General features: G+C 65.2%; 58 protein-coding genes and 1 tRNA gene (2 of these 59 only partly in view). 44 read left to right on the top strand and 15 right to left on the bottom strand.

Annotated elements, in window-relative coordinates:
* The 9 genes from V9L18_RS01850 to V9L18_RS01890 all read left to right on the top strand — a co-directional run.
* Positions 1 to 11, top strand: the final stretch of a protein-coding gene (locus V9L18_RS01850; RefSeq protein ID WP_337345467.1) for an ATP-dependent Clp protease ATP-binding subunit. Its footprint begins 2,482 nt before the window's first position; 11 of the gene's 2,493 nt are visible here — the last part of the coding sequence; its start codon lies beyond the left edge, outside the window; its stop codon occupies positions 9 to 11.
* 170 nt (positions 12 to 181) lie between these two features.
* Positions 182 to 2,314 (top strand): S9 family peptidase, encoded by a 2,133-nt coding sequence (locus V9L18_RS01855; protein WP_337345468.1) that lies wholly within the window; start codon positions 182 to 184, stop codon positions 2,312 to 2,314.
* 181 nt (positions 2,315 to 2,495) lie between these two features.
* Complete coding sequence (locus V9L18_RS01860; RefSeq protein ID WP_337345469.1) at positions 2,496 to 3,005, top strand: amino-acid N-acetyltransferase; 510 nt, start codon at positions 2,496 to 2,498, stop codon at positions 3,003 to 3,005.
* 120 nt (positions 3,006 to 3,125) lie between these two features.
* On the top strand, positions 3,126 to 4,547 hold the full coding sequence (locus V9L18_RS01865) for an FAD-binding oxidoreductase (RefSeq protein ID WP_337345470.1): 1,422 nt from the start codon (positions 3,126 to 3,128) through the stop codon (positions 4,545 to 4,547).
* A 334-nt stretch (positions 4,548 to 4,881) separates the two neighbouring features.
* The gene (gene dhaK / locus V9L18_RS01870) at positions 4,882 to 5,883 is read left to right on the top strand and encodes a dihydroxyacetone kinase subunit DhaK (protein ID WP_337345471.1); all 1,002 of its coding nucleotides are present in this window, start codon (positions 4,882 to 4,884) and stop codon (positions 5,881 to 5,883) included.
* A gap of 2 nt (positions 5,884 to 5,885) precedes the next feature.
* Complete coding sequence (dhaL, locus tag V9L18_RS01875; RefSeq protein ID WP_337345472.1) at positions 5,886 to 6,518, top strand: dihydroxyacetone kinase subunit DhaL; 633 nt, start codon at positions 5,886 to 5,888, stop codon at positions 6,516 to 6,518.
* Entirely contained in the window at positions 6,515 to 7,213 is a 699-nt protein-coding gene (dhaM, locus tag V9L18_RS01880) for a dihydroxyacetone kinase phosphoryl donor subunit DhaM (RefSeq protein WP_337345473.1), read from the top strand. Before dhaL ends, dhaM begins: the two co-directional genes overlap by 4 nt.
* Positions 7,214 to 7,279: 66 nt before the next feature.
* On the top strand, positions 7,280 to 7,462 hold the full coding sequence (locus V9L18_RS01885) for a hypothetical protein (RefSeq protein ID WP_337345474.1): 183 nt from the start codon (positions 7,280 to 7,282) through the stop codon (positions 7,460 to 7,462).
* Between the two features lie 92 nt (positions 7,463 to 7,554).
* Positions 7,555 to 7,833 (top strand): hypothetical protein, encoded by a 279-nt coding sequence (locus V9L18_RS01890; protein WP_337345475.1) that lies wholly within the window; start codon positions 7,555 to 7,557, stop codon positions 7,831 to 7,833.
* A 16-nt stretch (positions 7,834 to 7,849) separates the two neighbouring features.
* On the opposite strand, the gene V9L18_RS01895 is transcribed toward V9L18_RS01890, so the two are convergent.
* From V9L18_RS01895 to V9L18_RS01910, 4 genes are all read right to left on the bottom strand, one after another.
* Positions 7,850 to 8,341, bottom strand: coding sequence for a hypothetical protein (locus tag V9L18_RS01895; protein WP_337345476.1), 492 nt, complete (start codon positions 8,339 to 8,341; stop codon positions 7,850 to 7,852).
* A 37-nt stretch (positions 8,342 to 8,378) separates the two neighbouring features.
* Positions 8,379 to 8,810 carry a DUF3592 domain-containing protein gene (locus tag V9L18_RS01900; protein WP_337345477.1) on the bottom strand — a complete coding sequence of 144 codons (432 nt, stop codon included), beginning with the start codon at positions 8,808 to 8,810 and terminating at the stop codon, positions 8,379 to 8,381.
* 3 nt (positions 8,811 to 8,813) lie between these two features.
* Positions 8,814 to 9,245: a DUF3592 domain-containing protein gene (locus tag V9L18_RS01905; protein ID WP_337345478.1), complete on the bottom strand. Its 432-nt coding sequence runs from the start codon at positions 9,243 to 9,245 to the stop codon at positions 8,814 to 8,816.
* A 76-nt stretch (positions 9,246 to 9,321) separates the two neighbouring features.
* The gene (locus V9L18_RS01910; protein WP_376044456.1) at positions 9,322 to 10,278 is read right to left on the bottom strand and encodes an A/G-specific adenine glycosylase; all 957 of its coding nucleotides are present in this window, start codon (positions 10,276 to 10,278) and stop codon (positions 9,322 to 9,324) included.
* Positions 10,279 to 10,472: 194 nt separating this feature from the next.
* On the opposite strand from V9L18_RS01910, the gene V9L18_RS01915 reads away from it, so the two are divergent.
* On the top strand, positions 10,473 to 11,135 hold the full coding sequence (locus tag V9L18_RS01915; protein ID WP_337345479.1) for a hypothetical protein: 663 nt from the start codon (positions 10,473 to 10,475) through the stop codon (positions 11,133 to 11,135).
* Positions 11,136 to 11,215: 80 nt separating this feature from the next.
* Here the strand turns inward: V9L18_RS01915 and disA are convergent, their stop codons facing one another.
* Complete coding sequence (gene disA, locus V9L18_RS01920) at positions 11,216 to 12,292, bottom strand: DNA integrity scanning diadenylate cyclase DisA (RefSeq protein ID WP_337345480.1); 1,077 nt, start codon at positions 12,290 to 12,292, stop codon at positions 11,216 to 11,218.
* A gap of 254 nt (positions 12,293 to 12,546) precedes the next feature.
* Positions 12,547 to 13,137 carry a TOPRIM nucleotidyl transferase/hydrolase domain-containing protein gene (locus V9L18_RS01925; RefSeq protein ID WP_337345481.1) on the bottom strand — a complete coding sequence of 197 codons (591 nt, stop codon included), beginning with the start codon at positions 13,135 to 13,137 and terminating at the stop codon, positions 12,547 to 12,549.
* A 78-nt stretch (positions 13,138 to 13,215) separates the two neighbouring features.
* Here V9L18_RS01925 and V9L18_RS01930 point away from each other — a divergent pair, with 78 nt between their 5' ends.
* A complete protein-coding gene (locus tag V9L18_RS01930) occupies positions 13,216 to 13,575 on the top strand; it encodes a cupin domain-containing protein (protein ID WP_337345482.1) in 360 nt (119 codons plus the stop codon).
* A gap of 1 nt (position 13,576) precedes the next feature.
* Here V9L18_RS01930 and V9L18_RS01935 read toward each other — a convergent pair whose 3' ends face one another.
* Positions 13,577 to 13,810: a hypothetical protein gene (locus tag V9L18_RS01935; RefSeq protein ID WP_337345483.1), complete on the bottom strand. Its 234-nt coding sequence runs from the start codon at positions 13,808 to 13,810 to the stop codon at positions 13,577 to 13,579.
* A 240-nt stretch (positions 13,811 to 14,050) separates the two neighbouring features.
* Between V9L18_RS01935 and V9L18_RS01940 the strand changes: the two genes are divergently transcribed.
* Positions 14,051 to 15,664 (top strand): peptide chain release factor 3, encoded by a 1,614-nt coding sequence (locus V9L18_RS01940; RefSeq protein ID WP_337345484.1) that lies wholly within the window; start codon positions 14,051 to 14,053, stop codon positions 15,662 to 15,664.
* Positions 15,665 to 15,771: 107 nt separating this feature from the next.
* The gene (locus V9L18_RS01945; protein WP_337345485.1) at positions 15,772 to 17,001 is read left to right on the top strand and encodes a beta-ketoacyl-[acyl-carrier-protein] synthase family protein; all 1,230 of its coding nucleotides are present in this window, start codon (positions 15,772 to 15,774) and stop codon (positions 16,999 to 17,001) included.
* Here the strand turns inward: V9L18_RS01945 and V9L18_RS01950 are convergent.
* The gene (locus tag V9L18_RS01950) at positions 16,988 to 18,706 is read right to left on the bottom strand and encodes a sensor histidine kinase (RefSeq protein WP_337345486.1); all 1,719 of its coding nucleotides are present in this window, start codon (positions 18,704 to 18,706) and stop codon (positions 16,988 to 16,990) included. The two genes, V9L18_RS01945 and V9L18_RS01950, sit on opposite strands and share 14 nt — an antisense overlap.
* Before the next feature lie 102 nt (positions 18,707 to 18,808).
* Positions 18,809 to 20,182 (bottom strand): DNA repair protein RadA, encoded by a 1,374-nt coding sequence (gene radA / locus V9L18_RS01955; RefSeq protein ID WP_337345487.1) that lies wholly within the window; start codon positions 20,180 to 20,182, stop codon positions 18,809 to 18,811.
* A 243-nt stretch (positions 20,183 to 20,425) separates the two neighbouring features.
* On the opposite strand from radA, the gene V9L18_RS01960 reads away from it, so the two are divergent.
* From V9L18_RS01960 to V9L18_RS01985, 6 genes are read left to right on the top strand one after another with little or no spacing between them, the layout of a single operon-like run.
* Complete coding sequence (locus V9L18_RS01960; RefSeq protein ID WP_376044548.1) at positions 20,426 to 21,685, top strand: ABC transporter substrate-binding protein; 1,260 nt, start codon at positions 20,426 to 20,428, stop codon at positions 21,683 to 21,685.
* Positions 21,686 to 21,737: 52 nt separating this feature from the next.
* Complete coding sequence (locus tag V9L18_RS01965) at positions 21,738 to 22,760, top strand: carbohydrate ABC transporter permease (protein WP_337345489.1); 1,023 nt, start codon at positions 21,738 to 21,740, stop codon at positions 22,758 to 22,760.
* A 5-nt stretch (positions 22,761 to 22,765) separates the two neighbouring features.
* Positions 22,766 to 23,689, top strand: a complete 924-nt coding sequence (locus tag V9L18_RS01970) for a carbohydrate ABC transporter permease (RefSeq protein ID WP_376044547.1) — start codon at positions 22,766 to 22,768, stop codon at positions 23,687 to 23,689.
* A complete protein-coding gene (locus tag V9L18_RS01975; RefSeq protein WP_337345491.1) occupies positions 23,689 to 25,131 on the top strand; it encodes a GH1 family beta-glucosidase in 1,443 nt (480 codons plus the stop codon). Before V9L18_RS01970 ends, V9L18_RS01975 begins: the two co-directional genes overlap by 1 nt.
* Positions 25,132 to 25,177: 46 nt before the next feature.
* On the top strand, positions 25,178 to 26,197 hold the full coding sequence (locus tag V9L18_RS01980) for a LacI family DNA-binding transcriptional regulator (RefSeq protein WP_337345492.1): 1,020 nt from the start codon (positions 25,178 to 25,180) through the stop codon (positions 26,195 to 26,197).
* Positions 26,181 to 27,185, top strand: coding sequence for a Gfo/Idh/MocA family protein (locus V9L18_RS01985; protein ID WP_337345493.1), 1,005 nt, complete (start codon positions 26,181 to 26,183; stop codon positions 27,183 to 27,185). The genes V9L18_RS01980 and V9L18_RS01985 overlap by 17 nt, the downstream gene beginning before the upstream one ends.
* On the opposite strand, the gene V9L18_RS01990 is transcribed toward V9L18_RS01985, so the two are convergent.
* A complete protein-coding gene (locus V9L18_RS01990; protein ID WP_337345494.1) occupies positions 27,182 to 28,309 on the bottom strand; it encodes an FUSC family protein in 1,128 nt (375 codons plus the stop codon). The genes V9L18_RS01985 and V9L18_RS01990 overlap by 4 nt on opposite strands.
* 233 nt (positions 28,310 to 28,542) lie before the next feature.
* On the opposite strand from V9L18_RS01990, the gene pstS reads away from it, so the two are divergent.
* The 4 genes from pstS to pstB all read left to right on the top strand — a co-directional run bounded on the left by pstS (position 28,543) and on the right by pstB (position 32,638).
* Complete coding sequence (gene pstS / locus V9L18_RS01995; RefSeq protein WP_337345495.1) at positions 28,543 to 29,661, top strand: phosphate ABC transporter substrate-binding protein PstS; 1,119 nt, start codon at positions 28,543 to 28,545, stop codon at positions 29,659 to 29,661.
* Positions 29,662 to 29,772: 111 nt separating this feature from the next.
* Entirely contained in the window at positions 29,773 to 30,705 is a 933-nt protein-coding gene (gene pstC / locus V9L18_RS02000; RefSeq protein WP_337345496.1) for a phosphate ABC transporter permease subunit PstC, read from the top strand.
* Positions 30,706 to 31,815 carry a phosphate ABC transporter permease PstA gene (gene pstA, locus V9L18_RS02005; RefSeq protein WP_337345497.1) on the top strand — a complete coding sequence of 370 codons (1,110 nt, stop codon included), beginning with the start codon at positions 30,706 to 30,708 and terminating at the stop codon, positions 31,813 to 31,815. It begins immediately after the preceding gene.
* Between the two features lie 43 nt (positions 31,816 to 31,858).
* A complete protein-coding gene (pstB, locus tag V9L18_RS02010; protein ID WP_337345498.1) occupies positions 31,859 to 32,638 on the top strand; it encodes a phosphate ABC transporter ATP-binding protein PstB in 780 nt (259 codons plus the stop codon).
* A gap of 190 nt (positions 32,639 to 32,828) precedes the next feature.
* Here pstB and V9L18_RS02015 read toward each other — a convergent pair whose 3' ends face one another.
* From V9L18_RS02015 to V9L18_RS02025, 3 genes are all read right to left on the bottom strand, one after another.
* Positions 32,829 to 33,845 (bottom strand): inorganic phosphate transporter, encoded by a 1,017-nt coding sequence (locus V9L18_RS02015; protein WP_337345499.1) that lies wholly within the window; start codon positions 33,843 to 33,845, stop codon positions 32,829 to 32,831.
* A gap of 1 nt (position 33,846) precedes the next feature.
* Complete coding sequence (locus tag V9L18_RS02020; protein WP_337345500.1) at positions 33,847 to 34,464, bottom strand: DUF47 domain-containing protein; 618 nt, start codon at positions 34,462 to 34,464, stop codon at positions 33,847 to 33,849.
* A 267-nt stretch (positions 34,465 to 34,731) separates the two neighbouring features.
* Complete coding sequence (locus V9L18_RS02025) at positions 34,732 to 35,391, bottom strand: hypothetical protein (protein ID WP_337345501.1); 660 nt, start codon at positions 35,389 to 35,391, stop codon at positions 34,732 to 34,734.
* A gap of 224 nt (positions 35,392 to 35,615) precedes the next feature.
* Between V9L18_RS02025 and V9L18_RS02030 the strand changes: the two genes are divergently transcribed.
* From V9L18_RS02030 to araA, 5 genes are all read left to right on the top strand, one after another.
* Positions 35,616 to 35,688 (top strand) — tRNA-Lys (locus V9L18_RS02030).
* Positions 35,689 to 35,903: 215 nt separating this feature from the next.
* The gene (locus V9L18_RS02035; RefSeq protein WP_337345502.1) at positions 35,904 to 36,926 is read left to right on the top strand and encodes a LacI family DNA-binding transcriptional regulator; all 1,023 of its coding nucleotides are present in this window, start codon (positions 35,904 to 35,906) and stop codon (positions 36,924 to 36,926) included.
* A gap of 110 nt (positions 36,927 to 37,036) precedes the next feature.
* Positions 37,037 to 38,779 carry a ribulokinase gene (gene araB, locus V9L18_RS02040; protein ID WP_337345503.1) on the top strand — a complete coding sequence of 581 codons (1,743 nt, stop codon included), beginning with the start codon at positions 37,037 to 37,039 and terminating at the stop codon, positions 38,777 to 38,779.
* On the top strand, positions 38,776 to 39,480 hold the full coding sequence (locus V9L18_RS02045; RefSeq protein ID WP_337345504.1) for an L-ribulose-5-phosphate 4-epimerase: 705 nt from the start codon (positions 38,776 to 38,778) through the stop codon (positions 39,478 to 39,480). The genes araB and V9L18_RS02045 overlap by 4 nt, the downstream gene beginning before the upstream one ends.
* A 42-nt stretch (positions 39,481 to 39,522) precedes the next feature.
* Positions 39,523 to 41,043: an L-arabinose isomerase gene (gene araA, locus V9L18_RS02050; protein ID WP_337345505.1), complete on the top strand. Its 1,521-nt coding sequence runs from the start codon at positions 39,523 to 39,525 to the stop codon at positions 41,041 to 41,043.
* A 98-nt stretch (positions 41,044 to 41,141) separates the two neighbouring features.
* Here araA and V9L18_RS02055 read toward each other — a convergent pair whose 3' ends face one another.
* Positions 41,142 to 41,939: a GAF and ANTAR domain-containing protein gene (locus V9L18_RS02055; protein WP_337345506.1), complete on the bottom strand. Its 798-nt coding sequence runs from the start codon at positions 41,937 to 41,939 to the stop codon at positions 41,142 to 41,144.
* A 463-nt stretch (positions 41,940 to 42,402) separates the two neighbouring features.
* Here V9L18_RS02055 and arfA point away from each other — a divergent pair, with 463 nt between their 5' ends.
* From arfA to V9L18_RS02135, 16 genes are all read left to right on the top strand, one after another.
* Positions 42,403 to 43,929 (top strand): arabinosylfuranosidase ArfA, encoded by a 1,527-nt coding sequence (gene arfA, locus V9L18_RS02060; protein WP_337345507.1) that lies wholly within the window; start codon positions 42,403 to 42,405, stop codon positions 43,927 to 43,929.
* Between the two features lie 61 nt (positions 43,930 to 43,990).
* Positions 43,991 to 44,566, top strand: a complete 576-nt coding sequence (locus tag V9L18_RS02065; RefSeq protein ID WP_337345508.1) for an HhH-GPD-type base excision DNA repair protein — start codon at positions 43,991 to 43,993, stop codon at positions 44,564 to 44,566.
* A gap of 113 nt (positions 44,567 to 44,679) precedes the next feature.
* On the top strand, positions 44,680 to 45,684 hold the full coding sequence (locus V9L18_RS02070; protein WP_337345509.1) for a LacI family DNA-binding transcriptional regulator: 1,005 nt from the start codon (positions 44,680 to 44,682) through the stop codon (positions 45,682 to 45,684).
* Between the two features lie 24 nt (positions 45,685 to 45,708).
* Positions 45,709 to 46,146, top strand: coding sequence for an SRPBCC family protein (locus V9L18_RS02075; RefSeq protein ID WP_337345510.1), 438 nt, complete (start codon positions 45,709 to 45,711; stop codon positions 46,144 to 46,146).
* 59 nt (positions 46,147 to 46,205) lie between these two features.
* Positions 46,206 to 46,757, top strand: a complete 552-nt coding sequence (locus V9L18_RS02080) for a cysteine hydrolase family protein (RefSeq protein WP_337345511.1) — start codon at positions 46,206 to 46,208, stop codon at positions 46,755 to 46,757.
* Between the two features lie 90 nt (positions 46,758 to 46,847).
* A complete protein-coding gene (locus V9L18_RS02085) occupies positions 46,848 to 48,263 on the top strand; it encodes an MFS transporter (RefSeq protein WP_337345512.1) in 1,416 nt (471 codons plus the stop codon).
* 126 nt (positions 48,264 to 48,389) lie between these two features.
* A complete protein-coding gene (locus V9L18_RS02090) occupies positions 48,390 to 48,692 on the top strand; it encodes an urease subunit gamma (RefSeq protein ID WP_337345513.1) in 303 nt (100 codons plus the stop codon).
* Between the two features lie 11 nt (positions 48,693 to 48,703).
* On the top strand, positions 48,704 to 49,033 hold the full coding sequence (locus V9L18_RS02095) for an urease subunit beta (protein ID WP_337345514.1): 330 nt from the start codon (positions 48,704 to 48,706) through the stop codon (positions 49,031 to 49,033).
* Positions 49,030 to 50,760, top strand: a complete 1,731-nt coding sequence (gene ureC / locus V9L18_RS02100; RefSeq protein ID WP_337345515.1) for an urease subunit alpha — start codon at positions 49,030 to 49,032, stop codon at positions 50,758 to 50,760. The genes V9L18_RS02095 and ureC overlap by 4 nt, the downstream gene beginning before the upstream one ends.
* Positions 50,761 to 50,783: 23 nt before the next feature.
* Positions 50,784 to 51,269: an urease accessory protein UreE gene (gene ureE / locus V9L18_RS02105; protein ID WP_337345516.1), complete on the top strand. Its 486-nt coding sequence runs from the start codon at positions 50,784 to 50,786 to the stop codon at positions 51,267 to 51,269.
* 147 nt (positions 51,270 to 51,416) lie between these two features.
* Positions 51,417 to 52,082 carry an urease accessory protein UreF gene (locus tag V9L18_RS02110; protein ID WP_337345517.1) on the top strand — a complete coding sequence of 222 codons (666 nt, stop codon included), beginning with the start codon at positions 51,417 to 51,419 and terminating at the stop codon, positions 52,080 to 52,082.
* Positions 52,083 to 52,094: 12 nt separating this feature from the next.
* The gene (gene ureG, locus V9L18_RS02115) at positions 52,095 to 52,712 is read left to right on the top strand and encodes an urease accessory protein UreG (protein WP_131134828.1); all 618 of its coding nucleotides are present in this window, start codon (positions 52,095 to 52,097) and stop codon (positions 52,710 to 52,712) included.
* Positions 52,709 to 53,689, top strand: a complete 981-nt coding sequence (locus V9L18_RS02120; protein ID WP_337345518.1) for an urease accessory protein UreD — start codon at positions 52,709 to 52,711, stop codon at positions 53,687 to 53,689. The genes ureG and V9L18_RS02120 overlap by 4 nt, the downstream gene beginning before the upstream one ends.
* Positions 53,689 to 54,741, top strand: coding sequence for a HoxN/HupN/NixA family nickel/cobalt transporter (locus V9L18_RS02125; protein ID WP_337345519.1), 1,053 nt, complete (start codon positions 53,689 to 53,691; stop codon positions 54,739 to 54,741). Before V9L18_RS02120 ends, V9L18_RS02125 begins: the two co-directional genes overlap by 1 nt.
* Before the next feature lie 10 nt (positions 54,742 to 54,751).
* Positions 54,752 to 55,720, top strand: coding sequence for a serine hydrolase domain-containing protein (locus V9L18_RS02130; RefSeq protein ID WP_337345520.1), 969 nt, complete (start codon positions 54,752 to 54,754; stop codon positions 55,718 to 55,720).
* Between the two features lie 111 nt (positions 55,721 to 55,831).
* On the top strand, positions 55,832 to 56,191 hold the full coding sequence (locus V9L18_RS02135; RefSeq protein ID WP_337345521.1) for a DUF1801 domain-containing protein: 360 nt from the start codon (positions 55,832 to 55,834) through the stop codon (positions 56,189 to 56,191).
* A 69-nt stretch (positions 56,192 to 56,260) separates the two neighbouring features.
* On the opposite strand, the gene V9L18_RS02140 is transcribed toward V9L18_RS02135, so the two are convergent.
* On the bottom strand, positions 56,261 to 56,516 hold the 3' portion of the coding sequence (locus V9L18_RS02140; protein ID WP_337345522.1) for a transferase. The gene runs 209 nt beyond the window's last position; the window shows 256 of its 465 coding nt (coding positions 210–465); its start codon lies off the right edge, out of view; it ends in the stop codon at positions 56,261 to 56,263.

Consider the following 56,516-nt stretch of genomic DNA (forward strand, 5'->3'; position numbering starts at 1 on the left):
CGAGCGCCTAGCAACAAGCCAAGGCCCCGCCCGCTCCCGAAAAGGAGCAGGCGGGGCCTTTCGCTTTCCCCTCTCCATCTACTCAGGGGACCGCTGGCTTGAGTGAGCGACATCGAGCTGCGGCGTCGTGTGTCGGCCATTGGGGTTTGTGATGCGGGGCACAGTCGGGTTGAATCGGGGCATGGAAACTGAAAACCCGGCGATCCCGGGCGAGCAACCTGAAACCCCATTCCACGACCTCGACCACTACTTGGCCATTCCGCGCGTCAGCGGTTTGTCCCTGAGCCCGGACGGCCGGAGGCTGGTCACCACCGTGTCCACGCTCAACGGCAAGGGCACCGAATTCGCTACGGCCCTGTGGGAGCTGGATCCCTCCGGGGAGAGGCACGCCCGGCGCATCACCCGCAGCGCCAAGGGCGAGGCCGGGGCCGCCTTCGCGGCCAACGGCGACGTCTACTTCACCTCCGCGCGCCCGGACCCGGACAGCCCCGACGCAGATCCCGTCAACGCACTGTGGCTTTTGCCGGCCGACGGCGGGGAAGCCCGCGTGGTTCTCTCGCGCCCCGGCGGGGTTGGTTCTGTCATGGCCGCCCGGAACGCGGACGCCACCTTTGTCACGGCAGAGATCCTGGCCGGGTCAACGGACGAGGAGAACGACGCCGACCGGCGCAAATCCCGCAAGGACAACAAGGTCGCGGCCATCCTTCACAGCGAATACCCGGTCCGATACTGGGACGCCGACCTGGGGCCGGGGCAGCCGCGGATTTTCGCCGTGGAACCGGGCGAGGACAAGGAACCTGGCAGGCCGTCCACTGTTGATGCGACGGCGCCGCTGCAGCTCCGAAACCTGACCCCGGACGCCGGTCCGCGGCTCCGTGAGGCCGAGACTGTGGTCAGTCCGGATGGCCGGACCATCTACACGAGCTACACCCGGCCGCTGGCCAAGGCGGACAGCCGCTCGGTCCTGGTCGCCGTGGACGTGGCCACCGCAAGCCAGAAGGTACTCCTGGACCAGGCGGGCATGAGCTACTTCCCCGGCCCGGTCAGCCCCGACGGGAACACACTGGTGGTGGTCAGCGAAAGCGACACCACCCCGCACGAGGCCCCACAGGTCAAGTTGCATCTGCTGGACGTTTCAGGCAACGCCCACGAGTCAAACGGCAACAACGCCGGCCTCACCCCGCTGGTCCCCGACTGGGACCGCTGGGCAAAGCCGGCAGCGTGGCTCCCCGACGGGTCCGCCCTCCTGGTCACCGCGGACGACGACGGCGCGTCGCCCGTTTTCCGGATTAGCGTTCCGGCGTCTGCCGCGGAAGTGAGCGTCACCCGGGTGACCCAGGATGCGGCGGCGTACACCGACGTCGTGGTTTCTCCCGGCGGGCGCACTGCATATGCCTTGCGAAGCTCCTATGAGTTCCCACCGGAGGCCGTACGAATCAACCTGGAAACGGGGGAGACTGCCAGGCTGCCGGCCCCGGCAGAACGGCCAAAGCGCGCCGGCCGGCTGGAGCGGCTGGCTGCCACAGCCGGGGACGGTACGCGAGTGCCGGCGTACCTGGCGCTGCCCGACGGCGCGTCGGCTGAGTCGCCTGCGCCCATGCTGCTGTGGATTCACGGCGGGCCGCTGGCGTCCTGGAACGCCTGGACCTGGCGGTGGAACCCCTGGCTGCTGACAGCGAAGGGGTACGCGGTTCTGCTGCCCGATCCGGCCTTATCCACGGGCTATGGGCAGGCGCACATTCAGCGGGGCTGGGGCGAGTGGGGCAAGGCGCCCTTCACGGACCTGATGGCTGTCACCGACACTGCCGTGCAGCGCCCGGACATCGATGAAAGCCGCACCGCGGCCATGGGTGGGTCCTTCGGCGGCTACATGGCCAACTGGGTGGCAGGCCAGACGGACCGGTTCAAGGCGATCGTCACGCACGCCAGCCTGTGGGCCCTGGACCAGTTCGGCCCCACCACGGATGCCTCGCAATACTGGCTCAAGGAAATGACCGCGGAGATGGCGCTGGAGAACTCGCCGCACCTCCATGTCGAAAAAATCAGCACCCCCATGCTGGTGATCCATGGCGACAAGGACTACCGTGTTCCCATCGGAGAGGGCCTGCGGCTCTGGTATGAACTCCTCTCCAAATCCAGGCTGGCCGCGGACGAGGACGGCCAGACCCCGCACCGTTTCCTCTACTTCCCGGACGAGAACCACTGGATCCTGCAGCCGCAGCATGCCAAGGTCTGGTACGGCGTCGTGGAGAGCTTCCTCGCCAAGAACGTGCTGGGCAAGGACGTTCCGGTGCCTGCGGAGCTTGGTCTCTAGCCTCCGGTTCTGGTTACCTCCGGCTCTGGTTACCTCCGGCTCGGAAGCTGGGACATTTCCCGCTTGCTGCTCCTTCGTCGCTCTGACGCAAGCTACAGAAATGTCCCAGCCTCCTTCACCTCCTGCCGAACGTCACGGCGCTGTCCCGCGGACCGTACACGCGCCTCGTAGGATTGAGCCTGTGACTGACTCCTTTCATATCCGTCCTGCCCGCACCGGCGATGTGGCCGCCATCAAGAGGCTGGTGGCGCCGCTGGCGGAGCAGCGGATCCTCATGGCCAAGGAGACGGTGGCCTACTACGAGAGCCTGCAGGAGTTCCGGATCGCAGAATCGGACGACGGCGACGTCATCGGCTGCGGCGCTCTGCACGTTATGTGGGAAGACCTGGCCGAGGTGCGCACTCTTGCCGCGTCCGATGCCTGGCGCGGCAAGGGTGTGGGCCACGTGTTGGTGGAGAGCCTCCTGGAGGAGGCCCGCGCGCTCGGTGTTGCCCGCGTTTTCTGCCTCACCTTCGAGGTGGACTTCTTCAAGCGCCACGGTTTCGAAGTGATGGAGGACCAGTCCGCGGTGGACCCAGTGGTCTACTCCGAACTACTCCGCTCCCATGACGAAGGTGTGGCCGAGTTCCTCGATCTGGCGCGGGTAAAGCCCAACACTTTGGGCAACACGCGGATGATCAAGTTCCTCTGACACTCGGCTGGCCAGGGGCCGGAAATTATGGATGATTTTTGAAGTCTTTTCGTTGATCGATTCGATGGATAAACTAGGTGAACTTGCTGGGGAGCAAACCCCGACTATCGAAAGCACCTCATGCACATCCTCTCCTCCCACACGGAAAAAACCGAGCTTCAGCTTCTGGTCCGCGGGCTCGTATATGCCCCCGGCGACGCCCACTATGAAGCGGAAGTCGCAGCCTTTAACCTCGCCACCCGCCACACTCCGGACTTGGTGCTGAGTGCGGTCAACGCCGACGACGTCGTTGCCGCAGTCAGGTGGGCCGCCGCCCGCGACATGTCCATCTCGGTCCAGTCCACTGGCCACGGCGCCGCGAATGCCATCACCGGCGGCCTGCTGATCAGCACCCGGCTCATGCTGGAACTATCCATAGATCCCGAAGAACAGACCGCCCGGGTGGGCGCCGGCGTGCGCTGGCGGGACGTCCTCCGGGCTGCGGCCCCCTATGGGCTGATGGGCCTGCACGGCTCCACCACCGACGTCGGCGTTGTTGGCTATACCCTCGGTGGCGGCATTCCGCTGCTGGGACGGAAGTACGGCTTCGCGTCGGACCACGTGCTTGCGTTCGACCTTGTCACCCCCGACGGCGTGCTGCGCAGGGTGGATGCCCACAGCGATCCGCGGCTGTTCGGGCTGCTTCGCGGCGGCAAGGGCAACTTCGGCATCGTCACGGCGATGGAGTTTTCGCTGTTCCCGGCCGGCGAGCTGTTCGCGGGCGGCATCTTCTACGAGGGTAGCCACGCCCGTGAAGTGCTCGCGGCCTTCCGTCGCTGGAGCGGGTCGCTGCCGGCGGAGGCCTCCGCGTCGCTGGCCTTCCTGCGGTTGCCGGACATGGAGGAAGTGCCGGGCTTCCTGCGTGGCAAGTTTGTGATGCACCTGCGGTTTGCCTGGCAGGGCACCGCGGAGGAAGGAGCGCGGCTGCTCGCTCCGATGCGCGTGGCCGCTCCCGTCCTGGTAGACGGCGTCGGTCCCCTTCCCTACTTACGGGTGGATGAGATCCACGCCGATCCGGAGCATCCGGTGCCCGTCCACGAAGGTGGAATGCTGCTTAGGGAACTCAGCGACGGTCTGGCGGAAGCATTGCTTCAGCTGGCCGGGCCGGACAGCACCGCTCCGCTCCTGCTGGCGGAGATCCGGCTGATGGGCGGCGCGCTGGCCGTTCCACTCAACGGAGCCGATCCCGACGGCGACTGCGTGGGCGGGCGCGATGCCCCACTCTCGTTCTTCGCGGTGGGGATCATGGCACCGCAGATTGCCCACCTGGTTCCGGCCGCCATCACCGCCGCACGTTTGGCGCTTGAGCCGTTCGGAACGGGAGGCACCGCTGTCAACCTGCACGGACACCTCGCTGCGCCCGAGTTGGCGGCCAGCGCTTGGCCGGAGGCTGCCCGGGTCCGGCTCGGCGAAGCGAAGGCGGAGCTGGATCCGAAGAACCTCTTCCGTCATGGCCACGCCATCCTGCCCGCGGCAAGGGTAGTCCACACCGCGGTGGCCTGACTCGTTGAGCCGCCAGCCCCGCCGTCCGTTCGGATGGCGGGGCTGCGTCATATCAGGACTTTTCCTTGCTTTAGTCGAATTGATGGATAAACTATGGATGGCCTGTGTTTGGGGGCACGTGCGCAAAGGGACAGTCATTGGGGGCTGTCCCTTTCGTCGTTTCCGGCCACGCGCGGCCAACGCGGGCAACCCGGGGGCAAGGCTAGCGGCAGAGGCTGACGGGCAGAGGCTAGCAGGCAGACGCAGGCCGCAAGGGCGGGAACTACCGGAGTGCGGGTGGCGGTAGTAGGGTCAAAGTGACATCCTCCAGGAAGACTGACCGCCCGGGAGCCCCGTGAAAAAACTCATCAACGATCCCCGCGCTTTTGTGGACGAGTCAGTGGACGGCTTCGGCATGGCCCATGCCGACCTTGTCACCGTCAGTGCAGAGCCCCGGTTCATCATCCGCAAGGACGCGCCGGTGGCCGGCAAAGTGGGGCTGGTGTCCGGCGGCGGAAGCGGCCACGAACCGCTTCACGCCGGCTTTGTGGGGCGGGGAATGCTCGACGCCGCCGTGCCTGGGGCGGTGTTCACCTCTCCGACGCCGGACCAGATCCTTCCGGCGACCCAGGCAGCGGACTCAGGTGCTGGCGTCGTCCATATCGTGAAGAACTACACCGGTGACGTGCTGAACTTCGAAATGGCCGCCGAGTTGGCCGAGGCCGAAGGGGTGCAGGTCCGCACGGTCCTGGTCAATGATGACGTTGCCGTGGAGGACTCGCTGTATACGGCTGGGCGGCGGGGTGTGGGCGGAACGGTGCTCGTGGAGAAAATCGCCGGTGCCGCTGCTGAGCGGGGCGACAACCTGGACGCCGTGGCCGCCATCGGTGACCGCGTAAACAGCAACGTCCGCACTATGGGCGTAGCTCTGGCTGCATGCACGGTGCCGCATGCAGGCTCACCCAGTTTCGATCTCGGTGAGAACCAGATCGAGATCGGCATCGGGATCCACGGCGAACCCGGCCGGCACAAAATCCCCTTGGAAAGCGCGGACGCCATTACTGACAGGCTGCTGGAACCGGTGCTCAGCGACCTCGGCATCGCCGCTGGCGACAAAGTGCTCTTGTTCGTCAACGGAATGGGCGGGACGCCGCTGAGCGAGCTCTACATTGTGTTCCGGCGCGCCGCCCGGGTGATCGCGAACAAAGGCGCCACCGTGGAACGCTCGCTGGTGGGGAACTACGTCACCGCCCTGGACATGCAGGGCTGCTCCATTTCCGTCCTACGGCTCGACGATGAGTTGACCGGACTGTGGGACGCCCCGGTCCACACGGCCGCCTTGCGCTGGGGAGTGTAGCAATGGTTCTCGATGCGAATTGGGCCGTGAAGTGGCTGACACTCTGCGCCCAGGCCATGGCGGAACACCGGGCGTGGCTCATTGAACTGGACCGTGCCATCGGGGATTCGGACCACGGCGAAAACATGGACCGCGGCTTCCAGGCCGTGCTGGACAAACTCGCCGAGGTCCCCCCGGCAACGCCTGGGGCAGCACTGAAGTTGACGGCCATGACGTTGATGTCCAAGGTGGGAGGCGCCGCCGGTCCCCTGTATGGAACCGCCTTCCTCCGGGCCGCGGCATCCCTGGGCGATTCGCTAGAGGTGGAACCCGCGGCCTTCGCAGGGGCCCTGGTAGCGGCCAGGGACGGGATTGTGGCCAGGGGCAAGGCCGAGCCGGGCGACAAGACCATGGTTGATGCGTGGACGCCGGCTGCTGAAGCGGCCCTTCTCGCGGCAGCAGGCGGTGCCGGCACGGTCCTCGAGGTACTGGTGGCTGCCGCCGAGGCTGCTGAAGCGGGTGCCGTCGCCACAGATCCCATGGTTGCCCGCAAGGGACGCGCCAGTTACCTGGGGGAGCGGAGCGCCGGCCACCGTGACCCCGGGGCCGCCTCCAGTGCCCTGATCCTGCGCGCGGCAGTCGGGGCCGCGGCGTGAGCGTCGCCCTGGTTGTGGTCTCCCATAGTGAAAAAATAGCCGACGGCGCCGCGGAACTTGCCGCGCAGATGGCACCTGATGTTTCGATAGTGTCCGCCGGGGGCACCCCGGACGGCCGGATCGGCACCAGCCTGGAGAGGGTCATGGCCGCCTTGGAGCAAGCTTCAGGCGGGGATGGTGTGGTGGTCCTGACCGATCTGGGATCGGCCGTCATGACAGCAGAATCCGCGCTGGAGTTTGCGGGGCACCCGGACGGTGTACTGCTGGCCGATGCCCCTCTGGTGGAAGGGCTGGTGGCTGCAGCCGTGGCAGCGCAGGGCGGGGCGGACGTACACGCCGTCAAGCGTGCGGCGGAAGGGGTGTACGGCTCCGCGCAGGGGGTGCCGCCGTCGTCCTCCTTCAGTGCTGTCGAAGAGGGCTCAGTGACAGGGGCAGGGCCGGAGTTTACTGGCGACTTTGAGCTCATCAACCAGGCGGGCATGCATGCGCGCCCGGCGGCCAAGATCGCCGGGGGGCTCTCGTCCCTGGACGCGCGCGTGACCGTCAATGGCCTGGACGGGACCTCGATGACTGCTCTGATGACGCTTGCCGCCGGCAAGGGTTCGGTGCTGCATGTGGAAGCCTGGGGCGTTGACGCCGAGCGGGCAGTCAACTACGTTGGCGGGCTGGTCCAGGCTGGATTCGGGGAACCATAGGAGTCCCTGCCGTCCTGTTTGGGCTGTCCCCGGTGTGTTCGCTCCGTCCTGTCATAGCCTGCGAATATGCTCGATGCCATGGAACGGCTCGACTTGGATGACAATTGCCCGCTGGTGGTGCTGGACGGACAGACATCCATCGAGGAGCTCTTCGCGGAACTCGGCTTTGAGTGGCGGGCATCGGCGGACCTGGCCGGCCCGGACGCTGACGGCTCGGGCGGCTTGCTGGGCCAGGCCACCCTGTTCTGATGGGCGCTAAGGTGCCACTTCGCGTTCACGTGCCGTTAACGGTGGTGCCCTAGATTGTCCCTTCAGGCACTCTCTGCTCGAAGGGATCCATCATGGCCAATATTGCTGAAATTCTTGGCAGGCTAACCCCTGAAGAACTGGACGGGCTGCGCGGGCTTGGGCCCCAGGGCCATCTGACCAGGCCGCTCGTGGAAGCCCTTGACCGGGCCGCCGGTGGTGCCGGTGCCGGCCGCGGCTACTACGTTCCCACCGGCAGCGTGAGCGAAACCGGCGGTCCCCATCTTGTCCTGCGAAGCGACGTCTCGGCATGGCTGTTCGGGACAGCTCCGCAGGTTCCGCACGCGGGGGCAGCCGACCCCGCCCAGCCTTAAGCGGACCTACCTGGCGTCAGGGTGCCTGCCGCAGCCCCTTGGCGTCGAGCACTACTGATGCCGTTATGAACCGTCCGCACTGCTCGCCGTAGGGGAATTCGCCGCGGGGACGGAAGTCCAGTGTCCGCACGGGCAGCGCCGAGCCGTCCGGGGAGGTTCCGGTGGCCGTCACCGCCATGGGCGATTCGGTCAGGGAGTCCAGGAACAGCATGCCGATCATGGTCCCGTCGGGGGAAGCCGTTGCAGAGCAGACGCCGTCCGGACTGCAGCCTTGATCAATGGAAACGCTGCCCTGGTGCAGCTCGAGGGTATCCTCGGTGCACACACCGTCCTGGCACGCCTTCAGCCGCAGGGTGCCCACCTGCGGCACGTAGGGGGCAGCAACGGTAACCGACACAACAGACGCCTGTGCGATCGCCGGACACGGTGTTTCGTAAGGGAAGTAGTAGCAGCCAGAGGTGAGCGCCGTCGTCGTTATCAGTGCCAGAAGTACCCCGGACTTGCTCATACTTCAGGGTAGGACCGGCGGGCGGATGCCCGCACGGCTACCAGGAAAGTGACGCAAACATCGTTATGGCCAGCACGCCGAAGGTCACCAGAATGAGACCTGTTGCCATTCGACCCTTGGCAATAACGAAGACCGGCAGGGTGGATTCGGCCGGGTTGGCCGGGTTGTAGGCCACCGGAATCGTGGTGCCGATGATCGCCTGGTCGCGGCTGTAGATGTCGGACTGCCCCAGCCACCGCTGGCCGCGTGTGTCCGCGAATTCGTAGGACGGGGCGAACCGGTCCCGGCCGTTGCTGGCCGGGCCGTCTGCGCCGTGGAGGTTGCCCATGACGGTGGCGGACGTGTGCACCCACCCCGTCATGGAGCGTCGCCGGCGCAACGATGCTGAGAGGGACATGCCCGCCAGGATCAGGCCGAGCACCAGGAAGAGTCCCGGCAGGACAACAAAAAGCAGCTTCAGGAAATCCATGGGTCAGCCCACCGGAAAGATGCCGATAAACCAGAACGAGCCCAGGGCGAAGAGTGCGAAGAACGGCATCAGGCAGCCCATCACCTTTTTTGATTTGTACGCCACCTGGAACGACTGGTTGGGATTTGCCGGGTTGTACGCCACTTCGAGCAGCGATCCGGGCACCTGCTGGTTTACGTACGAAACCTCGGATTCGCCCGCATACAGCGTCCCGTTGGGGTCAGCGAACTGGTAGGTGGGGTAGAAGCGCCTGTTCCGCGTTGAGCCGCCTCCGCCATGTGTCCACCCCGCGACGTTGCCGGTCACCGTTGCCTGCGCCTTGGGCCAGCTGGTGATCAGGTTCTCGTGGCGCTTGGCCTTGCGCAGCGTGTGGACAAAGGCAAAAACAACGCCCACCACAAACAGCGCCCAAATGATGTAAAGCACGATCTTCATGGAATTCCCCCGGTTCCGGTCACCAAGAAGTATGCCACCCCTGAAGGGACGGGCCGTTGTCAATGGCTGGAATGGCTCAGGCAGGCAGCCGGTAGCCGCCCTGGTGCAGCTCGGCGAGGCCGTCGCCGAGGAGCCCCGCCAGCGCGCGTTCCAGCTGTTCCGGGGCCGAGTTGAGCCTGTGCAGCGCGGCCAGCGGCACGCCGATTCCGTCGGGCGCGAAACCGAGGTCCGCCGGTTCCTGCTGGAACATCTCCGGCGGGACGGGCCGGTCAGCGACGCGCAGCACGGCCATCACGGCTCCCCGGACCTGGCGGTCGGTGCCGTGCCACGCCTGGCCTTTCGGAACGTACGACGGCGGCGGCTCGCCTGCCGCCAGCCACGCACACGAGTCCCGCACGGGACACACGGCGCATTTCGGCGCACGAGCCGTGCACACCAGCGCCCCGAGTTCCATCACCGCAGCATTCCAGCGCACGGACGTGTCGGCGTCGTCCGGCAGCAGTTCCGCCGCGAGCCGCATCTCCGCGGACGTCAGGGATGGGGAGGGAAGCGCGACGCCGGACATAAGCCGGGCATGGACGCGGCGGATGTTGGTGTCCACCACGGTTTCCCGGCGGCCGAATGCGAACGCCGCCACCGCGGCAGCTGTGTAACTGCCCACGCCGGGGAGGTCCAGGAGCTCGGCGTAGGTGCCCGGGACCTGGCCGCCGTGATCGCGTCCGATGGCAACGGCCGCCGCGTGCAGTCGAAGGGCCCGGCGGGGATAACCCAGCCTGCCCCAGTGCCGGACTGCTTCCCCTGCCGGTTCGGAGGCCAGGTCTCCGGGGGTGGGCCAGCGTTCGAGCCATTCCCGCCACACCGGCAGCACGCGGACCACCGGCGTCTGCTGCAGCATGATTTCGCTGACCAGCACGCCCCACGGCGAGCAGGCAGGTTCCCGCCACGGGAGGTCGCGGGCAGTCTCGGCGAACCAGTTGTTGATCCCGCTGTGCAGGTGGACGAGGCTGGAGCCGCGGGCGGACGGCTGCTTCAAGTTTGCAGTCGAAGGTGCTGGGGCGAGGGTTGTGGCGTCGATCCCAACACTGTAGTGGATCCCCGGTTTGGGATGCCAAGCGGGGCGCCGAAACGGCCGGAAACCCAGCCCGGAACCAATCCGTGACCATAGCGTTGGCGGGGTGCGCGGCGTGGTGGGGCGGCGGAGCCCGGCCGGTTCTCTAGCCTAGAAGGATGGGTAGGCAAGGCACTTCAACATCACGCAGCAAGGCTTCCGCATCCGGTTCCCGCACCGGACGGAAGCCGAGCCCCGCCGTGTACCGGCGGCGTCGACTGTTCGTGGGAGCCGCCCTGCTGATGGTAGCTGCCATGGTGTTTGGAGGCTTCGCGGCGGCTGGGGCATTCAGCGGCAGTTCCAGCCAGGTTTCCTCCACTGGCGATCCCACCGCCGGCCCCACTGAGGCTGTGCCGTCGGCCAACCCCACGAGCACGCCTACCGCAACTCCCGGCTGCAACCAGAACCTGGTGACCGTTTCGGCGTCCACCGACAAGGCAGCCTACGGCCCGGACGAGAACCCGCTGCTCACCCTCAAGGTGACAAATGGCGGCACGATGCCCTGCGAAGTGAATATCGGCACGTCCCAGATGGAGTTCCTGGTGACAAGCGGTGCGGACAGAATCTTCTCGTCCCGGGACTGCCAGGCCAAGAGCGAGGACCTGGTGAAGACCATCGCGCCGGGTGCCAGCGAAACGGCGAACTTTCCGTGGGCACGGAACCGGACCTTGGAAGGCTGCCAACCCATCGAGGCCAAGCCGGGAGCCGGCGGGGCCTACTACATCTTCACGGCCAAACTCGGCTCCAGGGCAAGCCCGAAAGCAGTTTTTCAGCTCAGCTGACCGAGTCTTTCCTCTTCCGTTGCTCCGATAACGCCCTTTTCGTGGCTCGGAACGGCGCTTACGGAGCATTCGATGGGGATTTAGAGGAAGCGGTCCAACAGGCTGGCTTCGGCCATCCGGCTCAGGCCTTCGCGAACGGTTCGGGCGCGCTGGTCGCCGATGCCGTCCACGGTCATCAGGTCATCGATCGTGGCAGCCATCAGGAATTGCAGGCCGCCGAAGTGGTCCACGAGGCGGTCGGCAACAGCCTTGGGGACAGCCTTGAGGCCGGAAAGCAGCCGGTAACCGCGCGGCTGAACTACGGCGTCCAGGTTGGCCTCGCCGCCGGCGAAACCGACGATTCCTGAGATCTTGCCGAGGTCGATCAGCTCGGTGGGCCCGAGGTTCACCAGGGCGCTGACAGCTTTTTCAATGTCGTCGGCTGATGCATCCGGGCTGGCGTAATCACGGATGATGACATCGCTGCCGGGACCGCGGCCTACCGTGAGCTCATCGAGCTGGAGGGACAGCAGCCGGCCGTCCTCGCCGAGCTCCAGGACGTACTGCGAGATTTCCTCGGAGATCCGGCGGACCATCTCCTGGCGCTGCAGGGTAACGGCGACATCGCGCACGGTCACCATGGCTTCGATTTCCAGGGCAGACAGCGAACTGGTGACCTGGTCCAACCGCGAACGGTAGCGCTCCAGGGTGGCGAGGGCCTGGTTGGCGCGGGCCAGGACTTTCTCGGATCCCTCCAGCACGTGGCGAAGGCCGTTCACGTACAGTGCGATGATCTGCATGGATTGGCTGACGGAGATGACGGGGACACCGGTCTGGATGGCCACACGTTCCGCTGTGCGGTGCCGGGTGCCCGATTCCTGCGTTTCAATGCTTGAATCCGGGACCAGCTGGACGGCGGCGCGCAGGATGTTCCCGGCGTCCTTGTCGCAGATGATGGCACCGTCCATTTTTGCCAGTTCGCGCAGGCGGGTGGGGGAGAAGTCGATGCCGATGTCGAACCCGCCGGAGCAGATGGAGTCGATGGTCCGGTCCGAGCCTAAAACAATGAGTGCGCCGGTGCGTCCGCGGAGGATGCGTTCGAGTCCATCACGCAGTGGCGTGCCTGGAGCCACTCTGCCCAGAGTCGCCTTGAGCGATTCTTCGGGGCTCCGAGCCATAGTGTTCCCTTCAAAGGTGCGGGCTGCCGCCCGCAGGTACGCCGGTTATGGACTCCGCCGGCGGAGCAAAAAGTACGCAGTTTCCCGCAAGCTCAATGATAGAGGTAAGAACGGGTAACAACCGCACGGGCAAGCCCTAAAGTGCCCCATTAGGGGGTGTCGGAAAATGCCCCAAAAGGCGTCCGACGGCGGCTGGCTGGGAGTGCACTTAGGGCCCGTTTGGGTGCATGGCGGATTCAGGGCCGTCGTTCACATCAGAATGATGCCACGAGGTTGGCGAGCGGTGGGGGAGCCTGCCCGGCTGGCAAAGCGTCGACGAGTAGTCCGGCGTAGCGGAGCTTGTTACCGCTGCGCCCTCCGAAGAACCGGCGCAACTGTGCCGATATCGGCCGATCCCGCTGTGCTGGCTGGCGTTGGAGGATCCGGAACGATGCGAGCTCGCCCTGGTCCGCGATGACGCCGAGCACGGCATCGACCCCAAGGCATCGGATGAGTTCGTCCTCCAGGTCGGCGTTGCAGACATGGAACCCAAGCTCGGCCAGCGAATCGGACCCGATACCCGCCCGGGCGAGCGCGCGGGCGACAATTCGTGACTCGCCCGCATCACACAGTCCGAGTAGCCGGTGGCCTGCACCAGCCGGGCCGTAACGGTCGAGGAAGTGGGCGATGCTGGTGGCGCCGCCCATGGGCACAACGGTTACACGCTCGGCCGACAGGTCATGGCCAGCGCGAACGGCCAGCGCCTCGACCGCCATCCGGTCACTCTCGCCCTCGACCAACACCGTCGTCGTCGCCTGCATAGATCCAGTATGGCAAACGCGAATAGCGATGCAGCCGCGCGCCATGCAGCACACATTCACGTCATCTCCAGCCCTCGCATACTATATGTATACATTTCTCACCAGCGGCCCAAAGGAGTTGCAGTGAATAAACCGGAACTGGAGTTCCACGAACCCTCGGTTGGCTGGCGGAAGGTCAACGGTGACGCCGAACGCGGAATTTGGGAGCAAATACTCGCCGCGGACCCACTCAGGGGAGATTCAACTTTGCTCCAACGCTACGATCCTGGCGCCGATACAACGGCCGGCGGCGTGATCGTCCATGACTACTGGGAAGAGGTCATGATTCTCTCGGGCGAACTCACTGATCTGACGCTCGGGAAAACCTTCACAGCCGGCATGTACGCATGCCGCCCACCGGGCATGGCCCACGGACCGTATGCAAGCGGCAGAGGCTGCAGGATGCTCGTTATTGTTCGTCCAGAGCCAGATCCCACTATGTGATTCAGTGTCCCCGCTGGCGCAGGAGATGCTCAAGGTCGCGGCTGACTTTGCGCAGCGACGCCGCCCGGAGGGCCCTTTCGTCGTCAACGTGTGGCGCCTGGCGACGGGACTTCCCGCCTGCGCCGCGTTTGCCGTTAACTGCCGGGCCGGCGGCCTGCATCCTTGCCGGCGGAGCAGCCGGAGCGGCCAGCGGATCGAAGAACAGGCCGTTGCCGGGGAATGGTGAAACGGTCACGGCGGTTCAGCTCCGGCCGGCGGATGGCAGGGACACGTTCCGAGTTCTCATGCGGCCAAGCTAGCCTGACGGGATTTCGCCGTCTTGAACTGCTCGTTTCGGGGGCGTTAAGCGGCCACCTTCGGAGCCGGGCTGCTGCTGCGATAAACTTGGAACTTGGCGCTCAGCCATCCCCTTTCCCCGTCCAGCGAAGTCCCGTCAAGCGCCAAGGGCTATCCCCACCGCAGCGAAAGTAGCACCGTGTCCCAAGATGTCCTCAGCCCCGCCCGGGTCCACGAGATTCACAAACAGGCGGCCCGGCGTCGGACGTTTGCCGTCATTTCGCACCCTGACGCCGGAAAGTCAACGCTCACGGAAGCGCTTGCGCTGCATGCGAAGGTGATCGGCACCGCCGGTGCCTCCAGCGGCAAGGCCAACCGCAAGGAAACGGTCTCGGACTGGATGCAGATGGAAAAGGACCGCGGCATCTCCATCAGCTCCGCTGCGCTCCAGTTCTCCTACCGCGACACCGTCATCAACCTGCTGGACACCCCCGGCCACGCGGACTTCTCCGAGGACACCTACCGCGTGCTGGCCGCCGTCGACTGCGCAGTGATGCTGGTGGATGCCGCCAAGGGCCTGGAAACGCAGACCATGAAGCTGTTCGAGGTCTGCAAGGCGCGCAACCTGCCCATCATCACCGTCATTAACAAATGGGACCGGCCAGGCCTTGACGCCCTCGCGCTGATGGACGAGATCACCGAGCGGACCGGCCTCCAGCCCATGCCGCTGACCTGGGCCGTGGGCATCTCCGGAGACTTCCGCGGCGTGTGGGACCTCCGCAACGACCGGTTCGCCCGCTTCCAGCGCAACAACGCAGGTGCCAACATCGCCCTGACGGAATACTTCACGCCGGAGGAAGCTGCCGAGAGCCAAGGAAGCAACTGGACGGACGCCGTGGACGAAGCCGGCCTGGTGATCGACTCCAACCTCGAGTTCGACGTCGACGCCTTCCACGCAGGCACCGCCACACCCATCCTGTTCAGCTCCGCAGCCCTGAACTTCGGCGTCAAGGAACTCCTGGATGCCCTGGTGGACTTCGCCCCGCCCGCGGCGCCCCGGCCGGACGTTGACGGCAGCCCGCGCGCCGTCGAGTCCCCGTTCTCCGGTTTTGTCTTCAAGGTCCAGGCCGGCATGAACAAGGCCCACCGCGACCACGTCGCTTTTATCCGTGTGTGCTCCGGCGTCTTTGAGCGCGGCATGGTGGTCACCCAGACCCGCACGGGGAAGTCGTTCGCCACAAAGTACGCCCAGCAGGTATTCGGCCGCGAACGCGAGGTCATCGACGAGGCTTACCCCGGCGACGTCGTGGGCCTGGTCAACGCATCCTCGCTGCGAGTCGGCGACAGCCTGTTCCTGGAGGACGCGGTGGAGTACCCGGCCATCCCGCTGTTCGCCCCGGAACACTTCCAGGTGGCCCGGTCCAAGGACCCCAGCAAGTTCAAGCAGTTCCGCCGCGGCATCGAGCAGCTTGAGCACGAGGGCGTTATCCAGCTGCTCCGCTCCGACCTCCGCGGCGACCAGGCGCCGGTGCTTGCCGCCGTCGGGCCCATGCAGTTCGAAGTGGTGGAGGACCGCATGGCGCACGACTTCAGTGCCCCCATGCGGCTGGAACGCCTGCCCTACTCCATAGCCAGAATTTCGACGGCGGATGCCATGCCGGCGCTGGCCAACGTACCGGGCGCGGAGGTGCTTTTGCGGTCCGACGGCGAATACCTCGCCTTGTTCAACGACGTCTGGGCCCTGCGCCGGATCGAGAAGAACCACCCGGACCTGACGCTGATCCCGATCGGAACGCACAACCCCGCCAAGTAACTGTTCCCTCCAATCCGTCGACTGAACGGAGCCGAATACCCATCGGGACATCCGGGCTGCCCGGAACAACGGCAGCCGCTCCCGAACTAAGAAAGCCAGGTACCCAGATGTCTGCAGTCCAACCACGCGCGCTCATCACGGGCGCCGGCACCATCAACCCTTTGGGCTCCAACGTTGGGCAGACCTGGGAAGCGTTGCTTGCCGGCCGTTCCGGGATCGCCCCGCTGGATCAGGAGTGGGCCGGGCAGTTGCCCGTGCGGATCGCCGGCCAGGTCACCGCCGACCTGTCCGAGCACCTGACCACCCGCGAGCTCAAGCGGATGGACCGGTGCGGACAGCTTGCCTTGGTGGCCGCAAGGGAAGCCTGGCAGCAGGCGGGAGCACCCGACGTCGACCCAGAGCGGTTCGCCGTGGTGATCGGCTCAGCCTATGGCGGCCTCGGTTCCACGATTGAGCAGGACAGGGCGCTGGCCAGCGGCGGCCCGCGCCGGGTATCGCCGCACACCCTGACCCGGCTAATGGTCAACGGCCCCGCCGCCTGGGTGTCCATCGACCTCGGTGCACGCGGCGGAGCCCGCACACCTGTCAGCGCCTGCGCGTCCGGCGCCGAAGCCATTGTCCAGGGTGCCGAAATGATCCGTTCGGGAGCGGCCGACGTCGTCATTGCCGGCGGCGTGGACGCCTCGGTGAACGACCTCGTGATCACCGGGTTCTCGCAAATCCGCGCGCTCTCCACGCGGAACGGCGAACCCCAGCGGGCGTCGCGCCCGTTCGACGGCGGCCGTGACGGTTTTGTGCTTGCCGAGGGCGCGGGGATCGTGGTGCTGGAGAGCGAGGCCCACGCCCGGGCGCGTGGTGCCGCCGTCCTGGCAGAGGTTGCCGGCGGAGCGGTGACCTCTGACGCGAACGACATCGTGGCCGCCGACCCGGCGATGCAACGCAGGGTCATGCAGAAAGCCCTGGCCTCGGCCGGGATGGACGCCGCTGACATCGGCTTTGTCCATGCCCATGCCACCTCCACCCCTGTGGGAGACCGGCTGGAAGCGCAGGCGATCACAGCCATATTTGGTGCCGATGTGCCCGTGACCTCCACCAAGGGCCACACCGGCCACCTCCTGGGCGGGGCCGGGGCCTTGGCCGCCGTCGTAGTGGTCCAGGCCCTGCAGACCGGGCAACTTCCCGGAACGCTGAATGTAGAGGCACTGGATCCTGAAGTGGACCTCAATATCGTGACGGGCAAGGCCCACACGCTGGAGCCTGGCTCCGCTCCGGCCGGGTTAGTGAACGCCTTCGGCTTCGGTGGACACAGTGTTGCGCTGGTAATCAAGGGGAACTGAACACCTCAGCCTCAGGGCCGGGGGCACTGGTCAGGCTGCACGGCAGGACAAACGTCGCCGTCGTTCCCGCGCCCGGGGCACTGGTGAGGCTCAGGGAACCGCCGTGGCCTTCGATGATGGTCTTGCTGATGGGGAGCCCCAGACCCGCCCCGGGGATGGCCGTTTCACGCGAACGCGAGGAACGGAAGAACTTGGTGAAAGCCTGCTCCTGGTCTTCGGCGCTCATGCCGATCCCTGGGTCCGTGATGGAGCAGATGATCTCCGGTCCGGCCCTGTAAGCGCGGGCGGTGATACGGCCGCCGTCGGGGGAGTATTTGATCGCGTTTGAGAGCAGGTTGCCCACCACCTGGCGGATGCGGGCGGTGTCCATTTTGGCTGTCAGTGGTTGCTCGGCGTCAAGCACCAACTCCAACCCCCTGTTGGCTGCCTGGGGGGCGGTGTACTCGACGACGTCGGCAAGGAGTTGGGCGAGATCGGCCTCCTGGAGGGAGAGGTCCACACGTTCAGACGCCACGGCAATCAGATCGTTCACAAGGCCCAAGAGGTGGGTCGCATTGCGGTAGACCACCTGAAGTTCCGCCTCAATCCCTTCGTGGCCGGGCTCATCCAGGACGAGTTCCAGGTAGCCGAGGATGGACGTGAGTGGCGTTCGCAGTTCATGGGAAACGGTGCCGACGAATTCGTCCTTGGCTGCCAAGGCGGTGATCAGGGCAGTCACCTCAACGAGCGTAATGACGCCTCCGCCGCTGAGGCCGCCCTTGGCCCGGATGGCATGTGCGCTCACGGAATACGCGCGTTGTTCCTCTTCGTCGCCGGCCCACAGCAGTTCATCTGTGAACATTTCGCCCCGGGTAACCCGGGCGGCCGGAAGCATCCCCGGCGCCACCGGGGTGGCCCGGTCGCCTTGCAGCACACGGGCCCGCGGATCAGACTCGGCCAGGCGGGCAAGTGCGGGATCAGCGCGGATAGCCCGGTTGGTCAGCACATTGTTTCCTTCTTGGTCAACCACCCAGACCCCCACTCCCACAGCGCCAAGGACGGCGTCCAGGAGCCGTTGTCGGTCCACGCTCTCAGCGAGTGTCTCCGCCAGAGCGAGGTCTTTCCTTAGCAAGGCCTTGCGCTGGCGATGGAGCGTCCCGGCGACGATATGCGCGGACACGGCGATTGCGGTCATCACGAGTGGCAGGAAAATGGTCCGGATCATTGATCCTTGCGTGGGCAGTGAGCCCAGGACTGCGGCAGGGACGACAGTGCTTAGGGAGGCTCCCAAGACGGCCAGGACAACCCTTCCACGTTGCCGGCCCACCGACAGCCAAATCACGGGGAAGACCAGCAGCAGGCTTAATACGCTAAAGCTGGGCCCTCCGGCTTCACGTGAAAAGCCGATCGCAAGGCAGTCAAGGACTGGAATGACCGTTGACGCACTGGCGGGCAGCCTGCCCCACGGAATTGCCACGCAGGCCGCGAAGATTGCCGCATGCGCCAGCAAGGCCAGCCTGAAGCGTTCGTCCATGAGAGTGGGCGGGCTGAAAAACCCGGCGGCAACAACAACGAGCACCACGGTGACAGTGAGTGGAAGCTGGCTCATCACCACCCGGCCCCGGACGCCAAGACCTCCGAAGATCGCGTCTATCCGCCCCGCGAGACGGCTGCCTTCCGCGGGTTCCTCGGGCGCGGGAATGCTTTTTTCTATTCGATTAGTCACTCCGGCCCCCCAAGGCGCAGCGGTGAGACCTCCGGCTGCCTGAAGGTCGTTTCGTCAGCCTAGCGCCTTGCCCGCCCGGGGCGCAGTTATTACCGGTGCTTCTTATCCGATCAGCAGGCTCAGAGCCTCGGTCAGGTGCTCCACCTCCCGCACGGAGAAGCCAGCCGGCACTGGTCCCGGGCCGTTGTGGCTGGCCGGGACGACGGCGTGCGTGAAGCCCAGGCGGTGGGCCTCCTGGATGCGCTGGTTGATACCAGGGACGGGCCGGACCTCGCCCGCCAGGCCCACCTCGCCGAAGGCGATCAGCCGGATGGGCAGCGGTTTCCTGGCCTTGGCCGAGGCAACGGCCAAGGCAACGGCGAGGTCTGTGGCGGGTTCGCTGAGCTTCACGCCGCCCACAGTGGCCACGTAGGAGTCGTCCTTGTGCAGGAGGCACCCCGCGCGCTGCTGCAGCACGGCCAGGAGCATGGACACGCGCGAGCTGTCCAGGCCGCTGGTGGCCCGGCGCGGCTGCGAGTTGGGGCTTTCGGCAAGCAGCGACTGGACCTCGGCCAGCAACGGGCGCCTGCCCTCCATGGTCACCGTGATGCAGGTGCCGGACACGGGCTCCTTGGTGCGGCTGACAAAGAGTCCGCTGGGATCAGCCAGGCCCTGGATGCCGTCCTCGTTAAGGTCAAAGCAGCCGACGTCGTCGGTGGGACCGTACCGGTTCTTGACTGCCCGAAGCAGCCGGAGCCTTGAATGGCGCTCGCCTTCGAACTGGCACACCACGTCCACTAAGTGCTCCAGCAGCCGCGGTCCGGCGATGGAACCGTCCTTGGTCACGTGGCCCACGAGCAGCGTGGTCATGTTGCGCCGCTTGGCCGCGGCGATAATGGAGGCGGCGACCTCCCGCACCTGGGAAACTCCGCCGGCGCTGCCATCAACGTCCGCGCTGCTGAGGGTCTGCACCGAGTCCACAATCAGCAGCCGTGGCTCGATTTTCTCCACTTGGCCAAGTGCCTGCCCCAAGTCTGTCTCGGCGGACAGATAGAGGGAGTCCGCGACGGCGTCGATCCGCTCAGCGCGGAGCTTTACCTGGGCAGCGGATTCTTCACCGGTGACATAGAGGACGTCCTGGGCGGTTCGAGCAAATTTCGCGGCGACGTCCAGCAGCAGGGTTGACTTTCCCACGCCCGGCTCGCCGGCCAGCAGGATGACGGCGCCCGGGACCAGGCCGCCGCCCAGCACGCGGTCCAGTTCATCCACGCCGGTGGGCAGGAACGCTGCGGTGGTGGCGTCTACCTCGGCAATCCGGCGGGCGGGCTCGAGGACTGTTGTTGCCGCCGTCGTGCGCGCCACAGCCGCACCCGTTTCCTCAACGGTGCCCCACGCCTGGCACTCGCCGCAGCGGCCCACCCACTTGACCGTGGTCCAGCCGCATTCCGCGCACTTATAGGCAGGCGCTTTGGATGCCCGGGAAGTCTTTGTAGCCATGGGTTCCACCCTAGCTGCGGGGGCAGACATCGCTGGGCAGCGGCACGTGACCGCTCCCGAAAATACGGGATCGAACACTCTCAGAGAGCGCTCTCTTGACAGTGATCCGCACCACCTTTAGAGTTATGGAACTTGTAAGAGAGCGCTCTCTCAGCCCCAAGGCAATTCCCCCACAAAGGAGTGACCGTGAAATTCTCACGACGAAATACCGCTGCCGCGATAGCGGGAGCAGCAGCCCTGGCCATGATCGCCACAGGCTGCGGAAGCAGTGCAGACCAGGCGGGCAGTTCGGAGAAGACTGTTGAACTGACGGTCACCACATTTGGAACCTTCGGCTACAACGACCTCTATGGCGAGTACGAGCAAGCGAATCCCGGAGTAAAGATCAAGGCCACGAACATTGACCGCGGGTCAAATGCCCGCACCGATGCCTTCACCAAACTGGCGGCAGGATCCGGGCTCAGCGACGTAGTGGCCATCGAGGAGGGCTGGCTGGGCTCCATCATGGAGGTCTCCGATCAATTCGTGGACCTCAACGAACACGGCGCCGCGGACATCAAGGCCAACTGGGTGGACTGGAAATACAAGCAGGGCACTGACCCCGAGGGCCGCGTTATTGGCTACGGCACTGACATAGGACCGCAGGGACTCTGCTACAACGGCAAGCTCTTTGAAGCAGCAGGCCTGCCCAGCGACCGCGAATCCGTGGCGAAGCTCTTCGGCGGACAGGACGCCACCTGGGAAAAGTACTTCGAACTCGGGAAGCAGTACAAGGAAGCCACCGGCAAGGCCTGGTATGACCAGTCCGGCTTCGTCTGGAACTCCATGGTGAACCAGATGGAGGAGGGCTACTACACCAAGGACGGCGAACTCAACATCGACGGCAACGCGGAAATGAAGGACAAATTCGAGATGCTGGCGGCCGGAACTGCGGCAGGACTCTCGGCCAACCAAACCCAGTGGGACTGGGGAAACGGGAAGGCCTTCGTTGACGGGTCCTTCGCCACCTTCGTCTGCCCCGGCTGGATGCTCGGTACCATCAAGGGCCAACTCGAATCCGCAGGCGGCGGCGCCGACAGCGGCTGGGATTTCGCAGACGTTTTCCCAGGTGGTGCCTCCAACTGGGGCGGTGCCTTCCTCTCCGTGCCCAAGACCTCGGAACACCCTGCAGAGGCCGCCAAGCTGGCCGCTTGGCTCACCGCCCCCGAGCAGCAGGTCAAGCAGTCCGCCGCCGCCAACAACTTCCCCAGCACGCTCAAGGCCCAGGAAAAGCTGGTCCAGGACGCCACACCCAACGTGCTCTTCAACAACGCCCCCACGGGCGCCATCCTGGCAAACCGGGCCAAGGGCGTCGTAGCCCAGTTCAAGGGCCCGGACGATTCGGTCATCCAGGAAAACGTGTTCGGTCCGGCGCTGAAGAGCCTCGACGCCGGAACCGCTGACGCGGACAAGGCCTGGACTGAAGCCCTGCGCCTCCTCAACGACCTGGTCGTCAACAACTAACCCGCTGTGGGGCCTCCCGGCTGGGAGGCCCCCCGATGAAGCGCGAGACCCCATGACAACCACCTTGAACCGATCCGCCAAGCCGGCCGCAGTCAAATCCAAACCCACCTTCAAACAGCGACTGAGTATCTTCGACGTCAAAGCCTCGCCCTACTTCTACGTTGCGCCGTTCTTTATCCTGTTCGCCCTCGTAGGACTCTTCCCGCTGGTCTACACGTTTTTTGTCAGCCTCTTCGATTGGCACCTGCTCAAAGGGCAGGGGCAGTTCGTGGGGCTGGAGAACTTCGCTGAGGTCCTGCAGGACCGCTTCTTCTGGAATTCCCTCTTCAACACGGTGAGCATCTTCCTGCTCTCCTCAGTCCCGCAACTGGCCGTGGCCCTTTTCCTGGCTGCGGTGCTGGACCAGAACCTCCGGGCCAAGACTTTTTGGCGCATGAGCATCCTGCTGCCCTACATCGTGACGCCAGTAGCGGTGGCCATGATCTTCACCAACATGTTCGGCGAGCAGTACGGCCTGATCAACAACATCCTGGGGAACTTCGGCCTTGACCCGGTGATGTGGAAAAACGAGACCATCCCCAGCCACATCGCCATCGCCACCATGGTCAACTGGCGCTGGACAGGCTACAACGCCCTGATCCTGCTGGCCGCGATGCAGGCCGTCCCGCGGGACCTGTACGAATCTGCCGCCCTCGATGGTGCAGGTGCCGTCCGCCGGTTCTTCAGCATCACACTGCCCAGCATCAGGCCCACCATGGTTTTCGTGGTCATTACGGCAACCATCGGAGGCCTCCAGATTTTCACGGAGCCCAGGTTGTTCGATCCGGCCACCGCCGGCGGGTCACAGCGCCAGTTCCAGACCACCGTCCTGTACCTGTGGGAGATGGCCTTCCAGCGCCAGAACTTTGGGAAAGCCTCAACCATCGCCTGGCTGCTCTTCCTGATCATCGTCCTGTTCGGCCTGGTCAACTACTTGATCTCACGCCGGATCGCCACAACGGATGCCGCCCGGCCATCCCGAGCCGCCCGGAGGACAACCGCCGCCCGGAAGCGTGCTGAAAGGACTACCCAATGACCATCATGGACCACGCAAAACCCGGATCTGCGAGGCCCGCTTCCGGCAGCGCCTCTTCGCCCGGCTCCGCGCCGCCGAGGCCGGCCACCCTGCGCAAACGCATCTTCGGCACCGGCGAACGCCCCGGCTTCCTCAGCTACGGGCTGCTGCTGGCCTTCCTGCTCTCGTCCGCCTACCCGCTGTGGTGGTCCGTAGTGATCGGCAGCAGGTCCAACGAAGCCCTGGGAGAAGCCTGGCCGCCGCTGCTGCCCGGCGGGAACTTCTGGACGAACGTGGGCGAAGTCTTCGACACCGTTCCCTTCTGGCTGGCACTCGGAAACAGCGTCCTGATTTCCGGAATCATCACCATTTCGGTGGTCGGCTTTTCCACCCTCGCCGGCTACGCCTTCGCCAAGCTGCGGTTTCGCGGCCGGAACGGGCTCATGCTGATGGTCGTTGCCACCATGGCCATCCCCACGCAACTGGGCATCATCCCGCTCTTTATGGTCATGCGGACCCTTGGCTGGACCGGCGAGATCGGCGCCGTCGTTGTGCCCACCCTGGTTACTGCTTTTGGTGTCTTTTTCATGCGGCAATACCTGGTGGACGTCATCCCGGATGAGCTCATCGAATCGGCCCGCATGGACGGGGCCAACATGATCTCCACGTTTTGGCACGTGGCCATCCCGGCGGCCCGCCCGGCCATGGCCATCCTGGGCCTGTTCACCTTTATGACGGCCTGGACGGACTTCCTCTGGCCGCTGCTGGTGCTAGACGCCGGCAATCCCACGCTGCAGACCGCACTCAGCCAACTGCAATCTGCCCGTTACGTGGACTACTCCGTGGTCCTGGCAGGCGCGGTTCTGGCCACCCTGCCGCTGCTGGTGCTGTTTGTGCTGGCAGGAAAACAACTTATTTCAGGAATCATGCAAGGAGCAGTGAAGGGCTAATGCCACATTCGACGTACTCACGACAGTGGCCGGAAGGATTCATCTGGGGATCCGCGACGGCGGCGGCCCAGATTGAGGGGGCCAGCCACCAAGGCGGCAAGGAGGACTCCGTGTGGGACCACTTTGCGCGGATCCCCGGTGCCATCGCCCAGGGCGACACCCTGGAACACGCCGTTGACCACTACCACCGGATGCCGCAGGACGTTCAGCTCATGAAGGAACTGGGGTTGGACTCCTACCGCTTTTCCACCAGTTGGGCGCGGGTGCGGCCGGGAGACAAGGCCGTCAACCAGGAGGGTCTGGATTTCTACTCCCGGCTGGTGGACGAACTGCTGGAGGCCGGGATCCTGCCATGGCTGACCCTGTACCACTGGGATCTGCCACAAGCCCTGGAGGAGAAGGGTGGCTGGGCAAACAGGGACACGGCCTACCGGTTCGTCGACTACGCCAACGACGTCTACACGGCGCTCGGCGACCGGGTCCAGCACTGGACCACTTTCAACGAGCCCTTCTGCTCCTCGCTGCTGGGCTACGCTTCGGGGGTCCACGCCCCCGGGCGCAAGGAACCGCGCGCTGCAATATCGGCCGTGCACCATCAGCACCTCGCCCACGGCCTCGCCGTCAATGCCCTGCGGCAACGCGGCGCCCAGAACCTCGGGATCACGCTTAACCTAAGCAACTCCATTCCGCGGGACCCGCAGGACCCCATCGACTTGGACGCAGCCCGGCGCTTCGATTCGTTGCAGAACCGGATCTTCCTCGACCCCATCCTGCGCGGAAGCTACCCGGAAGACACCTTGAATGACCTGGCGCCGTTCGGCCTGCCGGACCTTGTCCTTCCCGGGGACCTGGAAGCCATTAGTGCGCCGCTGGAGTTCCTCGGAGTCAACCATTACCACGATGACCTCATCAGCGGGCATGCTGACGATGCGGGAAGCGATGGCCACTCCGGCGGGGCCGAACGCGTCGCTGCTTCGCCGTGGGTGGGGTCCGAGGACATCGCCTTTCCCAGCCGCGGCCTTCCGCGGACTGCGATGAACTGGGAAGTCAACCCGGATGGACTGCGGAAACTCCTGGTCCGCCTCGGTGAGGAATACCCCACCCTGCCGCCGCTGTACATCACCGAAAACGGTGCCGCCTACGAGGACACCGTAAGCCCGGACGGCGGCATTCACGACGCGGAGCGAACCGGCTTCATCCTTGACCACATAGCCGCCGTAGGGGAGGCGATGGACCAGGGTGCCGACGTCCGCGGCTACTTCGTTTGGTCGCTGTTGGACAACTTCGAGTGGTCCTGGGGGTACGGCAAGCGCTTCGGGATAGTCCGTGTGGATTACGGAACCTTTGAGCGCACCGTCAAGGACAGCGGCCTGGCCTATGCCCGGTTGATCGCTGCCGCAAAACGGAACGTCGCACGGCTGCCCGCGTCATTGCCTGCCTAAACTGGAGTCCCGGGCGGAAGCCCGCTTAACCTCACGGAGCGAAGAAGTGAAGCAAGATCAACGCGGAAGCCGGCCGGCGCCCACCCTGGAAATGGTGGCTGCGCTGGCGGGCGTGTCCCGCGCTACGGTCTCGCGCGTGGTCAATGACGTGCCCAGCGTGGACGAGGACATTGCCGCGAAGGTCCGCCAAGCCATCCTCGCCGTGAACTACACGCCCAACCGCGCGGCCCGGTCCCTTGCCAGCCGGAAACCCAACTCAGTGACCCTGATCGTGCCGGAGTCCACGTCGAAGGTCTTCGCCGACCCGTTCTTCGCCTCCGTGGTCCAAGGCGTGGCGTTGTATCTCGCAGACACCGATTACACCCTCAACATGGTCATTGCCTCCGAAGCGAAGCCGGAAAAGACCCGGGCTTTCCTGCTCGGCGGCAATGTTGCGGGTGCGCTGGTGGTCTCCCACCATGCCGGGGACCGCTCCTGGGCACACGTCAGCGACCACATCCCCATGGTGTTCGCGGGCAGGCCGCTGGGCGAGGGCGGAAGCTACTACGTGGACGTGAACAATGAGGCAGCCGCCGAAGGGGCTACGCGCCTGCTGATCCAGGGCGGACGTTCGCATATCGCTACGATCGCCGGACCGCAGGACATGCCGCCCGGTGTCGACCGGATCAACGGCTGGAGGAAGGCCCTGGAGGCGTCCGGCCTGGACGACTCCCTGGCGGAATATGGCGATTTCACCCTCGCTTCCGGCGCCAAGGCCATGCGCCGGCTCCTCGAACGCGGCAAACCCATCGACGGACTCTTCGTGGCCAACGACCAAATGGCTGCCGGGGCCTACACCGTCCTCCAGGAGCGCGGGATAAGGATTCCCGACGACGTTGCGGTAGTGGGGTTCGACGACGACTCGTTTGCCACATCCGTGAACCCGCAACTGACAACCGTGCATCACCCCATCATCGAAATGGGCAAGAAGATGGCCGAGATCCTGGTCGACCTCATCGAAGGGAAGCCCACGGACCGGGTCACCCAGATCCCTACGTCGCTGGTGATTCGTGATTCGGCCTCTTAACTGGGGCGTGGTGGCCACCGGACGGATCGCCCACCGCGTCACCCGCGACCTCGCCCTCCTGGAAAACACTGTCCTGCATGCAGTGAGCTCGCGCAGCCCGGCCGCTGCGAAGGAGTTCGCCGGGCAGTACGGCTTCGCGGCTAGCTACCATGACGGGCCTGCCGGCAAAGGTTACGATCTGCTCTTCGGCGATCCTTTGGTGGATGTGGTCTACATCGCCACGCCGCACGCCCAACACTTTGAGGTTGCCAAAGCTGCGCTGGAAGCCGGAAAACACGTCCTGTGCGAGAAGCCCCTCACGGTGAACGCCAGGGAAGCCCGCGATCTGGCACAGCTGGCGGGGGAGCGGAAACTGTTCTTGATGGAGGCAGTGTGGACCCGGTTCCTGCCGGCGACCCTGCGGGCCCTGGAAGTGGTCCGGGGCAAGGAAATCGGCGCTGTCCGGTGGGTTCAGGCTGATCTGGGTTTCGCGGCCACCTATGACCCAAACAGCCGGCTTTTTGATCCGGCGGCCGGCGGTGGCGCCCTCTTGGACCTCACTGTCTATCCGCTGACGTGGGCCGTCAGCGTGCTCGGATTTCCCACGAAGGTCACCGCGGCGGGCTTGCTGAACCATGACGGGATAGACCTCCAGAACACGGTGACCCTTGAGTACCCGGACGGCGCCACTGCCCAGCTGGTTTCCTCGTTGCAGTCCAGCAGCCCCGGCACCGTCACCATCAGTGGCACGCAGGGCTGGCTACGCACCGGTTCACCCCTCTACCGCCCACGCAGGATCGAATACCAAGGCGCTGACGGCGTGGTCCACGTCGAGGAGTTCCCGGAGGAGGCCGAAGGCTTCATCCACGAGCTGCGGGAAGCTGCCCGGTGCATTCGAGCGGGTCTTCTGGAGAGTCCCCTGATGCCTTGGGACGAAAGCGTGCGGATCATGGGGCTTCTGGACAGTGTTAGGGACCAGTTGGGCGTGCACTACGCCAACGACCGCTAAAGCCCTGGCAGGACGTCCCGTGCTTCGCGTGAATCCATCCCCGTAGCCTCCAGCAGGTCCACCATCAGCGGCCGGAACAACATGACCACGGTCTCGCCCTCCAGCCGCTGCACTTCCAGAAGTTTCGGGTGCAGGCGCAGGGCGATCTCGCTCAGGTCCTGCCGGGCGGTGCGCAGGTGGGCGCGGCGGGCGCCGTCGTGCGTTTCCGCCAGGCCGAGCGACAGCTCATCAATAGCGGCAGCGGTGTCCTGCAGTACCCCGGCGATGTTGTCAGTAGCCTCATCCGAGAGTGCGGCGTGGTTGATGGCGCTGGTCAGCCGGCGCGCAAAAACGCGGCTGTTACGCAGGGCGAGATCGATGAAGTCCAGTGACTGCTTCAGCCGGTCCAGCTCGTCGCGGTGGCGGCGGTAAGCGGGCGAAAGCGTGGCCACCTCCCCTGAAGCGCGCAGGGAATGGCGCATCGCGTCCACCAGCGGCTGGCAGTTCCGGCCCCGGATCAGCGCATGCCAGGCCTGGGTGGAGTCGCTGTTCGTCAGCGCGGTGGCGCATTCCCGCAACACTTCCGCCAGTTCATGGAGCAGGTTTTGGACATCCTTGCGGGGCTCCCGGCGCGGATCCTTGGGCACAAGGATGGTCACCAGCAGCGCGAACAGACCGCCGATGATGGCGTCGATGCTGCGCGTGAACGGCCCGCCGGCCGGCGCCGGCAGCAGCACCACCAGCAGCGATTGCAGGCCCAGTTGCGTCGTGAAGATGTTGCCGCTGTCCAGGAAGCGTGCCAGCAGGATGGAGACAAGGAGTACGACGGCGGCAACCCAGATTTCGCCGCCCAGCCAGTGCAGGAGCAGATCACCCACCGCAATGCCGATGGTGCAGCCCAGCCCCACCTCCACCACCCTGCGCAGCCGTGGCTCCCGGGAGAAGCCCAACGCAATCAGCGAAGATGTCGCCGCGAACAGCGGACCAGAGTGCCCCAGCACGTACTCGGCGAACGCATAGGCCCCCACGGCACAGCCGGTCATCTGAATAGCGGGAAACAGAGAGTTGCGGCTACGGATCAGGCCGGTGCGGATGCGGCCGCGCAGGAATCGCCCGCTTGCTGAGAGTCCCGCAGAAATGGCCATGCGTTCAAGTCTATTCACCGGCAGTGCACTACGGCCGGACATGTGATCTGCGCAATGGTGACGCTGCACATGTAAGCCAATATCCCGCCGTCGTTAATTTCCCGTTCACTTTGGACAGCCCATCCCGTTACCTGCGGCCCATAACTTCAATGAAGGTACAGAACGTACGCATCGCGCTGCAGGGCGTCTCCGGCCCTGCCCGCAACTGAATAACCCTGGAAGGGGTACATCTAGTGAAGGCTCTCCGCTTCGGCCGCCACGCGGCTATCGCTGTTATCGCAGCCGGCGCACTCGCGCTCACCGCCTGCGGTTCAGACCAGGTCACGGGCGCAGCGCCCGCTGGCAGCCAGTCCGCCGGCCCCAAGGTCACCGGCACGCTCACCGGTATCGGCTCCTCAGCGCAAGGCGCAGCCATGGATGCCTGGAAGACCGCATTTGCTGCTGCCAACCAGGGCGCAACTGTGCAGTACTCCCCGGACGGTTCCGGCGCAGGCCGCAAGGCACTCCTGGACGGTTCGGCCCAGTTCGGCGGCTCGGACGCCTACCTGAAGGATGAGGAATACGCATCCTCCAAGACCATCTGCGGCCCGGACGGCGCGTTGAACATCCCGGTCTACATTTCTCCGATCGCCATTGCCTTCAACCTCCCGGGCATCACCGAACTCAAGCTCGACGCTGCCACGGTGGCCAAGATCTTCCGTGGCGAAATCGCCACTTGGAACGACCCCGCCATCGCGGCCCTGAACGAAGGCGTCAGCCTCCCGGACCTGAAGGTCACCCCGGTGAACCGCTCTGACGACTCCGGCACCACCACCAACTTCACGGACTACCTGGCAGCAGCTGCTCCCGAGGTCTGGACTGACAAGGCCGCTGGCATCTGGCCGGCAACCCTGCAGGGCGAGAACGCCAAGGGCACCTCCGGCGTGGTCAAGACCGTTACCGACACCCCGGGCGCCGTGACCTACGCGGATGACTCTGCCGTAAGCGGCAAGCTCGGTGTTGCCCAGATCAAGGTTGGCGAGTCCTTCACCAAGATCTCCGCCGACGCCGCCGCCAAGGCAGTTGACGCTGGCAAGGCCGTCGAAGGCCGCTCGGCCAACGATCTGTCCATCAAGCTGGACCGCAAGACCAGCATCGAAGGCGCCTACCCGATCGTCCTGGTTTCCTTCCACATTGTCTGCTCCACCTATGACAAGCAGGAAACCGTAGACCTGGTCAAGGCTTTCGAGAACTACGTTGTCTCTGAGGAGGGTCAGCAGGCTGCCGCCGATTCCGCCAAGTCCGCGCCGCTCTCTTCGGCCCTCGCCGAGAAGGCCACGAAGGCCATTGAAAGCATCAAGGTCAAGTCCTAGCACCTGCCCTGACCGAGTTCCCCGCCACGCCGAGAGGCGGGGCGGGGTACTCGGCTTTGTAACCCCATCGCTTTACGCTTCCCAAGCACCACCTCAACCGAAGGGTCGGGAATGACCGTCACCTCCCTGAAAAGCTCCCAGGACGCAGGCCGCGCCGGGGACAAGATCTTTTCCGGAGCAACCCTGGCCGCAGGGTGCCTGATCCTTGCCGTCCTGTTCGGCGTTGCGCTGTTCCTTGTGGTGCAGGCAATCCCTGCGCTCACCGCACCGGCCGCCGAGATCCAGGGCGGAGAGGGATTCTTTTCCTACATCTGGCCCATCGTGATCGGCACCCTGATCGCCGCTGCCATCGCGCTGGTGATCGCCACTCCCATCTCCATCGGCGTGGCACTGTTCATCTCACACTTCGCACCGCGCCGGCTGGCCTCCGGGCTGGGCTACGTCATCGACCTGCTGGCTGCCATCCCCTCCGTGGTCTACGGTGCCTGGGGCGCTGCCTTCCTGGCCAAGGAAATCTCACCGGCCTACAACTGGCTCGCGGACAACATGGGCTGGCTGCCCATCTTCCAGGGGCCGGCGTCCGCCACCGGCAAGACCATCCTCACCGCCGGCATCGTGCTGTCGGTCATGGTCCTGCCCATCATCACGTCCCTGAGCCGCGAGATCTTCCTGCAGACCCCCAAGCTCCACGAGGAAGCGGCATTGGCGCTGGGCGCGACGCGCTGGGAAATGATCAAGATGGCCGTGCTGCCCTTTGCCCGCCCCGGGATCATCAGTGCCATCATGCTGGGCCTGGGCCGCGCCCTCGGCGAAACCATGGCCGTTGCCCTGGTCCTTTCCTCCGGCGCCCTGACCGCGAGCCTGATCCAGTCCGGCAACCAGACCATCGCAGCCGAGATCGCCCTGAACTTCCCCGAAGCCAGCGGGCTCAAGGTCAGCACCCTCATCGCCGCAGGCCTGGTCCTGTTCGTGATCACCCTGGGCGTGAACATGATCGCCCGCTGGATCATCACCCGGCACAAAGAATTCTCGGGAGCCAACTAAATGACCTCCACCCTTACCCCGGTCCGTAAGCGCTCAGCGCTCACCAAAGGCCAGCTGCCGAAGTACGCACCCTATGTGGTGCTGGCCCTTGCCCTGGTGGCCGGTGCCGCCATCCTCGCCCTGATCGGCTTCAACGCCTTCGGCTGGGGCATCGTCTCAGCCATCCTGTTCGCCGCCGGCCTGGTGGGCTGGAGCGCCGCCGTCGAAGGATCCCGCAAGGCGAAGGACAAACTGGCCACGTGCCTGGTGGTGGGCTCGTTCCTGATCGCCCTGCTGCCCCTGATCTCCGTCATCTGGACCGTACTGGCCAACGGCATCCCCGGCATCATCACGCCCGGGTTCCTCGGCAGCTCCATGAACGGCGTTACCGGCGTCTATGACAACCGGGCCGTCGAAGAAGGCGCTCCAGTGCTGGGCGGCATCTACCACGCGCTGCTGGGCACCGTGCAGATCACCATTTTGGCCACCATCATCTCCGTGCCTGTTGGCCTGCTCACCGCGATCTACCTGGTGGAGTACGGCAACGACGGCCGGCTGGCCCGGGCCATCACTTTCTTCGTGGACGTGATGACCGGTATCCCGTCCATCGTTGCGGGCCTCTTCGCCGCGGCATTTTTCTTCGCCGTGGTGGGGCCGGGCACTAAGACCGGTGCCGTGGCCGCCGTCGCGCTTTCCGTACTGATGATTCCCGTGGTGGTGCGATCCAGCGAGGAAATGCTGAAGATCGTGCCCAACGAGCTGCGCGAAGCGGCCTACGCCCTGGGCGTGCGCAAGTGGCGCACCATCCTCAAGGTGGTCATTCCGACGGCGATCTCCGGCATCGCGTCCGGCGTCACCCTTGCCATCGCCCGCGTCATCGGTGAGACGGCACCCATTCTGGTCACCGCCGGCTTCGCCACGAGCATCAATGGCAACGTGTTCGGCGGCTGGATGGCCTCGCTGCCCACGTTCATTTACACCCAGATCCTGAACCCCACCTCACCGGCCAACCCGGACCCGTCCTCGCAGCGGGCCTGGGGCGCGGCCCTGGTGCTGATCCTCCTGGTGATGCTGCTGAACCTCGGCGCCCGGCTCATCGCCAGGGTGTTCGCCCCCAAGACCGGCCGCTAGGCCGCATAAACTTATTCCGTACCCCAGCAAGTGAAGGAACACCATGTCTAAGCGCATCGACGTCAAGGACCTGAACGTCTACTACGGCAATTTTCTCGCCGTGGAAGACGTCAGCATCAACATCGAAGCCAAGTCCGTCACGGCGTTCATCGGCCCCTCAGGCTGCGGAAAGTCTACGTTCCTGCGGACCCTGAACCGCATGCACGAGGTCCTCCCGGGCGCCCGGGTGGAAGGCGAAGTCCTTCTCGATGGGGACAACCTCTACGGCCCCGGTGTCGACCCCGTGACCGTGCGCTCCCAGATCGGCATGGTGTTCCAGCGGCCCAACCCGTTCCCCACCATGTCCATCCGCGACAACGTGCTGGCGGGCGTGAAGCTGAACAACCAGAAGATCTCCAAGGGCGAGGCCGATGCCCTGGTGGAGCGCTCACTGCAGGGAGCCAACCTCTGGAACGAGGTCAAGGACCGGCTGGAGAAGCCGGGCTCCGGGCTCTCCGGCGGACAGCAGCAGCGCCTGTGCATCGCCCGCGCCATCGCCGTGGAGCCGCAGGTGATCCTGATGGATGAGCCGTGCTCCGCCCTGGACCCGATCTCCACCCTGGCCATTGAGGACCTCATCAACGAGCTCAAGGACCAGTACACCGTGGTGATCGTGACCCACAACATGCAGCAGGCCGCACGCGTCTCGGACAAGACGGCCTTCTTCAACATTGCAGGGACGGGCAAGCCGGGCAAACTGATCGAATTCGGCAACACCCACACGATCTTCAGCAACCCCACGGTGAAGGCCACGGAAGACTACGTCTCCGGCCGCTTCGGGTAGTCGCCAGCCGCTCCCCAGGTTCGCAAGCTCGCCCGGGGACCCTGCGGCTGTGGGCCCACCATCGATTGCTCCAGTAGCGCCCTTTTGACGCCCCAAAAGGGCGGCCACGGAGCAATCGATGCAATATGCAGGAAGCCCCGGACCACAACTGGTCCGGGGCTTCTTTGCAATCGGGGCGGCGTCTAAGGGCCTAGGAGTCAGCCAGCGGTGACAGCGCCAGCGCCAGGATAAAGGCACCGGCAGCCGTCGCAGCCGGCGTCAGCACCCACAGCGCGAGGATCCGGATCACCAGTTTCCGGTTGGTGACGGAGAAGTGCTGGTTCTCGCCGGCGCCCAGCACGCCAGCAGTCACGGTGTGCGTAGTGGACACAGGCCAGTGCAGCCCGATGGCCCCCACAAACAGGATCGCTGCACTGAAGATCTGCGCCACGGAACCCCGCAGCGGGTCAATCCGCGTGATTTTGTAGCCGATGGTGTGGGAGATGCGCCAGCCGCCGAAGAGTGTTCCCGCTGAGATCATCACGGCGGAAAGGAGTGCCACCCACACGGGGATGGTGCCGCCGTCGGCATAGCCGCTGGCCAGCAGGGCGAGCAGGAGGACTGCGCTGACGCGTTGCCCGTCCTGCAGGCCGTGGCCAAAGGCGACGGCGCCGGCCGCGATGGCTTGGCTGCGGCGGAAGCGGGTGTTGATGACGTTGGGCTGGGCGTAGCGTGCCGCCCAGGTGGCCGGGTAGACCAGGAGGAAGGCTCCGCTGTAGGCAACCAGCGGGGAGAGCAGCAGTGGCAGGACCACCTGGAAAAGGAGCGACTGGTCCACGCCGCCCACCGCGCCGCCGCCCACTGCAAGGCTGGCCAGGCCGGCACCGGCGAGTCCGCCCACGAGCGCATGCGTGGAGGAGGACGGTATTCCACGCCACCACATCAGGATGCCCCAGCCGCAGGCGCTCGCCAGCCCGGCAACCAGGATGCCGAGCCCGTTGGCGCCGCCGGGGAGCGTGATCCAGTGCTGGCTCACGGCCACTGCCAGGCTTGCACTGAGCAAGGCGCCGAGGAAGTTGAAGAAGGCCGCCAGCAGGACGGCGACGCTGGGAGTGAGTGCCCGTGTGCGGACAGTGAGTGCCACGGAGTTGGAGACGTCGCGGAAGCCGTTGAGGAAAGCAAACGCCGCAGTCAGCAGCACCACCGCGGCGAAGATGGCTGCGGTCACCTCAGGATTCCTTGACGATGATGCTGCCCACCTGGGTGGCGATGCGCCGCATGTCCTTGGTGACTTCAACGAGCTGGTTGGCGATGTCCCGGTTGCGGGAATACTGAGCCCACTTCATGTCTGAAATCATGTCCGCCACCCAGACGCGGTGAGTGCGTTCGGCACGCTTGGCCAGCCGCAGTATTTCGATCCAGTAGTCCTCTAGGTCATCAAGGTTGTTCAGCCGGCGCATGGCGTCCACCGTCAGCTCGGCCTGGCGGCTGATGATTTCCAACTGGTCCGCAGCCCGCTTGGGGAGGCGCTCCAGCTTGTACAGGGCCACCAGTTCCGCGGCGGCGTCGAGCTTCTCGATGGCCTCGTTGAGGTAGCGGGACAGCGCGTACATGTCCTCCCGGGGGAGGGGGTTCACGAAACTGGTGCGCATGTGGGTGAGCAGGGCGAAATGCAGTTCGGCGGACTTGGCCTCGTGGTTGTGCATGTCCTCCACGAGTTTGCCGTGCTCGGCTGCGGGGACGCCCAGGATCTCGGCGAGCGTGGCGGTGGCCAGTACGATCTGGCGTGCCATCTCTGAAAGGAGGTTCAGCCCGGCGGGCTCCTGGGGAAAAAGGCGCAGCTTCACGTGGGTACCGTCTCCGGGAAATGTACTGGGATGGGGAAGCCGGCTTTGTGACTTGACCGCAGCCCGCAACTGACCATTACTCTACCGGGCGGTTACGGGGCGCTGAAAAAATGGCATAAAAATGGTGCCGAACCGGATACGCCTCTCGGCGGTAGGCCGCTCTAGGCGGCTAAATGTTGAAGCCCGGGGGTTTCGCGGTTCGACACCAGTTTCAGTGAACTACGTTGGATCGCCCAAGTCAACATTGACAGATTCAGCCTTCTGGGGTCAGTCCAGCTCGCCCAGGCGCCAGGCGTTCGCCGCATGTTCGAGGTCCTCGGCTGTCTTCACCAATTGGTGGGAGTTGCGCGTGAGCTTGCTCGCGTGGGCCTCGTTGCCGTGCTCGGCGCCGTCGGCGATGGTCGCCTGGCCGAGCGCCACTACCCGGCAGAACGCGGCCGAGCGTTCCAGCGCGACGTCGAACTCGCCGTCGAACGCCCCCGAGAGGATGGCATCAGCCATGGTCCGCATTTCATCCGCACCAGGCGGCTCGGCGGCGCCGGCCACCACGTTGGACACCTGCGCGGTGTCCTTGCCGGCACGGAAGTAGACCGAAATCCTCTCCGGGTCCTGGACGGTGGCGGCGCGCAGGGCGTACAGCCGCCAGAGGGCGCCGGGCAGGGACCGGGCCGGGCTTTCGGCCCACATCTCCGCGATGGCTTCCAATCCTTGTTCGTCGGTCAGCTTGACCAGCCGTTCGGTGATCACGGGGTCGTCGCTGTCGCGTCCGTGGCGCACCAGAGCCTGCGCGGCAAGGTGTGCAGCCTCGGAGACGCGTGCCGGATCTGGCCCCCCGGCAAACGGCTCAAAGTCGATGGGGGCGAAAGGCTTGGGCTTGTGATGCCGGTTGGCTCCGCCGTAGTGACTGGGTCCTGTTTGCTCGCTCATGCCCCCACGCTACTCCTGTGCCCAAAGGGAATCGAGTGCGTCCCGGAAGGGATGCGGGCCCCGTCGGGGAGCTGGAAACCAGTGCCGGAAAAGCACGGCGGGAAACCGCAGTGTCGGCGTACGACGGCGGCGCTCACCTGCGTGCCGGATCAGCCCCCGGTCTGGGGTACAGTATTAACGTCCAGAAATGGATTGGGCTGATCGGCTCTTTTGACGGTCAGTTGGGGCCTTTAGCTCAGTTGGTAGAGCATCGGACTTTTAATCCGTGGGTCGTGGGTTCGAGCCCCACAGGGCCCACTCTTTCACCGAAGAGTGGCAAGTCCCCGGCATCCTGGAAACAGGCTGCCGGGGACTTTTTCTTTGCCGTGAATCCCGGCTTTCCTACCCTGTTGCCGTTCCCGCCCTTCAAGGCCCGGATCTGCGGACAAGCTTAGGACGGGGCGGCAAGGCCGGACATCCAGTACTCGATCAGGCATCAACCGCTGGCGCATGGCAACGGGCACAATGGGTACATGTCAAAAAGCAGCAACGGGCGACTGCCGCGCCTTGAAGACGTGGCCGAGCTCGCGGGTGTCTCCCACCAGACGGTCTCACGCGTCATCAACAACCACCCGAACGTCAGCAAGGCCACCCGGGAAAAAGTGGAAGCTGCCATTGCGGAGCTGGGCTACCGCCGGAACACCGCGGCCCGCAGCCTGGTGACCCGGCGCTCGCAGACCATCGGCGTGCTGGGCAGCGAACTCTCCCAGTACGGGCCGGCCAACACGCTGCTGGGAGTCGAACAGGCCGCGCGGGATGCCGGCTACTTCGTCAGCATCGCCGCACTCCGCTCCGTCAGCCGCGACGCCATTTTCGACGCCTTGCGGCACTTCACGGACCAATCGGTTGACGGTATCGCAGTGCTGGTGCCGCACTCCGAAACCCTGCAGATCCTTGAGGAATTCAACCCCGGAGTGCCCGTGGTTGCCGTCGGATCCCTGGGCAACGACGCGGTGAGTGGCGCCATGGTGGACCAGAGACGCGGCGCCGAACTCGCCGTCGGGCATCTCATCGAGCTGGGGCACCGCAGGATTGGTCATGTGGCGGGTCCTGGGGACTGGATCGACGGCGCCCTCCGCGCCGAGGGCTGGCGGGCAGCCCTCGAGGAGGCCGGGCTCCCGCATGATCTGCTGGTCGAAGGAGACTGGAGCGCTGGCAGTGGTTACGAGATCGGCCGCCGGCTCGCAGCGAAGCGCACCGCCACGGCGCTCTTTGTGGGCAACGACCAGATGGCGCTGGGACTGCTTCGGGCGTTCAACGAGGCCGGGGTCCGCGTTCCCGACGACGTCTCCGTGGTTGGGTTCGACGACCAGCCGGAGTCGGGGTACTTCACTCCGCCGCTCACCACCGTGCGCCAGGACTTTGAGGAGCTCGGCAGGCGCTGCATGGACATCATGCTGAAGGAGATCGAGGCTGGTGCCGCCGTGAGTTCCACCGTTGTCACCCCCCAACTGGTCCTTCGGGCCAGCACGTCAGGACCCGCCGCGGCCCCGTAGTCCTGCTGCCGTAGTCGTTGAGCTATTTCGGACTCTTGACTTCAATGTTGTTAGCGCTCACAATTGACAGCAGGCCGCGAGGTGGCGGCAGCTCATTGGAGGAACTTTTTATGGACGTCACAGTAGACGGCACAGACAACTACGTCATCGGCGTGGACTACGGGACGCTCTCCGGACGCGCGGTGGTGGTCCGGGTCAGGGATGGCAAGGAACTCGGCAGCGGGGTTTTTGACTACCCGCACGCGGTAGTCACTGATGCGCTGCCGGCGGATGTGGCAGGTGCAGCCGCCGCACGGCTGCCTGGCGAATGGGCTCTCCAGGTCCCCAACGACTACCGCGACGTCCTCCGCAACGCAGTTCCAGCAGCGATCGCTGCCGCAGGGATCGACCCGGCGGCCGTCGTCGGCATTGCCACTGACTTCACTGCCTGCACCATGGTGCCGGTGAAGGCGGACGGAACCCCGTTGAACGAGCTGGAAGGCTTCGCCAACCGGCCCCACGCCTACGTGAAGCTGTGGCGCCACCACGCCGCGCAGCCGCAGGCGGACCGGATCAACGACCTAGCCGCGGAACGCGGCGAATCGTGGCTTCCCCGCTACGGCGGGCTCATCTCCTCCGAGTGGGAATTCGCCAAAGGCCTGCAGTTGCTGGAAGAGGACCCGGAAGCCTACGCCGCCATGGACCACTGGGTCGAAGCAGCCGACTGGATCGTCTGGCAGCTTTGCGGGCAGTACGTACGCAACGCCTGCACTGCCGGCTACAAAGGCATCTACCAGGACGGCCGCTACCCGTCCGAGGACTTCCTGGCCGCGCTGAACCCGGCGTTCAAGGACTTCGTCAGCGCCAAACTCGAACACACGATCGGACGTCTCGGCGATGCCGCGGGCTACCTCACGGCAGAGGCAGCCGAGTGGACGGGCCTGCCGGAGGGCATCGCCGTCGCGGTGGGCAACGTGGACGCGCACGTCACCGCCCCGGCTGCCCGGGCGGTGGATCCGGGCCAGCTGGTGGCCATCATGGGCACTTCCACCTGCCATGTCATGAACGGCACCGAACTGCACGAGGTGCCCGGCATGTGCGGCGTGGTGGACGGCGGAATCGTCGACGGGCTGTGGGGCTACGAGGCCGGACAGTCCGGTGTAGGCGACATCTTCGGCTGGTTCACCAAGAACGGCGTCCCGCCGGAATACCACCAGGCCGCAGCCGAAAAGAACCTGGGCATCCACGAATACCTCACCGAACTCGCCTCCCGCCAGGGGATCGGCGAGCACGGCCTGATCGCCTTGGACTGGCACTCCGGCAACCGCTCGGTGCTGGTGGACCACGAGCTCTCCGGCGTGGTGGTGGGCCAGACCCTGGCCACGAAACCAGAAGATACCTACCGTGCCCTGCTCGAAGCAACGGCCTTCGGTACGCGCACCATTGTGGACGCCTTCCGTGATTCCGGGGTGCCGGTGAAGGAATTCATCGTGGCCGGCGGCCTCCTGAAGAACAAGCTCCTGATGCAGATCTACGCGGACATCACCGGGCTGCAGCTCTCCACCATCGGCTCAACCCAGGGTCCGGCACTGGGCTCGGCCATCCACGCAGCCGTCGCGGCCGGAAAGTTCGCCGACATCCGCGAGGCTGCGGCAGCCATGGGCTCCGAGCCCGGGGAGGTCTACACCCCGATCCCGGAAAACGTTGCCGCCTACGAGGAACTGTTCGTCGAATACCGCGCCCTCCACGACTACTTCGGCCGCGGCGCCAACGACGTGATGCACCGGCTCAAGGCCATCGCGCGCCGCTCCGCCAAAGCGTCCAGTCCTGGCACAGCAGCCGCCACCCCCGCCACCGTTGGAGCCTCCGCATGAGCACCGCAACCGCTAACACGCTGGAAACCATTGCCCGGATCCGGGCGGAAGTTTGCGCCCTGCACGCCGAGCTCACCCGCTACGAACTGGTGGTGTGGACCGCCGGCAACGTCTCGGCCCGAGTTCCCGGCCGAGATCTGCTGGTCATCAAACCTTCCGGCGTTTCCTACGATGACCTGACGCCCGAGCAGATGGTGGTCACCGACCTCCACGGGGTGCCAGTGGATGGCGATGCGGACGGTGAGTGGGGCAACCCGCCGCTGTCGCCGTCGTCGGACACCGCGGCGCACGCCTACGTCTACCGGAACATGCCCGACGTCGGCGGCGTGGTGCACACGCACTCCACGTACGCCACGGCCTGGGCCGCCCGGGGCGAATCGATCCCGTGCGTGCTGACCATGATGGGCGACGAATTCGGCGGCTCCATTCCGGTGGGCCCGTTCGCACTGATCGGCGACGACTCGATTGGCCAAGGCATCGTGGAGACGCTGAAGAACTCCAATTCGCCCGCCGTGCTGATGCAGAACCACGGCCCCTTCACCATCGGCAAGGATGCCCGCTCCGCAGTGAAGGCTGCCGTGATGTGTGAGGAAGTAGCACGCACCGTGCACATTTCGCGCCAGCTGGGCGAGCCGATCCCGATCGACCAGGGCCATATCGACTCCCTTTACGCCCGCTACCAGAACGTCTACGGCCAGTAACGCTGCCCGTCAGCCCACCGAACTTACTTCGCAGGAGAACCCATGAGCACCGCAGCAAACACTTCCCTTGACGGCTTCGAGGTCTGGTTCCTCACCGGCAGCCAGCACCTCTACGGCGAGGATGTCCTCAAGCAGGTGGCCGCCCAGTCCCAGGAGATCGCCAACCAGCTCAACGCCTCCTCTGCTGTCCCGGTCAAGATCGTCTGGAAGCCGGTCCTGACCGACTCGGATGCGATCCGCCGCACCGCGCTGGAAGCCAACTCGGACGATGCCGTCATCGGCGTCACCGCCTGGATGCACACCTTTTCCCCGGCCAAGATGTGGATCCAGGGCCTGGACCTGCTGCGCAAGCCGCTCCTTCACCTGCATACCCAGGCCAACCGTGACCTGCCCTGGGCGGACATCGACTTCGACTTCATGAACCTCAACCAGGCCGCCCACGGCGACCGCGAGTTCGGCTATATCCAGTCCCGCCTGGGCATCGCCCGCAAGACCGTAGTGGGGCACGTCTCCAACCCGGAGGTGGCCCGCCAGGTGGGCGTATGGCAGCGCGCCGCCGCCGGCTGGGCCGCCGTCCGCACCCTGAAGCTCACCCGCTTCGGCGACAACATGCGCAACGTCGCCGTCACCGAGGGTGACAAGACCGAGGCCGAGCTGCGCTTCGGCGTCTCGGTCAACACCTGGTCCGTCAACGAACTCGCCGAGGCCGTGCACGGCGCCGCGGAGGCCGACGTCGACACCTTGGTAGCGGAGTACGAGGACCTCTACGACGTGGTTCCGGAGCTCCGCGCAGGCGCGGCCCGCCACGACGCCCTCCGCTACGGCGCCCGCATCGAACTGGGCCTGCGCAGCTTCCTCGAAGCCAATGGATCCGCCGCCTTCACCACCTCCTTCGAGGACCTCGGCGCGCTCCGCCAGCTCCCGGGCCTTGCCGTGCAGCGGCTCATGGCCGATGGCTACGGCTTCGGTGCCGAGGGCGACTGGAAGACCGCCATCCTGGTCCGGGCGGCCAAAGTGATGGGCGCCGGCCTGCCCGGTGGGGCTTCCCTGATGGAGGACTACACCTACCACCTTGAGCCCGGTTCGGAGAAGATCCTGGGCGCGCACATGCTGGAGGTCTGCCCGTCCCTGACGGCTGGAAAGCCGACCCTGGAGATCCACCCGCTGGGTATCGGCGGCCGCGAAGACCCGGTCCGTCTGGTGTTCGACGCCGACGCCTCCCCAGGCGTGGTGGTTGCCCTCTCGGACATGCGGGACCGCTTCCGCCTCGTGGCCAACGCCGTGGATGTCGTCCCCCTGGACCAGCCGCTGCCCAACCTCCCCGTCGCCCGCGCCCTGTGGCAGCCGAAGCCCGACTTCGCCACGAGTGCCGCCGCGTGGCTCACCGCCGGCGCCGCGCACCACACCGTGCTCAGCACCGCCGTCGGCATGGATGTGTTTGAGGACTTCGCCGAGATCGCCAAAACCGAACTCCTCACCATCGACGAGGACACCACCATCCGCCAGTTCAAGAAGGACCTGAACTGGAATGCTGCCTATTACAAATTGGCTGGCGGAATCTAAGCCCGTGGTAGTTCGCAGGGTTAATTGAAATCAGGGCGCGAACACCGCGCCCTGATTTCAGTTAATGGCCTTCTATATCGCCAACACCCGGCGCCCACCTACTGGTCGAAGTGGGTTCGGGGCGCGCCATCGGGGAGTTTGTCCAGAATGTCCTCGGCCACCTTGCGGAGTTTGATGTTCCGGTGGCTTGAAGCATTGGAGATGATGCCGAAAGCCTCACGATAGGAACATCGGTTCTGCGCCATGATGACGCCGCAGGCGATGTCGATGGAGGTCCGGCTCTCCAGGGCTGAGCGGAGATCGGCTGCGGATGACCGGGCTTCCCTGAGCTCCGTGACCAGCCTGAGGCTCCGGGATGCGAGGTCCGCAAAGCCGAGGGCGGCGGCAACCACAGGCTGTGGAAATGCAGCCGTTCTGGCGGCAAAAAACACCAGGGCGGACTGCGCGCCGTCGTCAAGTTGCAGCCGCACCGCCATCATGCTCTTATAGCCGGCGGACCTCAGGTTGCGCCTGTATTGGGGCCAGCGGAAATCAGCTGACATGTGGTTTGCGGCTACAGGAAGCCCTGTAGCCAGCGCATCCGTCAGCGGCCCCTCTCCGAGTTCCAGTTCTAGCGAAGCCAGCTCGCGGGCATGGTCGACTGTGCCCGCAAGGGTGGGGTGCTTGCCGTGGTGCAGCACAACAGCGCATTCCACAGCGCCACCCGTGGCCTGGCTGAGAGTTGCGCCGGCCATCCTGGCCAGCGTGTCCAGCGATTCCGTGAGGCTTTGGGCACCCGTCACGAGATCGAGCAAGAGGCCTTCACGCAGGCCGTCAATTTCCGGGACGTCGAAGGCACCCCGGGATGATTGCCCTCCATCGCTGGGGGACGGAGAAGGCGGAGACGGATTCGTCATGGCTGTGTCAGCGGGTCCCGGGCGCGGTGGCGCTGGCACAGGCAGATTGCGCGAACAGAGGGCCGGCGACGGCTGGGGGAGAGGCCTTGGTCTCAAAGACCTCCTCGTCGCCGGCCCCGCTTGGTGCCCCGGTCATGAGGGCCGGGAAGTCGCAGCATTCGGGTCCTGCCCGCATCCTTTCTCACACCCCCAAGTGAGCAATTCACGTTCCTTCTCTCAGTCGAAAGTAGTTCTCGACGACAGCTGAGAGAACGGTAATCGGTACTCGTTTTTCAGATTAGGTACTACTTGGTTTTGCGACTGAGTACTCACATTTGGTCTCTGCGTGCGTTGTTGCCTAGCCTCGGGTTTTTTGTGCCTTTGGCAGAAACCAATCTCCGAACAGGCCTTGACTCACCTCGTTGTCAACGCTAACAATTGATTTCTATAACGTTGTAGAAGAATCAGAAACGAGGAAGTTTTCGTGGGCACATCAGAGTCAGCCGCAGCTAAGGTCACCATCGACCCGTCCTTCACCGTAGGGCCCGTCCGCCGCCGTACCTTCGGTGCGTTTGTGGAGCACCTGGGCCGCTGCGTCTATACCGGGATCTTTGAGCCGGAGCACCCCAAAGCGGATGAAGACGGTTTCCGGACGGACGTCCTGGACCTGACCCGCGAGCTGGGCGTCTCCACCGTCCGCTACCCCGGCGGAAACTTCGTGTCCGGTTACCGGTGGGAAGACGGGGTGGGCCCGGCGGAACAGCGCCCTGCACGGCTTGACCTCGCCTGGCACTCCACGGACCCCAACCTCGTGGGCGTGGACGAGTTCGCCAGGTGGTCCGCCAAAGCCGGCGTCGAAACCATGATGGCCGTTAACCTTGGCACCCGTGGCACGCAGGAAGCGCTGGACCTGCTCGAATACTGCAATATCGACGGCGGCACTGCGTTCTCGGACCAGCGCAAAGCCAACGGCGCGGAGAACGGCTACGGCATCAAGATGTGGTGCCTCGGCAACGAGATGGACGGACCGTGGCAGATCGGCCACAAGAACGCCCTCGAATACGGCCGGCTCGCGGCAGACACTGCCCGCGGCATGCGAATGATCGATCCGGACCTGGAACTGGTGGCCTGCGGCAGCTCCGGACCCACCATGCCCACCTTCGGCGAGTGGGAGCGGGTGGTCCTGACCGAGACCTACGAACTCGTTGACCTGATCTCCGCGCACCAGTACTTCGAGGACTTCGGCGACTTGCAGGAACACCTCGCCGCCGGACACAAGATGGACTCCTTCATCCGCGACATCGTGGCCCACATCGACCACGTGAAGTCGGTCAAGAAGTCCGACAAGCAGGTCAATATCTCCTTCGACGAATGGAACGTGTGGCACATGAGCCGCGGCGAGTCCAAGTCCCCGAGCGGCCAGGACTGGCCGGTGGCTCCCGTCCTGCTGGAGGACGTCTACACGGTGGCGGACGCCGTCGTCGTCGGGGACCTGCTGATTACGCTGCTGCGCAATACGGACCGTGTGCACTCAGCGAGCCTGGCGCAGCTGGTCAACGTCATCGCGCCCATCATGACCGAACCGGGCGGCCGGGCGTGGAAGCAGACCACCTTCCACCCGTTCGCACTGACCTCCCGCCACGCCGTCGGCACTGTGCTGCAGCTCGCCGTCGAATCTCCGCTGGTCAGCGGCGGCAAGACAACGGGCTTCACTGCGTTGTCCGCCGTGGCAACGCTCGACGCCGACAAGGGTGAGGCAGTGGTCTTCGCCGTGAACCGCTCGGCAACGGACGCACTCACCCTGGACGCCGCCGTCGCCGGACTGGGCAACGTCAAGGTCATTGAAGCGGTCACTTACGCCAACAAGGACCCGTACTGGCAGGCCACCGCAGATGACTCGACGTCGGTCCTGCCCGTCGAGAACGTCAGCGTCAAGGCCGACGGCGGGCGGCTCACAGCGGAACTGCCCGCAGTGTCCTGGTCCATGATCCGCGTGGCGCTGGAGCCCTAACGGCCGCTGCGCCTTCCGAGGCTCATGACGGGGGCGGTGGGTTGGTGGAAAGATAAGGGCCATGGAACTTCACATCACCGGTGACCCGGCTGCCGACAAACTCCTGAGCGACGACGCGTTTGCGCTCCTGACCGGCATGCTGCTGGACCAGCAGGTGACCATGGAATCCGCCTTTGCGGGCCCGGAAAAGATCCGGGCCCGCATCGGTTCGATCGCACCGGCCGCCGTTGCGGCCTATGAACCGCATGCCTTTGTGGAGGTGTTCAAAGAGCGGCCGGCAGTGCACCGGTTCCCCGGCTCCATGGCGGGGCGCGTCCAGGCCCTCGCGGAGACCGTGCAGCGCGACTGGGACGGTGATGCCACGCTGATCTGGACCAAGGGTGAGCCCGATGGCAAGGAAGTCCTGCGCCGGCTTCAGGAATTACCGGGCTTCGGGGAGCAGAAGGCAAAAATCTTCCTTGCGCTCCTGGGCAAGCAACGCGGACTGCAAGCTCCCGGCTGGCGTGAAGCCGCCGGCCACTACGGCCAGGAGGACGCATTCCTCTCCGTCGCGGACATCGTGGACCCTGACTCACTCGCCAAGGTGCGGGCTTCGAAGCAGGCGGCAAAAGCTGCCGCCAAGGCTGCCAAAGGCTGATCCCTCCCCCTGGCCGGTCAAACGGCGGATGCCGTGACGACGGCGGGTTGTTCCGGTTGCGACAATATCTGCAACGATGTACGGAAACAGATCGCAAGGAGAATGAAGCACCGATGGCAGTCACCATGAACGACGTTGCGCGCGCCGCGGGTGTATCGCTGAAAACGGTATCGAATGTGCTCAACGACTATGAGTTCATCCGGCCGGCCACTAAGCAACGGGTCCACGATGCCATCGCGGAACTCGGCTACGAGGCAAACTTGACCGCGCGGAGCCTCCGCTCGGGCAAGACGCGCATGCTGGGCCTGGTCGTGTCTGACTTGTCCGCGCCGTACTACGCGGAACTGGCGTCCCGGCTGATGACCGTGGCCTCCCGTCGAGGCTACCGGGTACTGATAGAGCAGTCCGGAGCCGCGGCCGAAAACGAGCGGACGGCCCTGCAGGGGGCTTTCCGCCAACTGACCGACGGCCTGCTCTTTACGCCGCTGGCGATGGATGCCGACGCCGTTGCCTCCTTCCGCGGCAAGAAACCGGTGGTGCTGCTGGGGGAGCACATCATGGATCCCCGCCTGGACCTTGTCACGATGAAGAACGCGGAAGCTGCGCAGGCGGTCACGGCCCACCTGCTGGCGGCAGGCCGCCGTCGGATTGCGGTGATGGGTGCCCATCCGGAGGAATCGGCCGGGGGCGCGGGCCTGCGCCTGCGTGGTTACCGCAAAGCTTTGGAAGCTGCCGGCGTGGGCTTTGACCCTGCGCTGGTGGCGCCCGGCGAGTGGCGGCGCGATGCGGGGGCGGCGGCCGTTGCCGGCTTGCTGGATCGCGGTGTTTCCTTTGACGCAGTGTTCGGTCTTAACGATGCCATCGCGCTCGGTGCCATGCACGAACTGCTGGTCCGCGGTGTGAGGGTCCCGCAGGATGTTGCCGTTGCGGGCTTTGATGACATCGACGAGGCACGCTTCGCGTCGCCGTCGCTCACTACGGTGTCGCCGGGCATGGATGAGATTGCCGAGAGGTCCATCGGACTTCTGATTGACCGGATCGAAGGGCTGGAAACGGCGGATGCCGGAGTTCATATCGAAGCCGGCTTTGTGCTGAAAGTCCGGGAATCCGCACCGTAACCTGACCGGCGCGAAGGGAAAACCATGATTGACGTCCGGACTGAAACAGTGATCAACAGGCCGCGCGCGGAGGTGGCCGGGTACGCGGCGGATCCGACGAATGCGCCGGAGTGGTACAGCAACATCAAGTCCGTGCACTGGGAAACGGCGCCGCCCCTGGGTGTAGGCTCCCGGCTGGCCTTCGTGGCCGAGTTCCTGGGACGCACCCTTGAGTACACGTACGAATTCACGGAGCTGAACCCTGGAGCCTCGCTGACGATGCGCACAGCCCAGGGTCCGTTCCCCATGCAGACCACCTATACCTGGCAGGACGCCGGCCCGGGTGCCACCCGCATGACGCTGCGCAACACGGGCAGCCCGGCTGGCTTCTCCCGGCTGGCTGGCCTGGTCATGGCACCCATGATGCGCCGCGCCATGCGCAAGGATCTGGCCCGGCTGAAGGCGCTGCTGGAAGCCCGCTGAGGGTTCGTTCTCTCAGGTAACCTTGGCAGCACCTCTTCCGGAGCCGAAAGGGTGGATCGATGATTGCTCTGCTGGTAATCGATATGCAGAACGCCTACTTTGAAGACCCGGCGCTCGCCGCCCAACAAAAAGACCTGGTGGCGGCCTGCAACGAACTCGTGGAAGCCTTCGCATCCAACGGACACAAGGCCCTGCTGGTCGGCACCGAACACGAGCAGGACAAATCCACATGGTCACTGAACATGCTCGACGACGACCAAGGGTTCATCTTCCGCGGCAGTGAACAGGCCCGGTTCGTGCCCGGGCTGGCGATTGACGGCCTGCCGCAGCTGGTGAAGACCCGTGACAGCGCGTTCATCGGCACGGACCTCCTCTCCCGGCTCCGGAACTGGGGCGTGGACGAGGTAGTTCTGGCGGGAGTGTCAACCCACAACTGCATCGCGCAGACGGGGGCGGACGCCTTCGCCCGGAATATCCGCGTCACGTACGCCGAAGATGCCACGGGGTCAGAGAACACCCGGGCCGCCGCTGACATGCTGCGCATCCTCTCTGATGAGTACCGCCAACGGGTGCAGTCCAATGCGGAGATCCTGCGCCGGATCGGGGACTAGGAGGAGTGCGCCGCTAGCCGTCTCCAGGCGGTGCCCCTCACTGGTCTCCTGCCATGTCCGTGCCGGGTGGTTGTCAGTACACTGGGACGCATGACCGAGCAGGAACCGGCCAGGCAGCTGGCCGATCCGGACGCCATCGACACGTCATTGCGCACCCCGGCACAGCGGTCCCGCACGTTCGCAGGGATCCTGGTGAACACTGCCCTCGCCAACATCACCACCAGCTACCTGTGGTTCGCCCTGACTTTTTGGGTGTACGTGGAGACGCGCAACGTGATCGCCACTGGGGTCATCGGAGGCGCCTACATGCTGCTGATCGCTGTTTCCAGCATCAGCTTCGGCACGTTCGTGGACCGCTACCGCAAGCTGGCCGTGATGCGCTTCGCCGCCGGCTTCGCCCTGGTGATGTTCGTGCTCTCCGGGGTGATGTTCCTGCTGACGCCCGCCCGCTCGATGCTGGACCTGACGCAGCCGTGGTTCTGGATCTTCGCCCTGATCATCCTGACCGGTGCGGTGGTGGAAAACATGCGCAACATCGCCCTGTCCACGACGGTCACCATTCTCATCGAGCCGGATCGGCGGGCCAATGCCAACGGGCTGGTGGGCATGGTGCAGGGACTCATGCTCATCGTCACCTCCGTGCTCTCCGGGCTTTCGGTCGGGCTGCTGGGGATGGGCTGGACGGTCGTGGTGGCCCTCGTGCTCACGGCGCTGGCATTCGCGCACCTGCTCATGCTGCGCATGCCCGAGGAAGTGCGGCCGGCAGCCACGGATGCCCACGGCGGTTTCGACCTGCGCGGCTCCCTCGCCGCCGTACTGGCGGTCTCCGGTCTGTTCGCGCTGATCCTGTTCTCCACGTTCAACAACTTCATCGGCGGCGTCTACATGGCGTTGATGGATCCCTACGGCCTGGAGATGTTCTCCGTGGAGCTGTGGGGCACGTTCTTTGCTGTGGCCTCCACTGGGTTCCTCATCGGCGGAGCGCTGATCGGCAAGTTTGGACTCGGGGCCAACCCCTTGCGCACCATGCTCATCGCCGTGATCGTCATGGGTGTCCTCGGCGCCGTCTTCACGCTGCGGGAGTGGGCGTGGCTCTACATTGCGGGCATTTGGCTGTACCTGGTCCTGATACCTTTCGTGGAGGCCGCGGAGCAGACCGTCATCCAGCAGGTGGTGCCTCTGCAGCGGCAAGGCCGGGTGTTCGGATTCGCCATGGCCTTTGAGTCCGCCGCGGCGCCAATCACCGCGTTCCTCATCGCCCCGATCGCCCAGGTCTGGATTATCCCGTACGCCCGGTCCGCTGAGGGCGCCGCCGAGTTGGCCCCGCTGCTGGGCGAGGGCACCTCCCGTGGCATCGCCCTAGTGTTCCTGGTAGCTGGGATCATCATGATCGCGGCCGCGCTGCTGGCCTTCCTGACCCCCGTTTACCGCCGGGTCTCGGCGTCCTATGCGCAGGCTGCTGCTGAGGAACCGGGGATGGCGGAGAGCAGGACGCCGGAAATCTGACGGAAACCTAACCGGCCTACGCTAATCAGGAAATCCGCCACGGAGGCGATGCGTCGGAGAAGCTGGCTTGCATGATCCTCCGGGTCTATAAACGTAGGACCGTGCCCGGCACCAGAAGGGAACCTGATGCATCTGATGCCCCGTGAGCAGGAAAAGCTCATGATCGTGGTGGCCGCCGATCTTGCCCGGCGGCGGCAGGCCCGAGGACTTAAGCTCAACTACCCCGAAGCCGTTGCCATCATCAGTTACGAACTCATCGAAGGCGCCCGTGATGGCCGCACCGTGGCGGACCTGATGAGCTACGGCACCACAATCATCACCCGGGAAGACGTGATGGAAGGCGTCCCGGAAATGATCCATGACGTCCAGATCGAAGCCACGTTCCCTGACGGCACCAAGCTTGTCACCGTCCACGATCCGATCCGATAAGGCAGGCGGCCATGATTCCAGGCGAATACATCCTTCGGTCCGAACCGGTAACGGTGAACGCCGGACGGGAGGCGATCGACGTCGTCGTCACCAACACCGGTGACCGGCCCGTGCAGGTGGGCTCGCACTTCCATTTTGCCGAAGCGAACGCTGCGCTCACCTTCGACAGGCAGGCTGCCTATGGGCGCAGGCTGGACATCCCCGCCGGGACGGCCGCACGCTTCGAACCGGGGGACAGCAGGACCGTGCGGTTGATTGAACTCGCAGGCAGCCGCCAGGTCTACGGCCTGAGCAACGCGGTCAACGGTCCGCTGGTAGCTCCGGAAGCAGGTTCCAAATGAGCTTCGACCTTCCCCGCCGGCAGTACGCGGACCTGTACGGCCCGACGACGGGCGACGCCATCCGGCTGGCGGACACCGAATTGTTCCTTGAAATCGAGAAGGACCTTACGGTCTACGGCGAGGAAGTGGTGTTCGGCGGCGGCAAAGTGATCCGCGACGGCATGGGCCAGAACGGCCAAGTGGTGCGGAGTGAAGACGTTCCGGACACTGTCATCACCAACGCCGTCATCCTCGACTACACGGGCATCTACAAGGCTGACGTTGCGCTTCGGGACGGCCATATCTTTAAGATCGGCAAGGCAGGCAACCCCCAGATCACCGACGGAGTGGACATCGTCATCGGCCCCAGCACCGAAATCATCGCCGGGGAACGAAAAATCCTCACCGCCGGCGGCATCGACACCCACATCCACTTCATCTCCCCGGACCAGGTCCCCACCGCCCTCACCAGCGGCGTTACCACCATGGTGGGTGGTGGCACTGGCCCGGCCGAAGGCACCAAAGCCACCACCGTCACCCCCGGCAAATGGCACATCCAGCGCATGCTGCAGGCGGCAGAGGGGCTGCCCGTCAACATCGGCTTGCTTGGAAAGGGCCATGCGTCCGCCGTCGAACCCCTCGCCGAGCAGATCCGCGCCGGTGCCATCGGGCTCAAGGTCCACGAAGACTGGGGCTCCACCACCTCCTCGATCGACAACTCGCTCAAGGTGGCCGACGAATACGACGTCCAGGTGGCCATCCACACCGACACGCTCAACGAGTGCGGCTTCGTGGAGGACACCATCCGCGCCATCGACGGCCGCGTCATCCACACCTTCCACACGGAAGGCGCCGGTGGCGGGCACGCGCCGGACATCATCCGGATCGCCGGGCTGCCCAACGTCCTGCCGGCGTCCACCAACCCCACGCTGCCGTACACACGGAACACCATCGAAGAGCACCTGGACATGCTCATGGTCTGCCACCACCTCAACCCGGACATCCCCGAGGACGTGGCCTTCGCCGATTCCCGCATCCGCGCCGAAACCATCGCTGCCGAGGACGTCCTGCAGGACCTGGGCATCTTCTCCATCACGTCCTCCGACTCCCAGGCCATGGGCCGCGTGGGGGAGGTAATTACCCGCACCTGGCAGGTGGCGGACAAGATGAAGAAGCAGCGCGGCGTTTTGAACGATCCCGACGGCGGCACGCACGGCACTGCGGGCAGCGACAACTTCCGGCTCAAGCGCTACGTGGCGAAATACACCATCAACGCTGCCATCGCCCAAGGCATGGCCGAGTCCATCGGATCGGTGGAGGAGGGCAAGTTCGCTGACCTGGTGCTCTGGGACCCGGCCTTCTTCGGCGTCAAACCCGAACTCGTGCTCAAAGGCGGCCAGATCGCCTACGCGCTCATGGGCGACGCCAACGCCTCCATCCCCACCCCGCAGCCACGGACCATGCGCCCCATGTTCGCCGCGTTCGGCAAAGCGGTGCAGCAGTCCTCCATCACGTTCCTGTCGCAGGCAGCCATCGACGCCGGGGTCCCCGAGGAACTGGGCCTGCAGAAAGTCATCCGGCCCGTCTCCGGCATCCGCTCCCTGACCAAGGCTGACCTCAAGTACAACGGCGCCACTCCCGACATCCAGGTGGACCCTGAGACTTACCAGGTGACCGTCGACGGCGAGGACGTCACCTGCGAGCCCTCCGACGTCCTGCCCATGGCCCAGCGCTACTTCCTCTTCTAACTTCCCCACCACCGGAGCCCTACGTGATCATCGAAAAAGTCCTCGGCAACCTCCACGAGCTTCCCACCGCGGACCTGGCCGCCTACATTGGGCTGCACCGCGAGAAAGTGGTGCTGCCCAGCGCGCAGCTGGTCAAGCGCATCCAGCGCGTTACTACCGACCACGGCAAGGAAATCGGCATCCGGCTGCCCTCCGGCTCCGGTGACCTTCGCGACGGCGACATCCTCCACGTTGCCGAAACGAACATGATCGTAGTGTCCGTGCTCCCCACCGACGTGCTCGTGGTGAGCCCGCGGACCATCCACGAAATGGGCGTCGTGGCACACTCCCTGGGCAACCGTCACCTCCAGGCCCAGTTCTTCGACTCGACCTCCGAGTACGGGGCTGACGTCATGGTGTGCGCCTATGACCACACCGTCGAGGACTACCTTCGCCACGTCGGCGTGCCCTTTACCCGCCAGGAGCGCGTCATGCCTGTGCCTTTTCGCCATGCTGAGCACTCGCACTAGCATCGCCGCAGACGCGGCAGGTTCGATCGCCTCGGGGGCTTCGACGGGAGATAGGGGCCGTGCCCGCTTCGCGGTGCCCACCACGCCGCGGCCCCTATCTCCCGTCTCCGCCGATCCGAAAGGTCACCTCTCGTCGAGGTGCTTGCCATGAGTTACCAGCTTGGGCTGCAGCAGCTTACTGACTCTGCCCTTCCTACTGGGGCCTTCGCACACTCTCTTGGGTTTGAGACGTACGTCGACGCTGGGGTCATTTTTGATGAAGGGTCTTTTGGCGTGTGGCTCCGTGCGTTTATCGAGCAGCAGTTGACGTACTCGGATGGGTTGGCCATCCGGTTCTTTTATGAGGGGGCTGATGTTGAGGAGTTGGATGAGCTCTTGTCTGCTTCTTTACTGCCTCGGCAGGTTCGGGAGGCGAGCTTGAAGATGGGTGGGCGGTTGCTGGAGATCGGGGCTGAGGTGTTCCCGTCCCCTTCACTCGCGCTGTACCGGGACCTGGTGACCACTGGCCGGGCCGCCGGGCATCAGCCGCTGGCGTTCGCCGTCGTCGCACGCTCCCTGGGGGTGCCGCTCGGGGAGGCGCTCAGCGCTTACCTTTTCGCCGCCGTCACATCACTGACTCAAAACGCCGTCCGGGCCATTCCGCTGGGGCAGAACGCCGGCCAGCGGCTGCTGCGGACAGCGGCCGACGACGTCGCTGCCGCCGTCGAACGCATCGCCCTCCTGACGCCGGACGACTTCGGGGCCCTCAGCCCCGGACTGGAAATTTCACAGATGCGGCACGAGCGGCAACGCGCCCGAATGTTCATGAGCTAGCAGGAGGACACAATGACTGAACCCATCAAAATCGGCATCGGCGGCCCGGTGGGAGCCGGCAAAACCCAGCTCGTGGAGCGGCTCACCCGGCATATGAGCCGAGAAATTTCCATGGCCGCCATCACCAACGACATCTACACCATCGAGGATGCCAAAATCCTGGCGGCCAACGGCATCCTGCCCGAGGACCGGATCATCGGCGTCGAAACCGGCGGCTGCCCGCATACCGCCATCCGCGAAGACACCTCCATGAACACCGCCGCCATCGAGGAACTCAAAGCCCGCCACCCCGACCTGCAGGTCATCTTCGTCGAATCCGGCGGCGACAACCTCTCGGCCACCTTCAGCCCCGAACTCGTGGACTTCTCGATCTACATCATCGACGTGGCCCAAGGCGAAAAGATCCCCCGCAAAGCCGGCCAAGGCATGATCAAGTCCGATCTCTTCATCATCAACAAAACCGACCTCGCCCCCCACGTGGGAGCGGACCTCTCCGTCATGGAGAGGGATTCCAAGGAATTCCGCGGTAACAAGCCGTTCTGCTTCACCAACCTGAAAACCGACGAAGGGCTCGACGCCGTCATCGAATGGGTGCGGCGCGATGTCCTGATGCTCGACCTCGCAACATGAGCACGACGGCGGCAGCTCAGGTAGTCACCTCGCCGGCCGGGCTGGGTCCGGCGGCTTCGCCGGATTTGGGGCCGTGCCCGCTTCGCGGTGCCCACCACGCCGCGGCCCCCAAACCCGGCCTCGCCACCTCAGCGCTAAAGTCGCCGATGGGTGCGCTTGAACTGCAAGTCACCGTCCGGCAGGGGCGGTCGGTGGCCTCGCACCAGTTTCATCAAGGCGCCTTGAGAGTCTTGAGGCCGCATTACCTTGATGAGTCTGGGCAGGTTTGCTACGTCGTGGTGAATCCTGGCGGGGCGTATCTTGGGGCTGATTTGTTCCTCATCGACGTTGAAGTGGGGGATGGGGCTGATTTGTTGTTGACTACGCAGTCGGCGACGAAGATTTATCGGACTCCGGGGTCTTTTGCCGAGCAGCGGATGACCCTGCGGCTGGGGGAGGGGGCCCGGCTGGAGCTGACGCCTGACCAGCTGATCGCCTACCGGGAGGCCAGCTACCGGCAGAACACGCACATCACGGTGCGGCCGTCGTCGAGCCTGGTGATGGCTGAGGTGATCACGCCTGGCTGGTCGCCGGACGGGGCGTCCTTCCGCTACGAGGAGCTGCGGCTGCGTAATGAAATCCGCGTGGAAACCGGGGATCGCGGGCAGCTGCTGGCCCTCGACAACCTCCTGATCCGGCCGCCCGCCGGTGACGTCACGGGGCTGGGCTTTATGGAGGGCTTCAGCCATCTCGGCTCGCTGGTGGTGGTGGACCCGCGTGTTGACCAGGCGCTCGCCGATGAGCTCCACACTGTCACCGCGGAGCACCAGGCGCACACCGGCATCTCTCTGACGCGCTCTTTGGCCGGGACCACCGGACTGGTGCTGCGCTCGCTCTCGAACAGCACGGAGGAGCTCAACGGCCTGCTCGGCGCCTGCACGGCGCTGCTACGGGAACGCTGGTATGGGCAGGCGCCCCTGAACCTGAGGAAGTACTGATGACCGCCCTGACCCAGTTCGCCGTCATGTACCGCGAGCGCGACACCCTGCCGCTGCGGACCCGGCTGTTGTTCACCTTTGGTGCGGTGGCCGCCCTGCACATTGCCGCCGTCGTACTTCTGTTCACAGGGACAGCGGGAGGCGGCCAGCCGCTTGCCCTGGGCCTGGTGCTGACCGCGTACCTGGCGGGCGTCAAGCACAGTTACGACTGGGACCACCTAGCTGCGATCGACAACTCCACCCGGAAGTTCGTGGCGCAGCGGCAGGACCCGGTCAGTGTGGGCTTCGCGTTCAGCCTGGGCCACAGCTCGGTGGTGATCCTGGCCGGCGTCCTGGTGGTGGCCGGCGCCACCATGGTGGGGCAGTTCATGGAAGAAGGTTCCGCCGGCAACCTGGTGCTGGGCCTGATCGGCAGCGGGGTGTCCGGCCTGTTCCTGCTCGCGATGGGGATCTTCAACGGCTCCGCATTCGTCCGGGCGGCCCGGGCCTACCGGGGCGCACGGGCCGGGGGCCGTATCGCCGTCGAGGACCTGGAAGCGAAGGGCCTGGTGGCGCGGCTCCTGGCCAGGCCGCTGTCCCGCGTGCGCCGGCCGCGGAACATCTACGTGATCGGATTCCTGTTTGGGCTTGGCTTTGACACCGCCACCACCATCGGCCTGCTGGTGATGACGACTGCGGCCTCGCTGGCCGGCGTTTCTCCGCTCGCCCTGATCGCCCTGCCCGTCGCATTCACCGCCGCCATGACGCTCTGCGATTCGCTCAATGGCGTGGCGATGATGCGGATGTACCGCGCGGCCCTGGACGACCCGCAGCGGAAGCTCGGCTTCAATGCTGCGGTGACCGGCATCTCCGCGCTCTCTGCACTCTTTGTCGCAGTCATCACGCTGGGAGGCTTCGTCAACGCAGCGTTCGGGCTGGAAGATCCGCTGACCAGCTGGCTGGGCGCTATCGACCTCGGTGACGCCGGGCTCCTGCTGGTTGCCCTGCTCCTGGTGGTGTGGGGAGCGGCGTCCCTTCCTAGGCGGGGCAGCACTGCAGGGCGGACTGGGTAACGTAGGCGGCATGGATCTTGATGCCGGTCAGATGGACGGGTTACTGGGCGAACTGCGGCGCTCGCATCCCCGGCTTGCCATTGCCACCGTTCTCCGGGGGGAGACCACCACTACGGTCACCGGAGTCCAACCTGAGGCGGACTTCGAAATTGGCTCCATTTCCAAGGCGATCACCGGGCTCCTCTACACGGATGCTTGTGGCCGCGGCGAAGTTCTGCCATCCAGTACCTTGGCGGAGTTGCTGCCCCTGGGCGACTGCCCGGCCGGGCAACTCACCCTCGCATCCATCAGTACGCATTCATCAGGCTTGCCTCGGCTGCCCCGCTACGCCGATATGTGGAAGCGTTCGTACGCCCTCTGGCGGCACGGCCGTAACCCCTACGGCGAAGACTTGGCGGAGTTGCTGGCCCAGGCGCGCACGGTTCGGCTGAAATCGCTCCGCCCGCGGTACTCAAACCTCGGATTTGAACTGCTCGGCCACGCCGTGGCCGCCGGGGCAGGGCTGACCTTCAAGGAGTTGGTTGCCGAACGCCTGAGCACTGCGCTGGGACTCACTGCCACGTATGTGCCCGCGACGGAAAGCGAGCTGGGTCCCCAGGCCCTCACCGGTACCAACCGGAAGGGCCGCCGCCAGGATCCCTGGTTGGGCGAAGCGCTCGGCCCGGCCGGTGGCATCCGCTCCACCATCACGGACATGGCTGCCCTCGCGCGGGCCCTGCTGGATGGATCCGCACCTGGCCTCGGGGCCCTGGAACCTGTGGCCACCTTTGCAGGGCCGGCGGCACGCATTGGTGCTGCCTGGATGACACTGGAAGCCAAAGGCAGGACGGTGACGTGGCATAACGGGGGCACCGGCGGTTTCAGCTCCTGGATCGGCCTGGATCGCGAAGCCGGCTCCGCAGCTGTGCTGCTCTCGGCCACCACCGGCTCGATGGACCGCCACGGCTTCAGAATCCTGGCGCAACTCACGCAGCCGTAAGATCCCAGGGGCGGTGTGGTGCCCGGCAGGTTCCTAGACTGGGTGGATGATCACAGTCAGCGGCACCGTGGAAACCCGAGGCACAGCCACCGCATCCCGGAAGGCCGGATCATGTCCAACCGCAATCCAGAGGTAGACACCTGGCTGGCGAACTATGCCAACCCCCAACGCGATCTGGTGGCCAGGGTCCGTGAGTTCATCATGGACCTGTCGCCTGAGCTGAGCGAAGCCGTGAAGTGGCAGGCGCCGACCTTTATGTACAAGGGCAACATTGCTTCGTTTTTCCCTAAGGCGAGGAAGAACGTCACGCTGATGTTCCACCAGGGCGCAACCATCAATGACCCGCTGGGGCTTCTGGAAGGTGACGGGGAAACCTCCCGCGTGGCCCGCTTCCTTGATGCGGCCGACTTCGAAGCCAAGAAGCCGGCGCTGGAAGCTGTCATCGAGGGCTGGATCCGGGACCATTCCTAGGTCCCGGACGCGGCGCCTGCGGACCGCTGGTGAAAAGGCACAGACGACGACGGCGGCACGGGCACCCGCTTAGGCGGCTTGCCGGTTCTGGGCCTTCCGCGACCGTGGCTGGGCGCCGCGCTTTGCCGGCACGGCACGGGGCCTGCGCCGGGGCTCCGCGGCGACGTGGCCGCCGTCGGGAACCCTGCTGTCAGCGTGCAGGCTTGAGCCGTGTTCGATGACGGCACCGGCTCCGATGCGCGAGTGGCTGCCGATGTGGACACGGTTGCCGATGACCGTTCCATGGCCCACATGCACGGCGTCCCCGATGACGGTACGTTCGCCC

This window comes from Pseudarthrobacter sp. CCNWLW217 (assembly GCF_037203985.1).
Classification (GTDB): domain Bacteria; phylum Actinomycetota; class Actinomycetes; order Actinomycetales; family Micrococcaceae; genus Arthrobacter.

Coding starts and splice junctions, on each gene's coding strand:
- V9L18_RS02025 (WP_337345501.1), bottom strand. CDS start 35,391: ATGAGCGAGCAAACAGGACCCAGTCACTACGGCGGAGCCAACCGGCAT.
- ureG (WP_131134828.1), top strand. CDS start 52,095: ATGACTGAACCCATCAAAATCGGCATCGGCGGCCCGGTGGGAGCCGGC.
- araB (WP_337345503.1), top strand. CDS start 37,037: ATGGACGTCACAGTAGACGGCACAGACAACTACGTCATCGGCGTGGAC.
- pstC (WP_337345496.1), top strand. CDS start 29,773: ATGACCGTCACCTCCCTGAAAAGCTCCCAGGACGCAGGCCGCGCCGGG.
- V9L18_RS02075 (WP_337345510.1), top strand. CDS start 45,709: ATGATTGACGTCCGGACTGAAACAGTGATCAACAGGCCGCGCGCGGAG.
- V9L18_RS01900 (WP_337345477.1), bottom strand. CDS start 8,810: ATGGATTTCCTGAAGCTGCTTTTTGTTGTCCTGCCGGGACTCTTCCTG.
- V9L18_RS01915 (WP_337345479.1), top strand. CDS start 10,473: ATGGGTAGGCAAGGCACTTCAACATCACGCAGCAAGGCTTCCGCATCC.
- V9L18_RS01960 (WP_376044548.1), top strand. CDS start 20,426: ATGATCGCCACAGGCTGCGGAAGCAGTGCAGACCAGGCGGGCAGTTCG.
- V9L18_RS02135 (WP_337345521.1), top strand. CDS start 55,832: ATGTCCAACCGCAATCCAGAGGTAGACACCTGGCTGGCGAACTATGCC.
- pstA (WP_337345497.1), top strand. CDS start 30,706: ATGACCTCCACCCTTACCCCGGTCCGTAAGCGCTCAGCGCTCACCAAA.
- V9L18_RS01970 (WP_376044547.1), top strand. CDS start 22,766: ATGGACCACGCAAAACCCGGATCTGCGAGGCCCGCTTCCGGCAGCGCC.
- ureC (WP_337345515.1), top strand. CDS start 49,030: ATGAGCTTCGACCTTCCCCGCCGGCAGTACGCGGACCTGTACGGCCCG.
- V9L18_RS02065 (WP_337345508.1), top strand. CDS start 43,991: ATGGAACTTCACATCACCGGTGACCCGGCTGCCGACAAACTCCTGAGC.
- V9L18_RS01925 (WP_337345481.1), bottom strand. CDS start 13,137: ATGGCGCGCGGCTGCATCGCTATTCGCGTTTGCCATACTGGATCTATG.
- V9L18_RS02070 (WP_337345509.1), top strand. CDS start 44,680: ATGGCAGTCACCATGAACGACGTTGCGCGCGCCGCGGGTGTATCGCTG.
- V9L18_RS01885 (WP_337345474.1), top strand. CDS start 7,280: ATGCTCGATGCCATGGAACGGCTCGACTTGGATGACAATTGCCCGCTG.
- V9L18_RS02095 (WP_337345514.1), top strand. CDS start 48,704: ATGATTCCAGGCGAATACATCCTTCGGTCCGAACCGGTAACGGTGAAC.
- V9L18_RS02090 (WP_337345513.1), top strand. CDS start 48,390: ATGCATCTGATGCCCCGTGAGCAGGAAAAGCTCATGATCGTGGTGGCC.
- pstB (WP_337345498.1), top strand. CDS start 31,859: ATGTCTAAGCGCATCGACGTCAAGGACCTGAACGTCTACTACGGCAAT.
- dhaL (WP_337345472.1), top strand. CDS start 5,886: ATGGTTCTCGATGCGAATTGGGCCGTGAAGTGGCTGACACTCTGCGCC.
- V9L18_RS01855 (WP_337345468.1), top strand. CDS start 182: ATGGAAACTGAAAACCCGGCGATCCCGGGCGAGCAACCTGAAACCCCA.
- V9L18_RS02110 (WP_337345517.1), top strand. CDS start 51,417: ATGAGTTACCAGCTTGGGCTGCAGCAGCTTACTGACTCTGCCCTTCCT.
- araA (WP_337345505.1), top strand. CDS start 39,523: ATGAGCACCGCAGCAAACACTTCCCTTGACGGCTTCGAGGTCTGGTTC.
- V9L18_RS02055 (WP_337345506.1), bottom strand. CDS start 41,939: ATGACGAATCCGTCTCCGCCTTCTCCGTCCCCCAGCGATGGAGGGCAA.
- V9L18_RS01895 (WP_337345476.1), bottom strand. CDS start 8,341: ATGAGCAAGTCCGGGGTACTTCTGGCACTGATAACGACGACGGCGCTC.
- V9L18_RS01965 (WP_337345489.1), top strand. CDS start 21,738: ATGACAACCACCTTGAACCGATCCGCCAAGCCGGCCGCAGTCAAATCC.
- V9L18_RS01990 (WP_337345494.1), bottom strand. CDS start 28,309: ATGGCCATTTCTGCGGGACTCTCAGCAAGCGGGCGATTCCTGCGCGGC.
- V9L18_RS01890 (WP_337345475.1), top strand. CDS start 7,555: ATGGCCAATATTGCTGAAATTCTTGGCAGGCTAACCCCTGAAGAACTG.
- V9L18_RS01975 (WP_337345491.1), top strand. CDS start 23,689: ATGCCACATTCGACGTACTCACGACAGTGGCCGGAAGGATTCATCTGG.
- V9L18_RS01945 (WP_337345485.1), top strand. CDS start 15,772: ATGTCTGCAGTCCAACCACGCGCGCTCATCACGGGCGCCGGCACCATC.
- radA (WP_337345487.1), bottom strand. CDS start 20,182: ATGGCTACAAAGACTTCCCGGGCATCCAAAGCGCCTGCCTATAAGTGC.
- V9L18_RS01865 (WP_337345470.1), top strand. CDS start 3,126: ATGCACATCCTCTCCTCCCACACGGAAAAAACCGAGCTTCAGCTTCTG.
- V9L18_RS02130 (WP_337345520.1), top strand. CDS start 54,752: ATGGATCTTGATGCCGGTCAGATGGACGGGTTACTGGGCGAACTGCGG.
- V9L18_RS02085 (WP_337345512.1), top strand. CDS start 46,848: ATGACCGAGCAGGAACCGGCCAGGCAGCTGGCCGATCCGGACGCCATC.
- V9L18_RS02080 (WP_337345511.1), top strand. CDS start 46,206: ATGATTGCTCTGCTGGTAATCGATATGCAGAACGCCTACTTTGAAGAC.
- V9L18_RS02125 (WP_337345519.1), top strand. CDS start 53,689: ATGACCGCCCTGACCCAGTTCGCCGTCATGTACCGCGAGCGCGACACC.
- V9L18_RS02035 (WP_337345502.1), top strand. CDS start 35,904: ATGTCAAAAAGCAGCAACGGGCGACTGCCGCGCCTTGAAGACGTGGCC.
- disA (WP_337345480.1), bottom strand. CDS start 12,292: ATGGCTCGGAGCCCCGAAGAATCGCTCAAGGCGACTCTGGGCAGAGTG.
- V9L18_RS02120 (WP_337345518.1), top strand. CDS start 52,709: ATGAGCACGACGGCGGCAGCTCAGGTAGTCACCTCGCCGGCCGGGCTG.
- V9L18_RS01905 (WP_337345478.1), bottom strand. CDS start 9,245: ATGAAGATCGTGCTTTACATCATTTGGGCGCTGTTTGTGGTGGGCGTT.
- V9L18_RS02045 (WP_337345504.1), top strand. CDS start 38,776: ATGAGCACCGCAACCGCTAACACGCTGGAAACCATTGCCCGGATCCGG.